Raw genomic sequence first — 57,671 nt, forward strand, 5'->3', positions numbered from 1 at the left:
GGGAGCGGGGCGGGGCGATGGTCGAGATTCGCAACAACGCCGAGGACTGCCTGATGACCTTTGTCCGCGAGACCGGCGGCAACCGGGTCGTGGCGGTGATGAACCTCTCGCCCTACGCCATCCATGCCGACTACTATACGGGCATCTACGCCGGGATGTACACCGATGCCATGACGGGCGAACCTTTCGAACTCCGGGGCCGCGTCGAGGAGGATATGGCGCCGTGGAGCTACCGGATACTGACACGCTGAATGAAATAACAAACCGATCGAACTATGCGAAAAACGTTTTGTCTGCTGGCGGCCCTGCTGCTGGCGGCGGGGCCTGCGGGAGCCTCGGGCGACGGAGCCGGAAAGAACCGGGAGTGCGCCGCCGGAATGAACCTCATGCGGAATCAATGGTCCGGCAAGCGGGTCGCCTTTCTCGGCGATTCGATCACGGACGAACGCCATGTCGGCACGACGAAAAACTACTGGCAGTATCTGTCCGAGATGCTGGGCATCGTGCCTTTCGTCTACGGAATCAACGGACACCAGTGGTCCGATGTGCTGGGGCAGGCCCGGAAGCTGTATGCCGAGCGGGGCGACGCCGTGGATGCCGTCGTCGTCTTTGCCGGGACCAACGATTTCAATGCCGGCGTGCCGCTGGGCGAGTGGTACGAGGTCCGGGAGGCGGAGTGCCCGATGCCGGGTCCCTCCGTGGGGACGCGGATGCGCCGCACGCCTTCGGCGGACACCGGGACCCTCTGCGGACGGATCAACGCCGTGCTGGCCTTTCTCAAAGAGCACTATCCGACCAAGCAGGTCATCCTGCTCACGCCGCTTCACCGCGGTTATGCGCGTTTCAGCGACCGGAACGTCCAGCCCGACGAATCATACCCCAACCGGCTGGGGCTCTATGCCGACGCCTATGTCGCCAAAATCCGCGAGGCCGGGAGCGTCTGGGCGGTTCCGGTGATCGACCTCAACAGCATCAGCGGTCTTTATCCCGTCGCCGATTCGCATGTCCGTTATTTCAGCGACGGGCAGACCGACCGTCTGCATCCCAACGCCGCGGGTCACGAGCGTATGGCCAAAGCCCTGGCGTATCAGTTGCTGGCGTTCCCGGCCTGTTTCGACTGACGACGCCGGAATTCGGCCTTTATCCGGCAGCGGACCCTGACGAACGGAACGGGTTCGGTGCCGTAACGGCACTTTTAGGATGTCGGGACCTTTTGCCAGGCCGTCTGCGATTCGGGTTTGGAACCGTCCGTTCCTTTTCCAGCGCAGAGTCTTCGATACTTTCGCTCGGAAAAAATGCAAGTGAACTTGCTTTTTTCTCTCGGCTTATTCGTATCTTTGCAGGGACCGAAACAGTGCCTATGTTGTACGTCGCAAAATATTCTCAGGATCAGGACCGTCGGACGGCCCGGGACTTGTTGCGCCGTAATTCCCCCCCCCGAATCTAATTGACACCCATCGTGCCGGCCCTGCCGCCGGCGTTCCGCGGATGATTCGTTTCATCCGTGCGTTTCCGCGTGCCTTCTGTTCATCCATTTTTTCTATAATCTTAAAAACGTTATGCAAATGAAGAAACTCTTTTTTTGTACGCTGGCCTTGTGCGCCGTGTCTTATGGAACCTATGCGCAGGAATCGGCCCGTACCGACGGGGATTCCCGCCGGCTGGACTCCTTGCAACGGGCCGTTGAGGCGCTCTCCTCGCGTGTGGAGGATACGGAGAGGACCGAACTGAACCGTGCCGTCTGGAAGGACCGTGCCAAGTATTTCAACCTGGGATATGTCCGGCAGAAGCTCGCGGACAAGACCTACGGCGGGGAGCTCGAAAGCGATTTCGGAGCCTCGCTGAGCTGGGGCAAAACCTACTACCTGCATCGCAAGCCGCTGTTCGGGATGCTGAAATTCGGCCTCGACTGGTCGTGGATGGACATCAACTACGCCAAGTCCGCGATAGAGATGTTCGACGAATCCTCGTCCGAGGATTTCTCGTCCGACGTGCACCAGGCCGAAATCGGCATGCAGTTCGGACCTTCGGTGACGGTCAACCCCGTGCATCATCTGAAAATCGGAGGCTATTTCCGCGTCATGCCGTCCTACTCGCTCCTCTATATGGACGAGACCGTGCATCATCATTACGTGACCTTCTGCAATGCCGGCTGCACTCTCGCCTGGAAGGTCGTTTCGCTGGGCGTCGAGTGGCGCTGGGGCACGGCCAAATACGACGGGCTGAAATTCGACGAGTCGGCCTTCGACGAAGACGACCTGACGGACGGCGACTCCCCCTCGATGGGTGACGTGATGGACCAGATGAAGGTTCCCGACCGCAAGTTCAGGACCAGTTCCGTCCGGTTTTATTTCGGTTTCCGGTTTTAGACCCTGAATCCGGAAACATACAGGCGCGGCGGCATACCTGCGGGGTGTGCCGCTGTTTTTTCGGCTGCTGCGGAAAAGTTTTTGCAGGTGCATTGAATCTCGCTTTTTTACGTATCTTTGTTCCCGAGGTTATGAGAAAGATTGCGATCCTTTGTCTGCTGCTCGTCGGCGCGCTGCCCGCCCTTGCGGGAAGCTACCGCCCGGACGAGATTCCCAATGTCCAGCGCATGGACCGGCGACGCTATGTCTCGAATCCCGACGGCATTCTCTCCGCGGGAGCCGTGGCGCGCATCGACTCCCTCTGTGCGTCGCTGCGCGAACGGGGGCTTGCGCAGGTGGCGGTCGTCGCTGTCGATGACATTGAGGGCGGCGACGCTTTTTCGTTCGCCGTCGAACTGTTCCGCAGCTGGGGCGTGGGCTCGGCCGAGAGCGACAACGGACTGGGCATCCTGCTGGTGAAGGAACTGCGCGAAATACGCTTCGTCACGGGCGGCGGATTGGAGGGAATCCTTCCCGATGCGCTCTGCAAACGCATACAACTCAATTATATGCTTCCTGCCTTCCGCGAGGGGGATTACAGCGCGGGCATGGTCGCGGGCGTCGAGGCTGCGGCCGCGGTGCTCGAAGGGGGCGAGGCGGACCTCAGCGGCGACGGCGGCGAACTTCCGGCGTGGATGATCTTCGTGATCGTCGTCGGATTCATCGTGGGGCCGCTGGGACTGGTGCTGGCGGTCTATTACGCCCGGCGCCGCTGCCCGAAGTGCCATAAATTCACCTTGCGGCAGGATTCCCAGCGGGTGCTGAGCGTCACGCACAACTACCGGCTGGTGGAGTATACCTATGTATGTCCGAATTGCGGCGCCGTGGTGAAACGGCAGGCCCGAAACCTCCGCGACGACAACTTCGGCGGGGGAGCGGGCGGCGGCACGATCATCGGCGGCGGCTTCGGACGCGGTTCGGGCGGAGGTTTCGGCGGCGGCTTCGGGGGTGGTTCCTTCGGTGGCGGCGGCGCCGGTTCGAGATGGTAACGATTAAAAAACGGATAAGTATGAAAAAATGGATTTGGATCGGCGCAGTCGCCGTGGTGGTGATCTTCTTTTATGCGACCTACAATGGCTTCGTGAACAAGGAGGAGGGGCTCAAAGGCGCCTGGGCCGATGTCGAGACGCAGTACCAGCGCCGTGCCGACCTGATTCCCAATCTGGTCAGCACCGTGAAGGGCTATGCGGCCCACGAGACGCAGACGCTGAACGACGTGACCGAAGCGCGCGCCCGGGCTACGTCGATCAACCTTTCGGCCGACGACCTGACGCCCGAGAAACTCGCGCAGTTCCAGCAAGCGCAGGCGCAGGTGCGCTCGGCGCTGGGGCGTCTGATCGCCGTGTCGGAGAGCTATCCCGACCTGAAGGCCAATCAGAATTTCCTCGAATTGCAGGCCCAGCTCGAAGGCACCGAGAACCGGATCGCCGTCGCCCGCAAGGATTTCAACGAAAAGGCGCGGGCCTATAACGTCGCCGTGCGCCGTTTTCCGGCGAATCTGGTGGCCGGGATGTTCGGCTTCGAACAGAAGCCCTATTTCGAGTCTTCCGAAGGCTCGGAAGCCGCTCCGCAGGTGACTTTCTAAATGATCTCCGAACGTTCGCGCGGCTATGTGCTGGGGGCCGTGGCCGCGGCCAGTTACGGGCTCAATCCGCTCTTCGCGCTGCCCCTCTACGAGGCGGGCATGGAGCCGGATTCGGTCCTTTTCTACCGTTATGTGCTGGCTGTGGTGATGCTGGGGGCGCTGATGCTCTTCCGGCGGCAGTCGTTCGCCCTCGCGCGGCGCGACATTCTGCCGCTGGCGGCGATGGGACTGTTGTTTTCGGTGTCGTCGCTGCTGCTTTTCCAGAGCTACAACCTCATGGACGCGGGCATCGCCTCGACCATTCTGTTCGTCTATCCGGTGATGGTCGCCGTCATCATGGCCGTCGGCTTCCACGAGCGGATCACGGCCGCCACGGTTTTCTCGATCGTCCTGGCCTGCACGGGCATCGCCCTGCTTTACAAAGGGGGCGACGGCGCGACGCTCAGCCTCGCGGGCGTGCTGCTGGTCTTCCTCTCGGCGCTCGCCTATGCGATCTACATCGTCGGCGTCAACCGTTCGTCGCTCAAAAACCTTCCGACCGAGAAACTCACCTTTTACAGCCTCCTGTTCGGGTCGCTGGTCTATGTCGTGCGGCTGCAGGGCGGCGCTGATTTGCAGGCCGTTCCTTCGCCTCTGATGTGGATCAACGCCGTTTCGCTGGCGCTGTTCCCGACGATCGTCTCGCTGGTGACGATGGCCGGGGCCATCCGCCGCATCGGCTCCACGCCCACGGCGATCCTCGGGGCGCTGGAACCCGTCACGGCGTTGTTCTTCGGCGTCATGGTCTTCGGCGAGCGTTTCACGCTGCGTATCGGTGTCGGCGTGGCGCTGATCCTCGTCGCCGTGACGCTCATCATCGCGGGCCGGTCGATCCGCATCCCCACCTCTGTCACCCACCTGGCCCGCTGGATAGCCCGCCCGCGGCTGCCGCGCTGGGCCGTGCGCTGGGCGCACCGTCTACCGCTGCCGCGCATCCGCCGCCGCGGCTGATCCTTCCGCCGAAACGAACGGCGCGAGCGAATCGCCTCCGGTGCCGTCCGCTCCTCTCCGGGCCGTTACAGACGGCTCTTTTCGTCGGCCGAACCCGCCTCGACGGCCTTGCGCTTGAAGGCTTTGCCCGATTTGAAGTTCCACGTCACCCCGATGCGATACGTACGGTTGCTCCACGTCTGCCGGGCGTCCACCGTGCGGACGAACCCATCGCCGCGGGCTCCGATCACCTGCCCCTGGTCCAGCAGATTCTGCACCGAGAACGAGGCGGTGAAACGGTCGCCGAAGCGTTTCTTGACGCCGGCTTGCAGCCGGTGGTCGGGATTCACCCAGCAGTTGCCCAGATCCACCCGGCTCTGGTAGCGGTAGGAGAGGTCGATGTAGAATTTCGCCGGGAGGGTGAGGGTCGTCGAGAGGTTGACGAATCCCCAGTCGAAGAACTCCTCGGCGCCGTGCTGTTCGACGCGCTGTCCGCGGCGCATGTAGGTGATGTCGGCGTTCAGCTGCCACCACTTCGCGGGCTGGAACGGGAGGTTGACCGAGAGGTAATAGCCTTTCGTGGCGTCGTAGTTGACCCAGGCCACTTGCAGCAGGTCGGGGTTTTCGGAGTCGGCCTTCATCGTCTGCTGGATTTCGTCGTTCACGATCTGCACGCCCGCCGTGAGGGTGTATTTGTGGGCGGCCACCAGCGTCAGGCTCACGTCGTGCTTGAACGACGGGTCGAGCGACGGATTTCCGGTCTGGTAGGTGTAGTCCGAGAGCTGCATCCGCTGGGGACTGAGGCTCCAGAACCGCGGACGCTCGATGGCCCGGGCGTACTGGGCGATCAGCGACCAGCCTTTCTGCTCCGAGACGCTCCAGGAGAGGCTGGCGTTGGGGAAGAGTGAGAAATAGTCCTGCCCGACGCCTTTTCCCGTCGTGTGGGTGTACTCGCCGCGCACTCCCGCCACGAAGCTCACGGCGCCGAGTTTCGCCGAGGCGATGGCGTAGGCCGCCGCGATGTTTTCCGTGTAGTTGATCGTGAAGCTCTGCCGCTCGTTGCGCAGCCATGCGTCGCCCCTGCGGTATTCGTAGAGCGCGTCGTTGCGCATGTCGTTGCGGGTGTATTTGGCGCCGGCTTTCAGCGACCAGCGGGGCGAAAAGTGCTTTTCGAGGGCCAGCGTCGCCGCGGCGATGTCGTAGAGGCTCGTGGCGTTGTCGCGGTAGACCGAGTCGAGGACGCTTCCGGGGGCCGTGATGCGGCTCTCGTTGTCGTTCCGGGTGTCGGTTTCGCGGCGCGTGTAGTCGGCCAGCAGCTTGAGCGTCGAGCCCAGCGTGTCGATCTTCCAGATGTAGTTGAACGTCGCCGAATAGTTGTCCCGGTGGTTGCGGTTGTCGAACCGGCTCTCCGTGCGGACCGTCTCGTCCGCCGTCCGGAAATCGGTGTAGGTGTCGTTGGGCTCTCCGTCGCGGTTGCGCCAGTATTCGAATTCTGCGCCGATGCTGTGCCGCGGGGCGATCTCGACGACCGTCCCGGCGCTGGCCCCGAAGCTGCGGGTGCGGCCCTTCATTTCCGAATGGGCGCTGAGCGACTTGTCCGCCGCATTGTAGAGCGTTTGCTCGTCGGTGATCGTTCTGTCGCTCCCGAAAGATCCCCACGCCGAGGCGTAGAGGTCCGCGCGGCCCGAGTGGACGTTGATGTTGGCCGAGGGATTGTGGCGGTCGGTGATGCCCGACTGCGTCGTGTTGTACGCTACCGAGCCGTCGATGCCGTTCTCGCGGCGCTTTTTGAGCGTGATGCGGATCACGCCGCCCGCCGAGTCGGCGTCGTAGTCGGCGCCCGTCACGGGCACGACCTCGATTTTCCGAATCTCCTCGGCCCGGAGCGACCGCAGGTAGGTCAGCAGCTGTTCGGGCTCCATGCGCAGCTCCCGGTCGTTGACGTAGATTTTCGAGCCGCTTTTGCCGTTGATCGAGATCTTTTCGCCGTCGATCCAGACGCCGGGCGCCCGTTCGAGCAGTTCGATGCCGTCCTTGCCGATGGCCGCCGGGGCGTTGGCCACATCGACCACGAAGCGGTCCGCCTCGCGCCGCACCAGCTGAGCCTTCACCACCACGCTCTCGATGCCGGTGGCCGAGGCCCGCATCACGAATACGCCCAGATCGTTGTCCGCCTCCACGCGCACCGCTTTCGTCACGGGGTCGAACCCGAGGAACTGAATTTGCAGCGTGTAGTCGCCCGGTGCGGCCTTCAGTTCGAACCGTCCCCGGGCGTCGGTCGTCCGGCCCGCCACCTGCTCTGCGCCTTTCAGCAGCACGACCGTCGCATATTCGACGGCGTTGCCCTGTTCATCCACCACGCGCCCCGTCGAAGGGCAAAGACGGGCCGCGGAGAGTCGGCTTGCGACCGAAGCCAGAATGACGATGAGGAGGATTGCTCTTTTCATAATATTCTGTTTTGCATTTTATTTGTTTGCGCAAAGATATATAATAATATTTATACTATGCAAAACATAGTACTGAAATTTTCAGAATTTTTTTCGACGCAGAGGTTCTGCCCGCGTCAGAGCCGGATTTCCGGGCTTCCGCCGTGCGGCGGGTCCGTCCCTATAAAATAGGTATAGTCGAAAATTTGTTGAAAAGCCTCCGGCGGCGGGGTAGGAATCCCGGGAAATATTTTCTAAATTTGCAGATTGAATTAATATGGCTAATTGTCCCCGGACACTATGTTGAGTGCCTTATACTACCTTTTTCTGGTGCTTTTGTGCACCTTTTTCATGATTTTGTCGGCCCTTGCGCTGGTCCTCTGCTATCCGTTCGACAAGGGCCGCCGCGTGGTGCACGAACTGTCGCGCATACTGGTGCGGATTTTTTTCTTCATTCCGCCCTTCTGGCGGCAGAAGGTCATCGGCCGGGAGCTGATCGACCGGAAGAAACGCTATGTCATCGTCATCAACCACAACACGGTGATCGACATCCCGGCGCTCTACTACATTCCGCTGAATTTCCGCTGGGTGTCGAAGCGCGAGGTCTTCAAGACGCTCTTCTTCGGGCAGTACCTCGTGTTGCACGGCGACATCTGCATCGACCGCGGCCGCGCCGCCGAGGCGTTGGAACAGATGGTCCGCGACGGGCGGATGTGGATTTCGCGCGGGGCTTCGGTGGCCGTCTTTCCCGAGGGCACGCGCTCGAAGAACGGCGAGATCGGGCGCTTCAAGGCCGGGGCCTTCACCCTGGCCAAAGAGGCCGGCGTGGATATTCTCCCGGTGGTGATGGACGGCACCAAGACGCTGATCCGCAAGAACCTGGCTTTCAACTGGGGCAACCGGATCACGCTCCGCGTGCTGCCTCCCGTTCCGGCCTCGGAGGTCGCCGCGACGGAGACCCACGAGTTGATGCAGACGGTCCGCGAGCGGATGTGCGAGGCTTTGGCCGAGATAAGAACTGAAAGCGCAATGCAAAATTCATAATTCATAATTCATAATTATTCAAGTGGCCGATGGCAAAGGGAATCTGTGAGGATGATTCCTGGCGTATGTTCGGAATGACACTTTTAATTTTGAATTCTGAATTCTGAATTGTGAATTCAAAAATATGGCAGATTTACTCAATACCAACGCAGACAACTACGGCGACGACGCCATTGTGACCCTCTCTCCGCGGGAGCATATCCGGTTGCGCCCGGGCATGTATGTCGGCACAGTGGGCGACGGTTCGCAGCCCGACGAGGCGCTCTACGTGCTTATCAAGGAGGTCGTTGACAACTCGATCGACGAGTTCATCATGGGCGCGGGCAAGCAGATCGACATCACGATCGCCGACAAGGTGGTCACGGTGCGCGACTACGGCCGCGGCATCCCCCTCAAATCGCTCTCGGTGGCCGTCGGGCAGATGAACACGGGCGGCAAGTACGGAAGCGACGCCTTCAAAAAGACGGTCGGCATGAACGGCGTGGGCGTCAAGGCCGTGAACATGCTTTCGAGCGAATTCACGGCCCGTTCGGTGCGCGACGGCGAAGCCCGCACGGTGACCTTCTCCAAAGGGCTGGAGGTCAGCGACAAGTGGGAGAGCGGCGTTCACGAAAAGAACGGCACGTTCATTTCGTACCGCGTCGATGAGGAGATTTTCGGCGAATACGCCTACAACCTCGAATACGTCGAGCAGAAGATCCGCAATTACAGCTACCTGAACCTGGGGCTTACGCTCAACTTCAACGGCAAGAGCTACGTGTCGAGGAACGGCCTGCTGGACCTGGTGAACGACAACCTGACCGAGGAGCCGCTCTATCCCCCGATCCACCTCACGGGCGACGACATCGAGGTGGTCATCACCCACGGCACGGGCTACGGCGAGAGCTACGACTCGTTCGTCAACGGACAGCACACCATTCACGGAGGTACGCACCAGGTGGCGCTGCGCGCGGCGGTCGCCAAGACCGTCAAGGAGTTCTACCACAAGGACTACGACCCGTCGGACATCCGTACGTCGATCATGGCGGCCATCTCGGTCAAGGTTTCCAATCCGGTGTTCGAGAACCAGCAGAAGACCAAGTTCGGATCGCGCGAGATCGAGCCGGGGGTGTCGGTCAATGCGTTCGTGGGCGACTTTCTGGCGAAGCACCTCGACGACTACTTGCACAAGCACCCCGAGACGGCGCAGATTCTCCAGAAGAAGATCGTCGAGAACGAGAAGGAGCGCAAGGCGATTTCGGGCATCCAGAAGAAGGCCCGCGAGACGGCCAAGAAGGTGAGCCTGAACAACAAGAAACTGCGCGACTGCAAGATACACCGCACGGACAAGAACGAGTTGGCCGAGCAGTCGATGATCTTCATCACGGAGGGTAACTCCGCGTCGGGTTCGATCACCAAGAGCCGCGACGTGCGCACGCAGGCGGTCTTTTCGCTGCGCGGCAAGCCGCTGAACTGCTACGGGCTTACGAAGAAGGTGGTCTACGAGAACGAGGAGTTCAACCTGTTGCAGGCGGCGCTGAACATCGAGGAGGACATGGACAACCTGCGTTACAACAAGGTCGTGATCGCCACCGATGCCGATGTCGATGGCATGCACATCCGCCTGCTGATGATGACTTTCTTCTTGCAGTTCTTCCCCGAGGTGATCCGCCAGGGGCATCTGTTCGTGCTTCAGACGCCGCTGTTCCGCGTGCGCAACAAGAAGGAGACGATCTACTGCTACTCCGAGGAGGAGCGGTTGAAGGCCGTGGGGAGATGCGGCGCCAACGCCGAGATCACGCGTTTCAAAGGTCTGGGCGAAATATCTCCCGACGAGTTCCGGGAGTTCATCGGCGAGAACATGCGTCTGGACAAGGTGCGCATCACCAAGGACGATCCGATCCACGACCTGCTGGAGTTTTACATGGGTAAGAATACGTATGAGCGTCAGGGCTTCATTATCGACAACCTGCGCATTGAGGAGGACCTTATCGAACAGGACCTTGCGATTAATTGAAAATTAAGAATTAAAAATTAAAAATTCCGATTTCATGGCGGAAGAAAACGATAAGACGGGGCGCGACGAAGCGCTCAACGAGGATACCTCGACGCCCGAAACCGCAGTCGATGCGGCGGAAGAGACGCCTGTCGCCGAAGCTCCGGCCAAGGCGGGCAAGTTCGACCGCCTGACGCAGGAGGAGGTGGGCGTGCGCAAGCTGACGGGCATGTATAAGAACTGGTTCCTGGACTACGCTTCGTACGTGATCCTCGAACGCGCCGTGCCGCACGTCGAAGACGGTCTGAAACCCGTACAGCGGCGTATCCTCCACGCGATGAAGGTCGTGGACGACGGCCGTTACAACAAGGTCGCCAACCTCGTGGGGCAGACCATGCAGTACCACCCGCACGGCGATGCGTCGATCAAGGATGCGTTGGTGCAGCTGGGGCAGAAAGACCTGCTGATCGACTGTCAGGGCAACTGGGGCAATATCCTCACGGGCGACGAGGCCGCCGCGGCCCGATATATCGAGGCGCGGCTGTCGAAATTCGCCCTCGACGTGGTTTTCAACAAGAAGACGACGGAGTGGATGCTCTCGTACGACGGCCGCAAGGAGGAGCCCGTGACGCTGCCGATCAAATTCCCGCTGCTGCTGGCGCAGGGTTCGGACGGTATCGCCGTGGGGCTGGCGTCGAAAATCCTGCCCCACAACTTCGTGGAGCTGATCAACGCCTGCATCGCCCACCTCGAAGGGCGCGAGTTCCAGCTCTATCCCGACTTCCCGACGGGCGGCATGGCCGACGTGAGCCGTTACAACGACGGACTGCGGGGCGGCGCCGTGAAGGTCCGGGCGAAGATCTCGAAGATCGACAAACGCACGCTGGCCATCACCGAGATTCCCTATACCACGACCACCGAGTCGATCAAGGATTCGATCATCAAGGCCAACGACAAGGGCAAGATCAAGATCCGCAAGGTCGATGACAATACGGCCGACAAGGTCGAGATCGTCATTCAGGTCGCCCCCGACGAATCGTCGGACAAGACCATCGACGCCCTGTATGCTTTCACCGACTGCGAGGTGTCGATCTCCCCGAACTCGTGCGTGATCTGGGACGAGAAGCCGCATTTCCTGGGCGTCTCGGAGATTCTGCGCCGTTCGGCCGAGCACACCAAGTCGCTGTTGGGGCTCGAATTGAAGATCAAGCTCGGGGAGTTGAACGAGGCGTGGCACGCCGCGTCGTTGGAACGCATCTTCATCGAGAACAAGCTCTACCAGCTGATCGAGGGTTGCAAGAGCCGCGAGGAGGCATATACTGCTGTCGATAAGGGCTTGGAACCCTTTAAGAAACAGCTGCGACGTGAAGTGACGCTTGAGGACGTGCAGCGCCTTACGGAGTTGAAGTTTATCCGCATCTCGCGTTACGATTCGGACAAGGCCGACAACGAGATCAAACAGATCGAGGAGGACATCAAGGCCACGCAGTACGATCTGGACCACCTGACCGAATACGCCGTCGCCTACTACGAGCGCATCCGCGACAAGTACGGCAAGGGCCGGGAGCGCCGCACGGAGCTGCGCGAGTTCGATTCGATCGAGGCCACGAAGGTCGCTGTGACCAACGCCAAACTCTACGTCGATCGCGCCGAGGGTTTCTTCGGCATCGGCAAGTCGATGAAGGACGCCGAGCTGGTCTGCGACTGCTCGGACATCGACGACGTGATCGTCTTCACGAAGGACGGGCGTTACGTCATCACGAAGGTTTCGGACAAGGCTTTCTTCGACAAGAACATCTACTATATCGGGGTTTTCAAACGCAACGACGACCGCACGATTTACAACGTCCTCTACCGCGACGGCAAGAACGGCGCGATTATGATGAAGCGCTGCGCCATCAAGGGCATCACGCGCGACAAGGAGTACGACATCACCAAGGGAACACCCAAGAGCGAGATTCTGTATATGTCTGTGAATCCGAACGGTGAGGCTGAGGTGCTGAAGGTTTACTTCAAGCCCCGTCCGCGCCTGAAAAAGGTGATCGTGGACCTCGATTTCTCGACCCTCGCCATCAAGGGACGCCAGAGCCAAGGCAACCTTTTCTCGCGCTACGGTATCCACAAGATCGTGTTGAAGGAGCGCGGCACCTCGACGCTCGGCGGGCAGAACATCTGGTTCGACGAGGATGTCCGCCGTCTGAACGCCGACGGCCGCGGAAAGCTGCTGGGCGAATTCAAGGGCGACGACAAGCTGATCGTGTGGACCTCCAAGAACCAGTACTACATCACGGGTTACGACCTTATGCAGCACTTCCCCGACGACACCGTGCGCGTGGCGCGTTACGAATCCGACCGGGTTTACAGTCTGTGCTATTACGACCGCGACCAGCAGTACTACTACATGAAGCGCTTCACGGCCGAAATGTCGGACAAGACGCAGGATTTCCTGGATGCCGACGCCGATTTCATCTGCGTGACGGACCGTGCCGGCGCTCAGCTGGAGATCACCTATAAGGGGGCGCACGCTTCGCGGCCCGCAGACCTCATCGACGTTGACGAATTCGTGGGCGTCAAGAGCCACCGCGCCAAGGGCAAGCGCCTGACGACTTACGATGTCGCCGCATTGCGGATGATCGAACCCGAGCTTCCTCCCGAGCCGGAACCGGCTGACGAAGAGGGTGTTGATGGCGATCAGCTGACGGATGCTTCCGGTGATGCGTCGCAAGATTCTGTCGCCGAGGCAAAAACGGTTGAATCCGCCGCTCCGAAAGCGAATCCGGCGGCGAAACCCGCTTCGGAAAAAGCCTCGGCGGACCACTCCCCGGCCGGAACGATCGTCGGGGACGTGGAGTTCGAGATCGAGCGGGCCAAAGGCGATGCCGACGAGGTGATCGACCCCGAGCAACTGAATCTTTTCTAAACGCATGGCGACGATGAAACCCCTCTTTCTGGTTGGTTACATGGGGTGCGGCAAGAGCACCCTCGGACGCAAGCTGGCGCGGCGTCTCGGCATTCCGTATGCCGACACCGACGCGTTGGTCGAGGAGCGCGAGGGGGCGTCGGTCTCCGACGTTTTCCGCTACGAGGGCGAGCAGCGGTTCCGGGAGGTCGAGCGCGAGGTGCTGGACCGCGTGATCGGCGAGGGCGCCGTTCCGGTGGTCTCCACGGGCGGGGGACTGCCCACGTGGAGCGACAACATGGCCCGGATGAATGCCGCGGGCTGCACGGTCTACCTGCGCCGTTCGGCGGAGCAGATCGCCCGCCGCCTGAGCCCCTACGGACGCCGCAAGCGGCCTCGCCTGCAAGGGCTGAACGACGAGGAGCTGGTGGCCTTCATGGAGCGCGATATGGCTGCCCGGGAGCCTTTCTATGCGCAGGCGTCGCTGATCGTCGATTGCGACCTGCTTTCCGACGAGGAGGTGGTGGAGTGTATTTTGGCCCGGCTGAAAGACGGGCTTTGAAAGTAGAAAGACCGTGACTGCGAACTCAAATGACGCGCCGATCGGCGTTTACGATTCGGGGCTGGGCGGGCTGACCGTCTGGCGCGAGATCCGGCGCATGCTGCCCGGCGAATCGCTCGTCTACCTGGGCGACGGCGCCAACTGTCCCTACGGCTCCCGGCCCCGGGAGGAGGTGCGGGCGCTGGCCGATGCCGCCGTCTCGCGGCTGGTCGGGATGGGGTGCAAGATGGTCGTCGTGGCCTGCAACACCGCCACGGCCGCGGCCATCGACTTTCTGCGCGAAAAATACGCTGACCTGCCGATCGTGGGCATGGAGCCCGCCGTGAAACCCGCCTGTCTGGCCACCCGCAGCGGGGTGGTGGGGGTGCTGGCCACCGAGCGGAGCCTCGACGGCGAGCTGTTCCGCCGCACCGCCGCCCGGTACGGCAGCGGGATCGAGGTCCTGACCGTCCCGGGCACGGGGTTCGTGGAGCTGGTCGAAGGGGACCGGGAGGATACGCCCGAGGCCGAAGCCACGGTGCGCGCCGCCGTGGAACCGATGCTGGCCCGGGGCGCCGACCAGATCGTGCTGGGGTGCACGCACTATCCTTTCCTGACGCCCGTGCTCGAGCGCGTCGTCGCCGGGCGCGGCGTTGCGATCGTCGATCCGTCGCCTGCCGTCGCCCGCCGGGTGGCGCAGCTGCTCGACGACTGCGGCCTGCGCGCTCCGGCGGATCACGAACCCCGCTTCACGTTCCGCACTTTCGCCGGCGAGGAGTACTGCGAACGACTGAAAGCGAAGGCTTTCAGCCAATTAAGAATTAAAAATTAAGAATTAAGAATTGCAGATCGTTTCCTGGGGGCTGCTTTGTGTGATTCCCTGCTTGATATAATGCGTGCAATTTGCTGTGCTGCGTGCTTTTGTGTGCGTGTCGGTTTTTAATTTTTAATTTTTAATTCTTAATTCCCGGAATTTTCGCCGAAAATTTCGGGATTTTCCGTACCTTCGCTTGATAAATCAAGCGTAACAAAAATGGCATCCAAAAATACGACATCCCCCAACGGACGACAGAACGTGCAGCGTTCCAACCGCGACAGCGCGCGCTGGATCGCGGGTCTGCTGCTGCTGTTCGTGGGTGTGTTCACCGCCGCCGCGGTATTCTTTTCGTTTTTCAGCTGGGCTCCCGACCAGAGCGTGTTGCAAAAGTCGGTCGAGGACCGCGAACTGATCGGCGCCGAGGTCGAGAACCTTTGCGGCGTCGCCGGGGCGCGGCTGGGAATGATGCTGGTCGATCGTTCGTTCGGACTGTTCGGCATCCTGATTCCCGTGATGTTGGTGCTGATCGGGGTGAGGATCATCCGCCAGCGGCCGCTGCTGGTGAACCATTCGATCCTCTCGCTCTTCTTCATCATGATCCTCGGGTCGCTGACTCTGGGCTTCGCTTTCGCCGACCGTTGGAGCCTCTGTTGCTCGACGGGATGGGGCGGGGCGTTCGGCATTGAGGTCTCGGGGCTGCTGCGCACGCATATCGGCGCCGTCGGAACGCTTATCCTGCTGTTGGGCGGGTGGATTCTGACGGGCGTATTCATCAACCGCAACTTCATCAACAAGGTCAACGAGGTCGGCAACGTCGTGGCCGGCAAGAGTGAAAAGATCGTCGAGATCGTCAGACACAAGGTGGTCGCGCCCCTCGGCCGTGTTCCCGGGGACGACGGGGCGATCACGGAGGAGGCTCCCGAGCCGGCCCCGAAGCCGGAGGTTCCGAAGGCCGCCGAGCCCGCCGCTCCCGTCCGGAAAGTCGCCGAAACGCCGGAGCCTCCGGTGCGGAAGGCCGCGCCGATGCACGTCGAGCGTCCTGCGGAGGTCGCTCCGGTCGTGAAATCTGCGGCCGGAGACGAGGACGACGATCCTTTCGTGGAACTAACGTCCGACGGGAAGCCTGTCGGCGAGGCCGCTCCGGAGGAGATGCCGCAGGAACCCGCCGGGGACGAGGAGTTCACCGAGGTCGATCTCTCGCACCCCGGAGGGCGCGTGGTGATGGGCCGCGGGGGGCTGATCGAGCTGGAACGCCCGGTGTTCCGTCCTGCTGCGCCGGCGGCTCCCGCATCCGACGGACCCTTCACCGAGATCATCGTCGGCGACGAGCCCGGCGGGCCTGTCGAATCCGCAGAACCGGAGGAGACGCCCGCAGAGGTGTTTGCGGAGGTGTCTGCCGAAGCGCTTCCGGCTCCCGAGCCCCGGGGTGAAGGCATCGTGGTGACGGTGGAGTCCAACGAAGCGAAACTGGTTGACGAAAAGTCGATCCCGACGGAGAGCTACGATCCGCTGAAAGACCTCGTGAACTACCACAAGCCGCCCGTGACGCTGCTGGAGGACTATGTTTCCGATTCGGAGGTGTCGGACGAGGAGATTTTCGAGAACAAGACCAAGATCGAGGAGACGCTCAAATATTTCGGCATTCCGATCCAGCGCATCAAGGCCACCGTGGGCCCCACGGTCACGCTCTATGAGATCGTGCAGGCGCAGGGGGTCAAGATCGCCAAGATACAGGGGCTTCAGAACGATATCGCCCAGAGCCTCAAGGCCGAATCGGGCATCCGCATCATCGCCCCGATTCCGGGCAAGGGGACCATCGGCATCGAGGTCCCGAACCGCAACAAGCAGATCGTTTCGATGTACTCGGCGGTGCGGTCGCTGCGTTTCCAGGAGTCGAAGGCCGAGCTGCCGGTGGTGATCGGCCGCACGATCCAGAACGAGAATTTCGTCTTCGATCTGGCCAAGATGCCTCACCTGCTGGTGGCCGGCGCCACGGGACAGGGCAAGTCCGTCGGACTGAACGCCATCATCACCTCGCTGCTCTACCGCAAGCACCCTGCGCAGCTGAAATTCGTGATGATCGACCCCAAGATGGTCGAGTTCTCGCTCTACGCCAAGATCGAACGTCATTTTCTGGCCAAGATGGAGTCGGAGGACGAAGCCATCGTCACCGATCCCCGCAAGGCGGTCTATACGCTCAATTCGCTCTGCACGGAGATGGACAACCGGCTGGAGCTCTGCAAGAAGGCCGGAGCCCGGAACATCTCCGAGTACAACGAGAAATTCACCTCCCGGCGGCTGAACCCGCTGAACGGCCACCGCTTCATGCCCTATATCGTCGTGGTGATCGACGAGTTCGCCGACCTCATCATGACGGCCAAGGAGGTCGAAACCCCCGTGACGCGCCTGGCCCAGAAGGCCCGCGCCATCGGCATCCACCTCATCATCGCCACGCAGCGTCCGTCGGTCGATGTCATCACGGGCAAGATCAAGGCCAACTTCCCGGCCCGCGTCGCTTTTCGCGTGATGCAGATGATCGACTCGCGGACGATTCTCGACCGTCCGGGCGCCGACCAGCTGATCGGCCGCGGCGACATGCTCATTTCGAAGGACGGCGAGCTGACGCGCATCCAGTGTGCGCTGGTCGAGACCAAGGAGGTCGAACGCATCGTCGATTACATCTCCAAACAGCAGGGTTACACGGCGGCCTATGCGCTGCCCGACTATACGCCCGACAGCGGCGACGGATCGCAGATGGGCAGCGAAGAGACCTCTTCGGCGCCTCTGAAATACGATTCGCTCTTCGCCGAGATCGCCCGCAGCGCCGTGCAGGACGGGTCGATCTCGACTTCGATGATCCAGCGCAACTACGAGGTGGGATTCAACCGCGCCGGGCGCATCATGATGCAGCTCGAACGGGCCGGCATCGTCGGCCGTCAGCAGGGTGCCAAGCCGCGCGACATCCTCTACCACGACCTGCCCTCGCTGGAGGCCAAATTGCAGGAACTGGGGGTATTTTAAGCCGTCGGCTAATTGGAAATTGAGAATTAAGAATTAAAAATTGGCTGCGCGGCAGTTGGGGGACGATATGAAGAAAAACGCATCTTTCATTTTTCATTTTTCACTTTTCATGGTGGTGCTGTGCTGCGGAATGCCGCAGAGCAGGGCAGCCGGGCGCGCCACGGAGATACTCGAAAAACTCGCCGCGGGGTTCCGCGCGATGCCCGGTTACAGCGTGGATTTCGAAGTCTCGGCGGGCGATTACAAAAGCCGCGGCAGCTATGTCGTCGAGGGACGGTGCTACTACCTCGCGCTGGCCGACGCCGAGGTTTTCGCCGACAGCGTGGTCCGCTACGAAATCGACAACCGCCGCCGCGAGGTGACCGTGACGGAGGTGGACGCCGCGAGCCGCAATATCCTGAACAATCCCGTCCGGGCTTTCGATTTCCTCGGCAGCGAGTATATCCCGGCGTTGGTCTCCGAAGCCGGGGGGCGCGCCGTCGTGCGGCTGACGCCCGCCGCCGGGAACGATTCTCCGGCGGGCAGCGTCACCGTGACGGTCGATACCGCCGCGATGCGTCCTCTGTCGCTCTCCTACGATTACGACGGCGAGCAGGTGCAGGTCGGCATCCTTGGCATCGCGCCGCTCGCGGGGCATGTCCGGCTCTTCGACCGGAAGAACTATGCGGATTACGAATTCATTGATTTTCGCTGAGTGCGATGGGAATCTTTTCTTTGATTTGGAACTGGTTTGTCCTGGCGCTGATCGTGGCAGCGGCGGTGTTTTTCGCCGTCGATCTGTGGAGGCTGCGCTCTCTGCCCGCCGAAGATGCTGACGGAAAGGCGCTCCGCCGGTTGCGTATTGAGAACCGGACGCTGTGGCTTTTCATCGCCCTGCTGTTGCTCGTGTCGCGCGTCGAACGCATCTGCGGGCTTTGACTTTGAAGAGAATCATCGGGGCTGTTTCCTTTTCGGAACCGGGGCTCCGCAGGCCCTTTTCTCCCGGCACTCTGCCGGGAGATTTTTTTCGGGCCGTCAGATCGCCGGAAAAGGGCCAAAAACGGCATGCTCCCCGAAAAATATCGCGCGCGCGAAGAGATTTTTCCCCGCAAAGTTGCTCAGATCGGAAATAAATCCTATTTTTGTATGTTAAACAAGTGGTAATTTTTCGATGACACCGGCCCGGCGAATGCGCGGTGTCGGTGCAAAAAGATCTAAACACTGAATAATGCTAACGGAAGAAGAAAAGAATGCCGGTTTGGTGGGGCGTATCATCCCCATCAATATCGAAGAGCAGATGAAGTCGGCGTACATCGACTACTCGATGTCGGTCATCGTGTCGCGTGCGCTGCCCGATGTCAGGGACGGTATGAAGCCCGTACACCGGCGCATCCTCTACGATATGAGCGCGGAGCTCAACCTCTACTCCGACAAACCCACCCGTAAGTCGGCCCGTATCGTCGGCGACGTGCTCGGTAAGTTCCACCCCCACGGCGACTCGTCGGTCTACGACGCGATGGTCCGCCTGGCCCAGGACTGGTCGATGCGCTACCCGCTGGTCGATGGACAGGGCAACTTCGGTTCGATGGACGGCGACTCGCCGGCCGCCATGCGTTACACCGAGGCGCGAATGAAGAAGATCACCGACGAGGTGATGGCCGACATAGACAAGGAGACCGTCGATTGGACGCTGAACTTCGACGACACGATTCCCGAGCCTACGGTCCTTCCCACGAAAATTCCGCTGCTGATCGTCAACGGCGCCAGCGGTATCGCCGTCGGTATGGCCACGAACATGGCTCCGCACAACCTCTCGGAGGTGGTGGACGCCTGCTGCGCCTATATCGACAACCCCGAAATCACGGGCGAGGAGCTTTTGCAGTACGTCAAGGGCCCCGACTTCCCCACGGGCGGTATCATCTACGGCTACGAGGGCGTGAAGGAGGCGATGCTGACGGGCCGCGGACGTGTGATGATGCGCGCCAAGACCGAGATCGAGCATACGCCGAGCGGCCGCGAGTGCATCGTCATCACGGAGATCCCCTATATGATCAACAAGGCCGAGATGATCAAGAAGATCGCCGACATGATCAACGACAAGAAGATCGAAGGCATCTCCTACATCAACGACGAATCGGACCGCAACGGCCTGCGGATCATCATCATTCTGAAACAGGACGCCGTGGCGAGCGTGGTGCTGAACACGCTGTTCAAGAACACCCCGTTGCAGACCTCGTTCGCCGTGAACAACATCGCGCTGGTGAACGGCCGTCCCGAGCTGCTGTCGATGCGCGATCTGATCCGGCATTTCATCGACCACCGTCACGACGTGGTGGTCCGCCGCACGCGCTACGACAAGCGCAAGGCCGAGGAGCGTTTGCACATCGTGCTGGGTCTCCTGATCGCACAGGACAACATCGACGAGATCGTTCACATCATCCGCGCTTCGCAGACGCCCGACGCCGCGAAACAGACCCTGATCGAGCGTTTCGAGCTGAGCGACATTCAGGCTTCGGCCATCATCGAGATGCGTTTGCGCGCGCTGACCGGCCTGGAGCGCGGCAAGCTGATCGCCGAGCGCGACGAGCTGATGAAGCTGATCGAGCATCTGACCGAGATTCTCGAAAATGTTTCGCTGCAAATGCAGGTCATCAAGGACGAGTTGCTGGAGATCAAGGAGAAATACGGCGACGAGCGCCGTTCGGAGATCGTCTACGCTTCCGAGGAGTTCAACCCCGAGGATTTCTATGCCGACGACGACATGGTCATCACCATCTCGCACATGGGCTATATCAAGCGCACGCCGCTGGCCGAGTACCGCACGCAGAACCGCGGCGGCGTAGGGGCCAAGGGCAGCGCCACGCGCGACGAGGACTTCATCGAGCATATCTACGTGGCTTCGATGCACAATACGATGCTGTTCTTCACGGAGAAGGGCCGCTGCTTCTGGCTCAAGGTCTACGAGATTCCCGAGGGCGCGCGTTCGTCGAAGGGCCGCGCCATCCAGAATGTCATCCAGATCGAGCCGGACGACAAGGTCCGCGCCTATATCAACGTCAAGAGCCTGGCCGATGCGGAGTATGTGAACAGCAACTTCATCATCATGTGCACGAAGGACGGCACGATCAAGAAGACCCGTCTCGAAGCCTATTCGCGTCCGCGTCAGAACGGCGTCAACGCCATCGTCATCCGCGAGGGCGACCAGCTGATCGAGGCCAAGCTCACCAGCGGCAACGCCGAGGTGATGATCGCGGCCCGGGAGGGCAAGGCCATCCGTTTCAACGAATCGACGGTGCGTCCGATCGGGCGCGTCGGCGCCGGCGTGCGCGGCATCTCGATCGAGGAGAACGACGAAGTGGTCGGCATGATCTGTGTAGAACCCGATTCGAAGCAGGATGTGCTGGTGCTGAGCGAGAACGGTTACGGAAAGCGCACCGATCTGGACGAGTACCGCATCACCAACCGCGGCGGAAAGGGCGTGAAGACCATCAACATTACGGAAAAGACAGGCAAACTGATTTCGATACAGGCCGTTACCGACGAGAACGACCTGATGATCATCAACCGTTCGGGACTCACCATACGCACCGCCGTCGAGCAGATCCGCCTTGCGGGCCGCGCTACGCAGGGTGTGCGTATCATCAACCTCCGCGAAGGCGATGCCATTGCTTCGGTGATGGCCGTGCCGGCAGCCGGGGATGAGGAGGAAGTGCAGACCGCGGAAGGCGCTGAGAACGGGGCCGAAACGCCCGCGACCGACGCTCCCTCGGCGGAAGAATAATTGAAAAACATCAAAAAACCTAAAATTTCAGTTTACTATGAAGAAAACGATTTGGACGGTTCTCGCGGCGCTGCTCGTGGCAGTTCCCGCCGTGCAGGCCCAGAAAGTGAACAAGGAAGCGCTTCTCGCCAAGATCGAAAAGAGCGATGCCGACATCGCCAACGAGAAGAAGGCTACCAAGGCCGCAACGTGGATCAACCGCGGCAAGGCTTTCTACGAAGTGGCTATCGAACCTACGAAGAGCCTCTTCGTCAACATGGACGCCGCGATGCTGAAACTGGCTGTCGGCGAGCCCAAGTCAACCGCTAAGGAGACGCTTAACGGCGCGGAGTTCGACGCATGGGTCTATCCCTATTTCACGGCCTATGTCAAGGACAATAAGGTCGCTACGTGGAAGCAGACGAAGTGGGTGATGAAGGACGCTCCCGCGAAGGCCATCGAGGCTTACAACAAGGCTTACGAGCTGGACCCCAAGACGGCCGACAAGGTCAAGGAGGGGTTGAAGCAGGTCAGCGATTTCTGCTCGCAGGCAGGCAACACCGGCATTGATTCGGGCAACTACGCCGAGGCTGCCAAGGCTTACGTGACGGCTTACAAGGCCCAGTCGAGCCCGGCTTACGGCGAGGCCGATCCCGCGCTGCTCTACTATGCGGGCTACCTGCTGACGGTCGATGGCGCCAACAACCCCAAGTCGTTCGTCAAGGGTGCCGAGTACCTGACCAAAGCCATCGACCTGGGCTATGTCGATACCAATGCCGAGGGCGTGCCCGAGGGCAACATCTACTATTACCTCTTCCACTGCCTCTACGGTCAGAAGGATATCGACAGGGCCAATGTGATGAAGGCTAAGGACGTTCTGCTGACGGGCATCGAGAAGTGCCCGAAGAACGAGCGTATTCTCGACGGCCTGATGCAGCTCTACACCTCGGAGGAGGGCGTGGGCAATCCCGCCGACCTCGTGGCGCTGATCGACAAGGCCATTGAGGACAATCCCGGGAACGTGGACATGTGGTTCGGCCGCGGACGTATTTTCTATGCGCTGAAAGACTACGATCAGAGCATCGACTCGTTCAAGAAGGTCGTGGAGCTGAAGCCCGACATGTTCGAAGGCAACTATTATCTGGGTGTGTTCTACACGATCAAGGGCGACGCGCTCAACAAGGAGATGAACGAGAAGCAGTACAGCAGCCAGGCTGCCTACGATGCCGACCTGAAGGGTGTCAACGACGTTTATATGGCCGCCGTACCCTGGTTTGAGAAGGCTCACCAGATCAAGCCCGACGACATCGACACGCTGGAGTTCCTCAAGTCGCTGTGTTTCCGTCTGCGCGACGAACCGGGCATCATGGAGAAGTACAACACCTACAACGACCTCTACAAAAAGGCCAAAGGCGAATAGCCGGCCTGAGAGGCCGGCTTTAGGGGGCAACGGCAAGGTATGGAGCTTTCGGCCCATGCTGCGCTCCGCCCGGTTAAAACAGAAAAGCCCGACTTTTATAAGTCGGGCTTTTTCGTGTAAATTTCCGTGCTTGCGGGGCGCAGGTTGGGTTGTCAGCGTACGAACGATCCGTCGCCCTCTAAAACCCGCCTCTTAAGCGGGCGGGGGCTATCTGGCTATACGGCCCGAAACGGAGCCGCGGGCCAGTTGGGCGACCTCTTCGGCCGTGAATTGATTGTAGTCGCCCGGCACGGTGTTTTTCAGCGCGCAGGCCGCCGTGCCGAAATCGAGGGCGAATTGCATGTCTCCGGCGTGTTCGGCCATTCCGTAGATCAGCCCGCCCACGAAAGCGTCGCCCACGCCCACGCAGTCCACCACATTGTCGATGTCGTAAACCCGCGTGGAGAGCAGCCGTCCCCCGGTGTAGAGCGTTCCGGAGATCAGGTGGTGGTTGGCGCTCAGGACGCTGCGGAGCCCGAAGACGATGCCCCGGCAGCGGGGGAACCGTGCCGCCACCTCGGCCGAGGCGCGCTCGTAGCCGGCCGTGTCGGGACGGTAGGAGGCGTCGCGGGCCTCGAATTTCGGCAGGCGCATGCCGAGTATCTTTTCGTATTCGTCGTCCGTGCCGAAGAATATGTCGCATTGCTCCATCAGCGGAGGCAGTACCTCCTGCGGTTCCTTGCCGTATTTCCAGAGGTTCTTGCGGTAGTTGATGTCGCACGAGACGGTCAGGCCCATTTCCCGGGCGACGGCGATCGCTTCAGCGCATACGGCGGCCGTGTCGGCGCTCACCGCGGCCGAGATGCCCGACCAGTGGAACCACGTAGCACCGTCGAAGAGGCTGCGCCAGTCTATCATCCCCGGGCTGAGGGTGTCGAAGGCCGAGTCGGCACGGTCGTAGACGACGTGGGAGGTGCGCATGGATGCGGCCTCCTCCATATAATAAAGTCCCAGCCGCTTGCCGCCGCGGAGGATGCCGTCGGTTCCGACGCCGTAGCGGCGCAGGTCGTCGAGGCAGGCATCGGCCACGCGGTTCTCGGGCAGGCGGGTGATGAATTCGCTGCGGAGCCCGAAATTGGCCAGCGAGACGGCCACGTTGGCTTCGCTGCCGCCGTAGCTGGCGCGAAACAGGTCGGTTTGGTTGAAACGCAGATAGTCGGGCGGCGTGAGCCGCAGCATGATCTCTCCGAAAGTGACGATTTTTTGGTTGTTCATGGTTTTTCGAGGTGACGCGTTGATTTCTTACAAAGGTACAAAAAAGTCGGATAGGTTCAACCCCGAATCGTGCGTGTGCTTCGGTAAAACTTTTCGGCTTATAAAAGTACCGTTACGGCACTGAAAAAGTCCGGTCTGATGACCGGACTTTTCATGATAATTTTCAACTTATTTGCGGACGGTCGCCCGGAGCGGATTCACGGCGGCGGCCTGCGCCATGCCGATCTCCTCGACCCATTCGCCCATATCCTCCACGCCGCCCTGGCTCCATCCCGAACCGGCATAGTAGGTCAGCGTCTGGCCCGGCTTCACGCTCTTCACGGCCACGGCGTGACCCAGCGTGTCGGCCAGCATCTCGGCGCCGGGCAGGATCACACCCAGGAAGATGTCGCCGTCGCGTGCGGGGTTCTTCGAGTCCGAGGCGGCTTCGACCATGCCCATCCAGTCGTCGCCCGTCATCAGGCGTTTCACGTCGTGGCGCACGAAGCCCGCGGCGATCGGCATCTCGGCGAAATCTCCCTCGTAGACGTTGTCCATGCGGTTGAAGCGCTGGTTGGCGTCGAGCGAGATGGTCTTGGTGAGCGACACGGGAGTGCCATCGACGTTGAACGGCGCGTAGGTCAGCTCCACGGTGGTGCGGATCGGACCGTTGTCCAGCGTCCGGGCCGTGGCGTAGTTGTGGTCCATCATCCAGAACTTACCGTCCACGAACGGCAGCGAAGCCCCCGAGCCGAGCGTCACGCCCACCTTGTAGCAGTCCATGCCGTCGCCGAAATTGTGGTGGTATTTGCCGCGGGCGTACCACTCGTCGATCACCAGCTTGTCGGTGCACTTCACCCACACGTCGATACCCGGGGTGATGAGTTTTTCGGGCGAGGTCTCCAGCGCCGGGCCGTAAAGACGGTAGGCCACCTTGTTGTTCTCCCACGCATAGTCGTCGTAGCGTTCGGGAACCGTGCGGCCGTACGCTTCGGCAGGGTAGTTTTCGCGCACGCCCGTGACGATCTTGAAACGCTTGGTCTCCATCGGGTCGGCGTCGGTCTGGAAGATCAGCGCCTGGGGTTCCGCCGTGCCGCGGAAGAGCACCTGCGAGGGGATCTGTTCGCCGTCGTCGTTCAGGACGACGACGTTTTCCGGAGTTACGCCTTCGAGCGCCGCCACTTCGGACCAGGCGATTTCGACCGTCTCGTCGTCGCGTTCGAGCTGGGTCGTGTTGGCTACATCTACCTTCAGGGCGGGGGTGCAGGAGGCCATCAGCACGGCTGCAAACCCAAGAATCGTGTTTTTCATCATACTATGTTAAAAGATTTTTTGTTGGATTTTAGGCAAATTTACGATTTTTCCGTACATTGGTCAACCAAATTGGCAAATAATCTACTTTATTTGGCAATTTTTCGTATCGGGAGTGACGTAAAGTTCGTAATTTTACGTTGTGAAAAGGGGCGTTTTGCGGCGCTCCGACCGGAGCGAACGACTATAAAAACAGATAGATTGAACATGAAACAGTTTAACGACGACGACTTCCTGTTGCAGACCGAGACTGCGCAGCGTCTTTACCACGACCATGCGGCCAAGATGCCGATCATCGACTACCATTGCCACCTGATTCCCGCGTATGTCGCCGAGGATCACCGCTTCGACAACCTGTCGAAGATCTGGCTCGAAGGCGACCATTACAAATGGCGCGCGATGCGTACCAACGGCGTCGATGAGAAGTATTGCACGGGCAAAGATACCAGCGACTGGGAGAAGTTCGAGAAGTGGGCCGAGACGGTGCCCTATACGATGCGCAACCCGCTCTACCACTGGACGCACCTCGAACTGAAGACCGCCTTCGAGGTGACGAAGCTGCTGAACCCCTCGACGGCCCGCGAGATCTACGACCATTGTACGGCGCTGTTGCAGAAGCCCGAGTTCCACGCCCGCGGTCTGATGCGCCACTACAACGTCGAGGCCGTGTGCACGACGGACGATCCCGTGGATTCGCTCGAACACCACATCAAGGTCCGCGAGGACGGTTTTGCGACCAGGATGCTCCCCACGTGGCGTCCCGACAAGGCGATGGCCGTGGAGTCTCCGGCCGAGTTCCGCGCCTATATGGAGCGGCTTTCGGAGGTTTCGGGCGTCACGATTTCGAAATTCGACGACGTGATCGAGGCGCTGCGCGTGCGTCACAAGTTCTTCGAGTCGGTGGGCTGCCGCCTCTCGGACCACGGCATCGAGGAGTTCTACGCCGAGGATTACACCCGGTCGGAGATCGGCGCTATTTTTAATAAGGTATACGGCGGGCAGACGCTGACGCCCGAGGAGATCCGCAAGTACAAGACGGCCATGCTGGTCGAGTTCGCCGTCATGGACTGGGAGACGGGCTGGACGCAGCAGTTCCACTACGGCGCCATCCGCAACAACAACAGCCGCATGTTCAGCCAGCTGGGCCCCGATACGGGTTTCGACTCGATCGGCGACTTCACGGTGGGCAAGCAGATGTCGAAATTCTTCGACATGCTCGACCGGGAGGACAAACTCACCAAGACCATCATCTATAATCTCAATCCCCGCGACAACGAGCTGGTGGCCACGATGCTCGGCAACTTTCAGGACGGTCGTTACGGCGCCGGGAAGATCCAGTTCGGATCGGGATGGTGGTTCCTCGACCAGAAGGACGGCATGGAGAAGCAGATGAACGCCCTCTCGACGCTGGGTCTGCTGAGCCGCTTCGTCGGCATGCTGACCGACTCGCGGTCGTTCCTCTCGTACCCGCGCCACGAGTATTTCCGCCGCACGCTGTGCAACCTCGTGGGCAACGACATCGAAAACGGCCTGCTGCCCGCTTCGGAGATCGACTTCATCGGGCGGGAGATCATCGAGGGCATCTGCTACCGGAACGCTAAGAATTACTTCAAATTTTAACACGCAATAAAACCATGAAAATCGTAACATTAGGAGAGATCATGCTGCGTCTTTCGACGCCCGGCAATACCCGTTTCGTCCAGTCCGATTCGTTCGATGTCGTCTACGGCGGTGGCGAGGCCAACGTGGCTGTTTCGTGCGCCAACTACGGTCACGAGGCTTATTTCGTCTCGAAGCTCCCGAAGCACGAGATCGGCCAGTCGGCGGTGAACGCGCTGCGCAAATACGGCGTCCGGACCGATTTCATAGCCCGCGGCGGCGACCGCGTGGGCATCTATTACCTCGAAACGGGCGCTTCGATGCGTCCCTCGAAGGTGATCTACGACCGTGCGCACTCGTCGATCGCCGAGGCCGATCCGCAGGATTTCGACTTCGACGCCATCATGGAGGGCGCCCGGTGGTTCCACTGGTCGGGCATCACGCCCGCGATCTCGGACAAGGCCGCCGAGCTGACCCGTCTGGCCTGCGAGGCCGCCAAGCGTCACGGCGTGACGGTGTCGGTGGACCTGAACTTCCGCAAGAAGCTCTGGACCAAGGAGAAAGCGCAGTCGATCATGAAGCCTCTGATGCAATACGTCGATGTCTGCATCGGCAACGAGGAGGACGCCGAGCTGTGCCTCGGGTTCAAGCCCGACGCCGATGTCGAGGGCGGCGAGACCAATGCCGAAGGCTACAAGGGCATCTTCCGCCAGATGGCCGAGACGTTCGGGTTCAAATACGTGATCTCGACGCTGCGCGAGTCGTTCTCGGCGACGCACAACGGCTGGAAAGCCATGATCTACGACGGCAAGGAGTTCTACGAGTCGAAGCGTTACGACATCGACCCGATCATCGACCGTGTGGGCGGCGGCGACTCGTTCTCGGGCGGCGTGATCCACGGCCTGCTGACCAAGCCTACGCAGGGCGAGGCGCTGGAGTTCGCCGTGGCGGCATCGGCCCTGAAACACACGATCAACGGCGACTTCAACCTCGTATCGGCCGAGGAGGTCGAGAGTCTGGCTGGCGGCAATGCCAGCGGCCGGGTACAGCGCTGATTTTGCCGTGAGGGCGGACGCCTTTCGGCCTTCCCTTGCAGACCCCGAATGGGAAATAGGCGACTGTATCCCATCCGTGTCCCGCGGCGCGAAAACCGGAATCCGCCTCGCCCTGACGACAAAACGGATTTGATTGGTAATTAAAATACAATAAGATAATGGCACGTTTTTCAAAAATGCAAGTCATGGAAGCCATTGCCAAGACCGGCATGGTTCCCGTATTCTATCACGCTGACGCCGAGATCGCCAAGCAGGTCGTGAAGGCCTGCTACGAAGGCGGCGTGCGCGCTTTCGAGTTCACCAACCGCGGCGATTTCGCTTCGGAGGTATTCATCGAGGTCATCAAGTTCGCCGCCAGGGAGTGCCCCGAAATGGTGCTGGGCGTGGGTACGATCGTCGATGCCCCGACCGCGGCCCTGTACATCCAGTACGGCGCCAACTTCGTCGTGGGTCCCTACCTGAACGCCGAGGTCGCCAAGGTCTGCAACCGCCACCTGGTGCCCTACACCCCGGGCTGCGGATCGGTCACCGAGATCGGTCTGGCTCAGGAGCTGGGCTGCGACCTGACGAAGGTCTTCCCCGCGGGCAACGTGGGCGGTCCGTCGTTCGTCAAGAATGTCAAGGCCCCGCTGCCGTGGTCGAACATCATGGCCACCGGCGCCGTGGAGCCCACCGAGGAGAACCTCACGGCGTGGTTCAAGGCCGGCGTTTTCTGCGTGGGCATGGGCTCGCAGCTCTTCCCCAAGGAGGTGATAGCCGCGAAAGACTGGAAGGCCGTCTCCGAAAAATGCCGTTTCGCACTGGACGTGATCGCCAAGGTGCGTTAAAAACCGATTCCGTAAGTTCGGTCGTCCGGCGGCGGCCCCGATTCGCTGCCGGACGCCGTTCATGCGGCTCACCAATTCCTGAACACTACTTAATTAAACCCCATAATGACAAACAACAAATCGACTCTCGCTGGGAAGATGACGCAGTACCGCTGGGTCATCTGTGCGATGCTCTTCTTCGCAACGACCGTTAATTACCTCGACCGTCAGGTGCTTTCGCTGACGTGGGACGAATTCATCAAACCCGAATTCCACTGGAACGAGTACCATTACGGACTCATCACTTCGATCTTCTCGATCGTCTATGCCGTCTGCATGCTCTTCGCCGGGCGTTTCATCGACTGGATGGGCACCAAGAAAGGTTATCTGTGGGCCATCGGCGTCTGGTCGCTGGGCGCCTGTCTGCACGCTCTTTGCGGCGTGGCCACCGAGGCGTGGGTAGGGCTTCCCAATGCCGCCGCGCTGCGCGCCGTCGAGGCCGGCTCGGCCGTGGCCGCGACCATCGCTATGGTCAGCATGTATTTCTTCATCGCCGCACGCTGCATCCTCGCTCTGGGTGAGGCGGGCAACTTCCCCGCAGCCATCAAGGTGACCGCCGAGTACTTCCCCAAGAAGGACCGCGCCTATGCCACCTCGATCTTCAACGCCGGAGCTTCGATCGGCGCGCTGTTCGCTCCGCTGACCATTCCGCTGCTGGCCAAGGCTTGGGGCTGGGAGATGGCTTTCATCGTGATCGGCGCCCTGGGCTTCGTCTGGATGGGTTTCTGGGTCTTCATGTACAAGAAGCCGTCGGAGCACCCGAGGGTGAACGCCGCCGAGCTGGAGTATATCGAGCAGGACAAACACGAGGTCATCGACGGCGCCGTCGCCAAGGAGGAGACGGAGGACGAGTGCCCGAAGATGTCGTTCTGGAAAACCCTTTCGTTCAAGCAGACCTGGGCTTTCGCCTTCGGTAAGTTCATGACCGACGGCGTGTGGTGGTTCTTCCTCTTCTGGACCCCCTCGTATCTCAATTCGCAGTTCGGGATCAAGATGTCCGAGGGGCTGGGCGTGGCGCTGATCTTCACGCTCTATGCGATCACGATGCTTTCGATCTACGGCGGCAAGCTCCCGACGATCATCATCAACAAGACGGGTCTGAACCCCTATGCGGCCCGCATGCGCGCCATGCTGATCTTCGCGTTCTTCCCGCTGCTGGTGCTGCTGGCTCAGCCTCTGGGCACCATTTCGCCGTGGTTCCCGATCATCCTGATCGGTATCGGCGGCGCGGCGCACCAGTCGTGGTCGGCCAACATCTTCTCCACGGTGGGCGACATGTTCCCCAAGTCGGCGATCGCCACCGTGACGGGCATCGGCGGCATGGCCGGAGGTGTCGGCTCGATGATCCTGCAATGGTTCGCCGGATGGCTGTTCGTGCATGCCGAGGAGACCAATATGACCTACATGGGCTTCGAGGGAAAACCCGCCGGATATTTCGTCGTCTTCTGCATCTGCGCCGTGGCTTACCTCGTCGGCTGGATCGTGATGAAGACGCTGGTTCCGAAATACAAGCCTATCGTATTGGAGTAATATAAAAAACTGACATACAATGATTAAGCAACTGAACAAGTCGGCCGTGGAAAAGGCCGTCCGTCCCGTCCGCATCCTGCAATTCGGCGAAGGGAACTTTCTGAGGGCCTTCGTGGACTGGCAGATCGACATCGCCAACGAGAAGGGCGTCATGGATGCCGGAGTGGCTGTATGCCAGCCGATTATCGACCCCGAGCACAAGGTGCTGGGGATGATCGACCTGATGCACAGGCAGGACAACATGTACCACGTCTATCTGGAGGGCATCGAGAACAAGCAGCCCAAAAAGGACGTGCGGCTGGTGAAGAGCGTCATGGACTCGTTCAATCCCTATGTGGACTATGCGACCTACGAGCGTTATTTCCTCTCCCCGGAGCTGAAGATCACCATTTCGAACACCACCGAGGCGGGCATCCGCTACGAGGAGGGCGACGACCTGACGGCCGAGCCTCCGAAGTCGTACCCCGCGAAAATGACGGCGCTGCTGTACAAACGTTTCAAGCATTTCAACGGCGATCCGACCAAAGGTCTGTGCATCATCTGCTGCGAGCTGATCGAGAACAACGGTTCGACGCTCTACGAATACGTCATCCGGCACGCCGAGTATAACAAGCTAGGCTCCGATTTCATCGACTGGGTCGAAAAGAACTGCCACTTCTGCGACACGCTCGTGGACCGCATCGTGCCGGGATTTCCGCGCGAGCAGATCGACGAGATCAAGGAGGAGATCGGCTACGACGACAACCTCGTGGTGAAGGCCGAGTTGTACCACCTGTGGGCCATCGGCGGCCCGGGCTACAAGGAGGTGATGAAGGAGCTGCCGTTGGACAAGGCGGGTCTGCATGTGATCTTCATGCCTTCGATCAAACAGTTCCGCGACAAGAAGGTCCGCATTCTGAACGGTTCGCACACGGGCATGGTGTCCATCGCCCTGCAAATGGGCTGTGAGACGGTCATGGACGCTTTCAACACCCCTGCGATCGAGCGGTTCATCAACGACATGGTCGCCGAGGAGGTGATTCCGATGATCGAGGAGGACCAGGACGAGTTGAAGCGCTTCGCCGCCGGGATTCTGGAGCGTTTCTACAACCCCTTTATCAAGCACATGCTCCGTTCCATCTCGCTCAATTCGCTGTCGAAGTGGGAGGCGCGCAACTATCCGACCGTCCGGGACAACTGGTTCAAGGCGCAGCGCATCGCCGCGCGCGAGTGCTTCACCTTCGCGGCGCTGATGACCCTTTACAGTCCCAAGAGCGGTTTCGAGCCCGACGATACGAAAGAGTTCGTGGAGTACATCCGTGCCAACTGGGATTCGGCCGATGTCGAGGCCACGATCTCGAAGATCGTAAAGGAGAGCGGCATCTTCACCGTCGATTTCTCGGAGGTTCCGGGATTCGTCCCGACCGTTGCGGGTTATGTCCGCGACATCGAGGCGTTGGGCATGAAGGATGCTTTGAAGAAGTTTTTAGGAGAGTAACCAGTCAGCTGCTCCGGTGTGGCGTTTCGGACGCTTCATGTCACGGCCTCCGGCCGTGTTTGCAAGTCTGACCCACCCCCAAACCCCCGCCTCGGCGGGGGCTTTATGGGAGCCGGACGTGCGGGATCATTTTATCGATATGAAACGATTTCTGAAAATCAATGCCGCGGACAATGTCGCCGTCGCGCTGGCCGACGACCTGCACAAGGGCGAGACGGTCGAGGTAGACGGCGTCGGCGTGACGCTTCGGGACGACATCGCCCGGGGGCACAAGTTCGCCCTGCGCGACATCGCCGCGGGCGAGAACGTCGTGAAATACGGCTATCCGATCGGCCACGCCACGGAGGATATTCCGCAGGGCGGGTGGATTCACTCCCACAACCTGAAAACCAACCTCCGCGACGACCTCGAATACACCTATGCCCCGAAGGTCTACGATGTGGCGTATCCCCGGCGCGACGCGAAGGTGATGGGCTACCTGCGCAAGAACGGTGCGATGGGCATCCGCAACGAGCTGTGGATCGTGCCTTCGGTGGGGTGCGTCAACGGACAGGCGCAGGCCATCGCGGAGCGCGTGAAGCGCGAGTGCGACTGCTCGCACCTCGACGACGTGCGGGTCTACACCCATAATTACGGCTGTTCGCAGCTGGGCGACGACCATGCCAACACGCAGAAGGCGCTGGCGGCTTTGGTGAAGCACCCCAATGCGGGCGCCGTGCTGGTGCTGGGCCTCGGGTGCGAGAACAACCAGGTGTCGGCCCTGAAGGAGGTGATCGGCGAGTGGGACGACGAGCGGGTGAAATTCCTGATCGCCCAGGAGGTCGAGGACGAAATCGAGGCCGGATTCGAAATCTGCCGCGGGCTGGTCGAAAAGACGAAAAGCGATAAACGCCAGCCGCTTCCGCTCTCCTACCTCAAAGTGGGGTTGAAGTGCGGCGGTTCGGATGGTTTTTCGGGCATCACGGCCAATCCGCTGGTGGGGTTGTTCTCCGACTGGCTGATCGCGCAGGGCGGGACCACGGTGCTGACGGAGGTTCCCGAGATGTTCGGCGCCGAAACGATCCTGATGGACCGCGCCGCGGACCGCACGGTCTTCGACGAAACGGTCTGCCTGATCAACGATTTCAAGCACTATTTCCGCAAGTTCGACCAGCCGATCTACGAGAACCCCTCGCCGGGCAACAAGAAGGGCGGCATCACGACGCTCGAAGAGAAGTCGTTGGGATGCGTGCAGAAGGGCGGGGCGCAGCCCGTCGTCGATGTGCTGAACTACGCCCGGCCGGTCACGAAACCGGGGCTGAACCTCTTGCAGGCTCCGGGCAACGACTTGGTGGCCGCTTCGGCGCTGGCCCTGTCGGGCTGCCAGCTGGTGCTCTTCACCACGGGGCGCGGCACGCCGTTCGGGGCTTTCGTGCCGACGATGAAGATTTCGACCAACACCCGGCTTTCGGAGTTCAAGGCCAACTGGATCGACTTCAACGCCGGAACGCTGGTCGAGGACGAGGAGCCGCAGGCCGTGCTGGAACGCTTCATCGACAAGGTGCTGGCGACGGCCGACGGCGAGCACCTGAAGCACGAAAAGACGGGTTTCAAGGAGATCGCCATCTTCAAGACGGGCGTAACGCTCTGACGGCGCCATGCTGCGTTCGGCGATACTGATGATTCTGCTCTGCCGGGGCCTTTGGGCCTCGGCAGAGACGGTTTATACCGTCGATTGCAACGGCGGCGGGGATTTCCGGACCATTCAGGCGTGCTTCGACGCCCTGCCGTCGAAACCCGCGGAGTGGCGCACGGTGCGGATCATGCCCGGCACTTACCGCGAGAAAGTGACGCTCGACGTTTACAAGGACAAGGTCGTCGTGGTCGGGTGCGGGAAATATCCCGACGACGTGCGGCTGGTCTGGGACGACCATTCCGGCAAGGTCGTCGATAGCCGGGAGCTGACCACCTACGACAGCTATACCTTTTCGGTGCAGGCCGACGACGTGCTGCTGCACAACCTCGAAGTCTGCAACGACGCCGGGAGGGTGGGGCAGGCCGTGGCGCTCGAAACGCGCGGCGACCGCATCTGGATCGACGGCTGCCGCTTGATCGGCAATCAGGACACCTTCTTCACGAAAGGATATGTCTCGCGCGTGTTTGTCACGGACTCCTACATCGAGGGTACGACGGATTTCATCTTCGGGCCCTCCATCGTCGAGTTCGTGCATTGCACCATCCATTGCAAGGCCGACAGCTTCATCACGGCGGCTTCGACCACCGAGCGCAACAAATACGGATATGTCTTTACCCATTGTCTCGTGACGGCCGCCGAAGGGGTGACGCGGGTTTACCTCGGGCGTCCGTGGAAATCCACGGCCCGGACGGTGTGGCTGATGTGCGAACTGCCCGGGGCGATTTGCCCCGAAGGGTGGCGCGACTGGCACGACGCGGCCCGTAAGGGCGACGTGTTTTACGCCGAATTCGGCTGTTACGGTCCGGGCGCCGACCGTTCGGGACGTGTGGCCTGGTCGCGGGAGCTTACCGTCGGGGAGGCCGTCGATGATTATTGGTTTCCGCGGCCCGGGCAGGGCATTTTTTCGAAAAAGACCGGTTCGGAGGCATTCCGGGCCGATTGGTGCCCCGGGAGCGATACCCCTACGGACGTTCTTCCGTTTATCGAGTATCGGATGGACCGCCGGATGGAAGCGACGTTTGGCAAGATGAAAGAGTATCTCGACAAACGGCGTGCGGCTGAAAGAGCGTCTGCGGGCGAATAGTTGCCCGCAGACATTCATTTCTCGCGCACGGGGCGCACGGGCAATGCTCCGGAAAGGTCGGTGGTCTGCATTTCGGCCCTGTCCGTCAGATGGAATACCTGCGCGCGCGTTCCGGTTGCCGGAACCGCCGTCCAGTAACGGGTCTCCTGACCCATTCCCTCTCCCCGTCCGCTTCCGGACCGCTGTCCTACCGCCCGGAAAAGGATCGTCCGGTCATCGTCGTGCTGCACGGCCGAGCAATAGAACCGGAAATTCCGGAATCCGGAGGTTTCCGACGGTCCCTTTGCCGTGTTCGCGGCATCGAACGACGCGAAGGCTCCCGAGGCGGGCACCGTGTATCCGACGGGCGAGGGATCGTAAATCGTCTTCACGACTTCGTAATCGCGCACCGACGTTTCGAACCCGTTGGCTGCGGCGTTCCACAAATGCCAGTAAGAGGCGCCGCCGAACCAGCCGTACGAATCGCTGTAAAACACATACGGAGTTTGTATCGCCTCTGAGAGCTTGGTGCTTCCGTTCACGATCTCGTATCTGTCCGGATAGGTCGTCTTGTCGCTGTTGTCCGTATTCAGGGCCGGCATCGGGTCCTTGCGCCCGAACTGGAAATAGGGCTGGCTGCCGGGGGAGGCGGTTTCGTATGCCTGCTGGCGAATCGTGAATGTCTTGCCGTCCGTCTGCGGCTCGTGCCCCGTCTGGGTGATGCGCACCTGCACGTCGCGCGGTCGATAAATGTCGATCAGATCGTTGCTGTACCACCCGATGTTGACGGGCAGAAAGTCGTAATGGGTTCCATTGGCCGTTTCTACCGGGACATAATCGTCGAGCCGCTGCCCGGTCACCCAGATATGCCAGCTCCATACAAGGGTGCTGTTTGCGTTGTCTTCGGCATACAGGGCGATCACGCAGTTGCCCTGGCGGATCGTTCCGGCCTCCACCTCGAAAGCGATGTACTGTACGTTTTTTCCGAGCATGTTTCCCTGCGCGGGGGATACTCCGACGTTCTTCACGAGATTGTTCTCGTCCTGCCACAGAATCGCGGCCCTGAATGTACGGTCGGACGTGATGAACGGAGATTGGATGTCTCTCGAAACGCAGTCCCAGAATGGAAGATCCATACCCCATTCTCCGGCTTTCTTTGCGTAGGCTTCCTGATTGTCTGCGCCGTTGCGTATCGCATTGCCGTAGATCAGCGGGAAGCGGTACGTGCCCGGCGCATTGACCACATAGCAGTTGGCCGTGTTGACAGGCGTCGTGCCGCCTGCCGTGGAGAGGTCGTAGTCCGTCACGGCCTCCGCCGTCCGCAGCGACGTGTTCGGGTCTATCGTTTCGTCGATCGGCTTGGAGCCGACCGCAGCTTCGTATTTCACCTCCTCCACGCTGCCTTCGGCCTGATCCGTGAATCCGGTCACCCATTCGGGACACCGGGAGGTCCAGGTCTTTCCGCCGTCGGTCGAGAATTCGGCGGACCATGCCAGCGGCGTCGGGGGAAGCTCTTCGGTCTGCCCGGCCTTGACGCGCTCCGCTTTGCGGTAACTCCGGACGGCATAGGCCGCCGTTCCGCCCCGGTGAGTCAGCACGATGTCGTCGGTCGGCACCTCCAGAATATCCTCCGTCGTGATTTTCGACGACGAAAGGTTGTAGACGACCGTTTTGCCTATGGGCCATTCGGTGCCTCCGATGTCGGCCGTCATCGTTTGCAGCTCCTCTTCGCCGGGAAGCGTGTATTCGATCACGATCTGCGCATCGGCGGGCAGCGTCTGCGGCGGCAGCATGAATACGCCGTCGGCATCGGTGAGTTCGTGGCCCGGTTCGGCGTATCCCGGATTCTCCTTGTCTTCGGGGAGGTCTCCGGTCTCGGGCGCGAGCGCATCGGTGTAGGAACGGACCGCGGGGTCGAGCGTCCATGCGACCGCCGGAGTCCCGGACCCGGCGCCTGCCGCATTCACCCGGAAGGAGCCTTTGTAACGGACGTTCCTGAGCGAGATCGACCGGATATTGCGCAGCTCCATGCCCGTGGCCGTCGTGCTGACGCGGAATCGGATCGCCGTGAGCACGTGTTTGAAGACGAGCGGAACTCCCGTCTTTTCGTAGTCCGCGCCGGTGACTCCCGCAATCGAGGCGATCAGCAGGTCCTGCTGCTTTTGCAGGTCGGGGTCGGTTTCGTAAACGAACGATCCGGCGGGGTCCGACGGTGGGGTGAGGTTGTCGGCCGGATCGGGAACGCAGGCGATGAATCCGAGTTTCTGCCCCGCATACCAGCGCCAGTAATACCGTTCCGAAGGCTCCCAGCGGCCGTTTTCCCGAAGGGCGATCTCTTCGCCGGACATCACGTCGAACGATGCGGCGTCCGTGTCCGTATAACTGTAAGCCCACATCCGGAACGACGCGGGGAAGTCGTCGGTTTCGGTTTGCGTGCCGCGGGTCGCGGCATGCGGTGCTGCGCCGAATCCGTCGGTCGTCGATACGTCGAGATGGAACGGCCGGTCGCCGCCCAGCAGTTCCGCCGTGAAGCCGCGGTCTTCCTGCGCGAGGACGCCGCCCGTGCGCGTGGAGGCTCCCTGCACCGGGCCGAGGCCGTCCCAGCCGTTGCGGACCGTCACCGCGAAGCCGATCGAGCCGTCGCCCGGCGCAGAGGCGGATTCCGGCGCGTCTTTCGTACAGGACCCGGCGAAGGCTCCCGCCGCAAACAGTACGGCGATGCTGAGTCCTGTTCGTGTCATACTTTTCATATCGTTCGTTTTCAACAGTCGTTTTTGCCGGTCGGGACATGCCCGGGTCCGGCGGCGGTGTCAGACGGCGGCTTTTGCGAGGATGCTCTTCAGACGGCGGGTCATGAAGTACTGGATCACGCCGCGCAGGAACATGTAGAGCGTGAAGGCCAGCCAGAGGGCGTTGTTGCCGATCAGCGGGTGGCAGGCGTAGTAGATGGCGAAGTAGGCCGCCGTGGACCAGAACATCGAGTCGCGCATGACGCGCGTTTCGGTGGCTCCGACCATGATGCCGTCCATGATGAAGGGCATGGCCGAGGCGACGGGGATCAGGATGATCCAGACGATGTAGCGTCCCGCCAGCTCCTCGATCACCGCGGCGTTGGGCGCCGAGGAGTCCACGAACACGCCCACCAGGTCGCGCCACCAGACGAGGTAGATGCCCACGAAAACCACCGACACGAGCGTTCCCCAGAAGATGCACTTCCGCAGGCAGTCGCGCAGCGACACGCTGTCGCGGGCGCCGATGAACCGGCCCGTGAGCGCCTCCGCGGCGTAGGCGAAGCCGTCGTTCATGTAGGAGAAGAGCGTGAACAGCTGCAACAGCAGGGTGTTCACGGCCAGCAGCGCGGGATCGCCCATGCGGGCCGACGCCCCGGTGAAGAAGGTGTAGACGGCCACGATGCAGAACGTGCGGAGGATGATGTCGCGGTTGATGATGAAAAAGGTTTTCAGGGGTTTGAAGTCCAGCACCTCGGACCAGTTGACCGAGGTGAGCAGCTGCCGGTATTTGAGCGTGAGCAGCAGCGACGAGAGCCCCACGCCCGTCCATTGGGCGATGACCGAGGCGTAGGCGATGCCCACGATGCCCATGTCCATTCCGAATGCGAACCACAGGCTGCAAAGGATGTGCACGACGTTGACCGTGATGGCCGTCAGCATCGGGAAGACGGCGTTCTGCATCCCCGTGAACCAGCCGTTGAAGCCGAAGAGGATGATGCCCGCCGGTACGGCCCAGATGCGGGCGTAGAAATAGTCGCGGGTCATCTGGCTGCCGTTCATGGCCCACAGCGCCAGTTCGCCCAGCGGGTATTGCAGCAGGACCATCAGCGCGCCCATCACGGCCGCCACCGACAGCGCCCGGACCAGCATGTTGGTGCATTCGCGGAAGTTGCCGGCTCCGAACGCCTGGGCCGTGAGGCCGCTGGTGCCCATGCGGACGAACGAACAGTTCCAGTAGATGAAGTTGAAGATCGACACGCCGATGGCCAGCGCGCCGATCGTGGCGGCGGAATCGGCGCCCCAGTGCCCTGCGATGGCTGTCGAGACGATGCCCATGAGGGGTACGGTGATGTTCGAGACGATATTGGGGAGCGCGATGCGCAGTATTTCGCGGTTCATGGTCATAACGGGTGCAAAGATAAGGCAAAAGCGGCAAATTTGCGGTCCGGTTCCGCTTTTATCTTCAATTCGGGCACGCAATGTGTTGTTATCCCCGAAACTTGCACTATCTTTGCCCCGACACTTTGATATTAGTAGAACAGAAACGATGAAAGATCCCAAAAACGACTCGACCCCGGTGCTCGAGCGCTTCGGACGCGACAAGCGCAAGCGCACCGTAATTGCTACGGCGGAGCGTGTCGAGCGTCGCCCGCGTTTGCAGCGAGATGCTGCCGATTCGGAGCAGCCGTCCCGTGACCGTCAGCCCGAACGCCGGGCTTCGTACAACCCGCATTTCACGGCCGACAACCGCCCGCTTTTCGAACGTCCGCACCGCGAGGAGGGCGACCGTCCCCGCCGCAATTTCGATGACAGCGACCGTCCGCGCCACGCCTTCGACGGCGACAAGCCCCACCGTACGTTCGGGGACAAACCCCGCACGTTCGGCGATAAGCCCCGTTACGACACCGACCGCCCCCGCCGTGAGGAGGGGGAGCGTCCCCGCCGGACATTCGGCGAAAAACCCGCTTTCGGGGAGAAGAAATCCGGCCCCAAGAAGTTCGGGGATAAGAAATTCGGCGACAAGAAATTCGCCGGCCGCAAATTCAGCGACAAACCCTATAAGCCCGGCGGATTCCGCAAGCAGGACGACAAGCCGGCTTCGTATCCGAAATACGATCCGGTGAAGCAGACGGGCGAAATGCGCCTGAACCGTTTCCTCGCCCAGTCGGGCATCTGCTCGCGCCGCGAGGCCGACGACTTCATCACGGCGGGCCTCGTGTCGGTCAACGGACAGGTCGTCACCGTGCTGGGCACCAAGGTGCTGCCCACCGACGAGGTGAAGTTCAACGACAGCCGCGTGCAGGGCGAGAAGAAAGTCTACCTGGTGCTGAACAAGCCCAAGGGCTATGTCACCTCGCTCGACGATCCCCATGCCGGAAAGACGGTGATGGAGTTGGTGAAGGGCGCCTGCACGGAGCGCATCTATCCCGTGGGGCGTCTGGACAAAAACAGCCTCGGATTGCTGCTGTTCACCAACGACGGCGACCTCACGAAGCAGCTCACGCACCCCTCGTACCGGAAGAAGAAGATCTATCAGGTGACGCTCGACAAGCCGCTGACGCGCGCCGACATGGACCGTATCGCCGAGGGCGTCACGCTCGAAGACGGCGAGATTTTCGCCGACGAGATCTCCTATGTCAAGGAGAACAAGCAGGAGATAGGCATCGAGATCCACTCGGGCCGCAACCGCATCGTGCGCCGCATCTTCGAGTTCCTGGGTTACACGGTCACGAAACTCGACCGTGTCTACTACGCGGGTCTGACGAAGAAGAACCTCAAACGCGGAGCCTGGCGGTTCCTGACGCGCGAGGAGGTCGAGCGGCTGAAATCCGGCCAATACGAATAGAGGAAAAGGCGGTTCCGGCCGGACCGCCTTTGAAAACGAAGTTCGGAAATAGCTGCGTGACGATTCGGTGACGCAGCTATTTTCTGTTGTTCGGGCCGGACGGCATGAAGCCGGATTTCGCCGCCGGTAGCGGCATAGCTCCTTTCCGCCGTTACCAGACGTTCGTGTGTATTCTATCCCCGATGTCGATTTCCTTCTGCTTGGGCCGGAATGCGTCGGCGGCGGGATAGCCCATTGTCAGCAGGCAGATGAACTCGTAGTCTTCGGGAGCGCCTACGATCTCCTTGATTTTTTCCGCTTCGTCGCCCACGGGAATGTGGAACACGGTTCCCAACCCCTCGGCGGTGGCGGCCAGCAGCATGTTTTCCAAGGCGCACCATGCGGATGCGAAGTAGTTGAGCGAACTTTGCTCGACGGGTTTCAGCAGCGGGCTTTGTTTCTGGCGGAAGAAGGGCAGAATGAGCAGCCCGCTCTGCATCAGCATACGCTGTTGTTTGGGCAGGGCGTCGGCGAACATCGCCATTTTGTCCTTGTCGCCCGATTCATCCGCTTCATGCACCAGCTTCTTGAACGCAGCCATGTTCTTGGCGAGCGGGTCGATTATTGGGGCGATGTTTTCGCGTCCGCGCACCACGACGAATTCAAGCTGGCGCAGATGGTCGTTGGTCGGGGCTTTGAATGCCGCGCCGATCACTCTTTTCAGAATTTCATCGCTCACCTCGCGGTCGGAGTAGTCGCGGCAGGTGCGGCGTTTCTCCAGTGCTTCGTACAGTTCCATAACGTCGGGATTTAAGTCTTGTTTTTTGTTTCCGGTTGCAAAGTTACGCCGCTTTGTTGTCTTGTGTTTGTTTTATTGTTTCATATATTTGTCGTATATTTGTGCTTTCTCGGATTTTATGGAAGATACCGCCGTACCGTACGAACTGCCCGAAGCGGAGAATCATTCGTTTTTCTTCATCGACCAGCGGGTGGAACCGAGCCTCGAAGCCAAGCTGCACCGCCACGATGCGTGGGAGTTGTATTACGTCGTTCACGGACGGGGCCGCCGAATGGCAGGCGATACGTTGCAGTCCTTTGCGGCGGGCGACGTGGCGTTGATCCCGCCGTCGATGCTCCATCGCTGGGAGTATGCGCCCGGCAGCGCGGACAAGGACGGATGCGTGCGTTATCTGATGGTGGCTTTCAGCCATTCGCTGATAGAGCGGTGCGTGGAGGCGTTCCCCGAATTGAGGAACCGGCTGGCGGGTGTTACTTTTCCGACCGATGCCCTGAGATTCGGGCCGGAAAGTTCGCGGGCGATCCGTAAGGCATTGTCCGAAATGAACGGATCGGACGAACTGGGGCGTCTGAGCGCAATGCTCCGCCTGCTGCCCGTCATCTTTACCTCCTCCGACCGTGCGTTCGCCGGAAAGCCGATGCGCATCGAGCGGGACGTGCGGCGGATGCAGCAGATCTGCGCATACGTGATGAAGCACTACGTTCATCCCATTGCTTTGGACGACATCGCGGCGGAGGTGGGGATGAACCGTTCGGCGTTCTGCTCCTGCTTCAAGCGGTGCAAGGGGATGACCTTTTCGCAGTTCGTTACGCAATATCGGCTGAATACGGCTTGCGAGTTGCTGAAGCACTCGCAGAAAAACGTGTCGGAAATCTGCTGCATGGTCGGGTTCAGCGACCTGCCGCATTTCGTGAGGGTGTTTACCCGCACGATGGGCGTGTCGCCCTCCAGATACAGGAAGCGATTCCGGGCCGCAGCGAGTGTTTACAGATAATCTTCCCGTTGCGGCGTGAAAACATCTATCACCTCGCCGCCTTCCATGACCTCGAACGAATGCGGCGTGCCGCCCGGTATGGCATAGCTGTCGCCCGCATGGAGCAGCACGTCGATCTGCTTGTCCGGAAGCTCCGCTTTCAAGCGGTATTCGCCCGATATGACATAGCCGCACTGTTCGTGCGGATGCTGGTGCGTCGTGGCGAAATTGCCTTTCACATAATTCATCTTGGCGACCATCGACCTTTCGCCCACGGCGAGCGAATCCAGCGAAACTCCCTTGAATTCGCGTTTCAGCGCCTCTTCTTTTCTGACTACGATTTTCTGCATGTTGATATTATTTTATGATGATTAGTATTGTTCCGATATATTGGGAAAGTCTCTATTTTTGACATCCGCGATATATCGGCCGACGGCCTCCGCCATATCACGGTGAAGATCGGCATAGGTACGCAGGAATTTGGGATGGAATCCGTTGTTTTTACCTAACATATCATCAACTACGAGCACCTGCCCGTCGCACATGCCGCCACCGATGCCGATGGTCGGGATGGAAAGCTGCGCCGATACCTTTTCCGACAAGGAAGCCGGGATTTTTTCGAGCACGATGCCGAAACATCCGGTTTCTTCCAGCAATTTGGCGTCCGACATCAACTTCTCGGCTTCCTGTTCGTTGTTGGCACGCAGTCCGTAACCGCCGAACTTATGGATGGACTGTGGAGTCAGGCCGAGGTGTCCCATGACGGGGATGCCCATTTCGACGATTTTCCGCACGGTGTCGGCTATTTCTGCGCCACCTTCGAGCTTCAGGGCGTCGCATCCCGTTTTCTGCATGATTCTTACGGCGTTGTCTATTCCTTGCGTCGGATTGGTATAGGAGCCGAACGGCATGTCGCAGATAACGAGCGCATGTTCCGTTCCGCGCACGACCGAGGCGGCATAGACGATCATTTCATCGACTGTCATCGGGACGGTCGTTTCGTAACCAGCCATGACATTGGCTGCGGAATCGCCGACGAGAATTGAGTCGATGCCCGCTTCGTCGAGTATGCGTGCTGTGGTGAAATCGTATGCGGTAAGCATGGATATTTTCTCTCCGCGCCGCTTCATGTCGATAAGCGTCTGCACGGTAATCTTTTTCTTTGCAGGTGTATGTACTGACATAATGATTTATTATTTGAGTGTCAATTCCATCTGAATGTCTCCCCGTGCATAGGCGGGATGATATTCGGCGAGTTCACGGAATCCCAGTTTTTTATAGGTATGGATGGCGGGTTTGAGCAGCGTGTTGCTTTCCAGAAAGAGACTCTTCGCGCCGAGCGAACGGGCCTTGTCCACCGCCGCCCTGCAAAGCTGATAACCGATGCCCTTGCCGCGTACACCGGGGCTGACGGCGAGTTTCGCCAGCTCGTAATCGTATCGCGGGTCGTCCATTTTGCAGAGGGCACAGACGCCGACCGGCTCGCCGCGGTAGAGGGCCACGAAAATATGGCCTCCCCGGTCGATGATGCTCTCCTGCGGGTGGTCGATACATTCGATGTCGTGCTCCTCCAACTGCCAGTGCTGCGTGATCCATTGTTCGTTCAGCGAACGGAACACCGGCTGGTGGCACGGTTCGTAGGGGATGATTCGCACCTCCCGGCTTTCGCGTGCCCTGCGAACCGCTTTCACCCGTTCCAGGAGGCTTTTTTGCGCGAGCTGCTCCTCCCATTCTCCGATGGCGCGCCACAGGTCGTGGCGGGTTGCGTCCGACACTTCCCCGACGGCGGTAGCCACGTCCTCGCAAACCTCCGTCAGCATGCCGCACACTTTGCGGCCTTGCGGCGAAAGCGCGATGGTCGTCCGTCGCTTGTCCGTCTTGTCCGCCACCTCCCGGATAAGTTTTCCTGCCGCCATCTCCTTCACGATGTTGCTCACGGACGGATGCGTCTGTCCGATCTCCCGGGCGATTCCCGTAATGGTCTTCGCCCCGCCCTCCGAGAGGGCATAGAGCACGGGAAACCATTTCGGCCTGATGTCCACTCCATACAGCCGGTAAATCTCCGCCGCATCGTTCGTAATGCGGTCGGTCAGCATTCGCAAACGGCTTCCGATCGCCATTTTTCCTGTTCTGTCGAAAAAGTCCATATCCTACGGTCTGTTTATCGTTATTGAAAACGTAATTGATTACGCAAATATATGTTTTTTCTTTCATGCGACAAAACAATCAATGAAAAATAAAAGATTCAGTTCGGTTCAATGGTCATTGAACCGAACTGGATATGACCGATGAACCGCGGTCGGGGTTATGTATGATGCGGTGCAGTCTCTTTCCGACAGGAGCAGGCGAAAAAGAGCGCACCGACCGGCGCGCTCCTTGCCATTGCACATGACGAAATCCCGTCGGCTTACTGGTGGAATATCTTCGCTACGATCGTCCACCTGCCGTCGATCTTCACCAGCGAATGAAAATCGGTGAACGACAGCCCGTGCCAGTTCTCCAGCACGACACGCACCGTCGCAGCCGTGCCGACCGCTTCCAGGATGTCCACTTCGGCTTTCGTCCCGGCATCGGCTCCGAGCTGTCCGATGGCGGCATAGAGATTTTCGATGCTTCCGGCCGACAGCTCGCCGTTCAGATAGCCGTACATGACGGCGTCCTTGTGAAATGCCTTTTTGGCGAGTTCCACGTCGCCCGCAGCGCAGCCGTTCACATACTGCATGACGACCTCTCTGATTTCCCGATAATCCTTGATCATCTTTTTGTCCTCCTGACTTTAGTCGAGCCGTTATTTTTGAATCGTATTCGAATTCTGGTTGTAGGCTTTGGCCACGCAGCGCCATTCGCCGTCTATTTTCAGTAGCAATAAGTAATCCGTGAAGTCGATGCGGCCGCCCCAGCTCTCTTCCAGCACACGGACGACGGCCAGCGTCTCTTCGACCGCCGCCACGTCGATACGCGCTTTGAACTTATCGCCTGCGGCGACCGAATCGACATTGCGGTAGAACTGGTCGATGGAGCCGCGCTCCAACGCACCGTCGAGAAATCCGAACAATACGGCATCCTCGGTGAACAACTCTTTCGCGTAACGGCTGTCGCCCTCGGCGACGCTTTTTACGAATTTCATGGCGGCAGCTTCCACCGCCTTGTACTCTTCGATACTTGCTCTCATAACTTTCGGTTTTCAATTCTTTTGCAAAGTTAGAGGGGAGTATCCGACTGCGCAAGTACCGAAAAATTATTCATATACCGAAAATTTATTCGGTGTACCGTTCGTGCGGAATGTTATCCGTATCTTTGCAGCCGTAGAAAGAAAACCGTTATGTACGAAAGGAAGATACCTGTCGATTTGAGCTGCCCTTTGCGGCTGACAATGAGTTTAATCGACTCTAAATGGAAATCCTGCATTTTGGACGAACTGCGCGATGCGGCCATGCGGCCGAGCGAACTGCACAAAGCATTGCCCGAGGCTACGCCGCGCGTGCTCGATCTGCAACTGAAAGAGTTGGCGGACGACGGGCTGGTCGCAAAAACCATCTATCCCGAACTGCCGCCCCGCTCGGAATACGCCATCACGGAACTGGGACGGTCGTTGCTGCCCATCCTCGACGCCATGATTGCGTGGGGAGAGGCCAACAAGGCGTTGTTCGAGAAGAAATACGGGTCCTGAATATTGCTTGTCCATGTCCGGACGGTGGCGGCATTCACGCACCGGCCGTCCCGGCATCCGGGCGCGCGGAGGGTGTCTTTTATGCAACTCCTGGAAAGCGGGTCACTTCCGGTAATCCGTTGGATTGAGCCCCAAATTCTGCTGCACGTAGCGGCTGAAATAGGCCGGAGACGAGAAGCCGAACATGTCGGAAATCTGCACGAATGTCAGCGATTTGTCGCGGAGCAGGCGCGTGATGTCGAGGATCGTATAGCGGTTGATCCAGTAGTTGGCGGCGTATCCGCTGACCTTTTTGGAGACCTCCGAGAGGTATTTCGGCGAGGCGCACAGACAGTCGGCGTAATAGGACACCTCCCGATGTTCGCGGTAGGTGCCCGCTTCCAGCATCTTCAGAAAACGGTTCATGATGGAGGCGTTCTGCGTGGAGATGTCGCTCTCGCCGTAAATGCGGGCGTGGAAATCGAAAAAATCGAGAATGGCCGCCTGCATGGCGTTGACGAGCGTCTCGCGGTAAAAGCGGTGTTCCGTATCGGCGATGCGTTGTTCGAGCAGGTCGAAATCGCGGCGGCAGACGATTTGCTGCTCGGGCGTGAGGTGCATCACGGGGTTGAGAAACAGCGCCAGCGAGCCTTTCATGCCGTAGTTGCTTTGCGGCGTGCACAAATCTATGAAACCGGGTTTCGCATAGATGATCTTGCACCGGAAATCGTCCGACGGTTCTGTTTTCTCGATCAGTTTCCGCTTGCGGATGATCGACAGATCTCCGGCGTGCAGCTCGAAATCCCGTTCGTTGAAGCGGTAGCGGCACGTGCCGCCCAGGCAGAGCAGATGGGCCAGGTATTCCACCTCGGAATCCGTCGGCACGACGCCCAATTTGTCGATAACGATTATATCTTTCTGATAATCCATCTTGTCCGTTCGGTCTCTCGCAGGCAAAAATAGCAATAAATACGCAATAAACCCGCAGCCGTCGCCGATACGACTGCGAGTTTTTGCCGTTTTTCAACGGAATTTCAACGGCTTGCCGTCTCGGACCGGAACGCCGCCGGGTTTCCGTTCCGAAACGGAGTGCGGTTCATCCCTTTACGGGCGATCCTCCGAACACTTCGCTCATCGGCATCGCCGCGAGGGCATCGTCTACGGCCTGCACCTGTCCGGCGGTCAGACGGATGTCGGCAGCCCCGATATTCTCCTTGAGGCGGCACAGATGGCGCGTTCCGGGAATCGGCACGATCCACGGACGTTTGTTCATCATCCACGCCAGCGCGATCTGCGACGGTGTGGCGCGGTGCTCCTCCGCCAGTCCTTCGACGAGTTCGAACAGCGTGCGGTTCCGCTCGAAACTCTCCCGGCGGAACTGGGGCATCGAGGCACGGTAGTCGGTCGCCGGATCGAACGTCGAGTCGGCCGTATAGCAGTCGGTCAGCAGCCCGTTCGCCAGCGGCGAAAAAGCCACGAAGCCCACGCCCAGCTCTTCGAGCACGGGAAACAGCGCCTCGTGCCACCGGGCCATCATCGAGTAGCGGTTCTGCACGGCCGTGACCGGACATACCGCATGGGCGCGGCGCAGATACTCCTCCGTGGCCTCCGAAATGCCCCAGTGCAGGATTTTCCCCTCGCGGATCAGGTCGGCCATTACGCCGGCCACCTCTTCGGGTGCGACCTTCGGGTCGATGCGGTGCTGGTAGTAGAGGTCTATGCGGTCTGTGCGCAGACGGCGGAGCGACCCCTCGACCGCGCGGCGGATGGTCGCCGGACGCGAATCGGGAATCACGGCATGCGTGCCGCCCGCTTCGGGACACTCGAACGATATGCCGAATTTGGTGGCGATGACGATCCGGTCCCGAAACCGCCGCAGGGCCTCGCCCAGCAGTTCTTCGTTGTCGTGCGGCCGGTCCGGCGTGCCGTACATCTCGGCCGTGTCGAAAAAGGTATAGCCCATCTCCACGGCGTCGGCGAGCAGTTCCGTCATTTCGCCCTTGTCGGCCGGAGCGCCGTAGGCGTGGCTCATGCCCATGCAGTCCAGTCCCACGGCCGACACTCTCAATCCGCTGAGCCCCAATGTTCTGTAATACATCTTTGTTTCTCTCCGTTTTTCGCCGTTACCGTATCAGCGAGTTCATCAATTCGAAAACCTCGTTCGGGGTCAGCTCCGTCCGGCACGGGATGCTATCGACCTGTTCGCGGGTGATCTTGCCGTCGAAGTACATTTCCGCTCCGAATCCGGAAAACAGTTCGATCAGTTTTCGGGACGACTCCTCGATGGACGACCCGAACCCGAACGCATCCCGACAGTATTTTTCGACCTCTGCGGCATGATGCCTTCCCATCGCGGCGAGAAACCTCGGAAAAATGGAGGTCAGGCTTCTGCGATACGTGCTGCCGAAGAGTTTCTCGGGCAGAAATTCCAGTTCGTAGATGTCGTAAGCGAAAGGCTCCTCTTTCCCGATGCCTATCCGTGACGATGTGGAGAGCGAGGCTCCCAGCATGATAATGCCCCTCGCATCGAGGTCGTCCGGATTTTTCTGCAAGGTCCGCGTCGCTTCGAGGACGTTGCGGATGTAGGAGATTCCCGCGTCGTAGGACATTTTGTTCTTGTCGCCGAGGACACAGGCCGACAGCTGAACCAGCGTTACCAGTCCGGTGTAGGCGGTCATCTCCCGATCCAGGGTCAGCGAATATCGGGGACAGAGAATCGCATAGTCGGCGGCGATGCCGTAGGCCGTCCCGAAATCTCCGGTTCTCGAATCGACGGCCACCGCACCCAGCCCGTTTTCGGAGCCGCTGGACGGATAAGTGGGAATCAGCGCCAGCGGAAGGTGTTCCAGCCCGTACGGATTTCTCCCTTTCACGTATTCCCAGAGGTTCGATTCGTGGTAGAAGCCCAAAGCCATCAGTTTGGCGCAGTCCATTACGCTGGCCCCTCCGACGCCGATGATCATTGTCACGCCATTGGCCCTGGCCAGCCGGATTCCCTCTTCTGTTTTTTGAAACTCCCTCGAAGCGCCTCCGTATTCCACGAAGGGGATGTTGTTTTCGGTCAGGGTCCGGACGACATCGTCGCGGCAGCCGTTGCGTTCGGCGGAGCCGCCGCCGTGGACGAACATTATTTTATGGCCTTCGGCTATTTCGAGAATGGTCTCCCGGATGTCGTTGCGGAAGAGAAGTTTCGTGTCGTTTCTGAAAATGAAGTCTTTCATCTGTCGGTCGTTTTTTCAAGTTCATATTCCCTGTTTCAGGCGTTCCGCGTATGCGTCGATCCGGTGCAGTTCCTTCGGGATGTCGATCCGCTGCGGACAATGGACGCTGCACTGGTTGCAGCCGATGCACCGGTTCGCCTGCCGCAGTTTCGGCACGCTGCGGTCGTATCCCACCAGAAAGGCTTGCCGGGCTTTCCGGAAGTTCGCATCCTGCGAACTCTCCGGGACGTTGCCTTCGTTCAGGCACTTGTTGTAATGGAGCAGAATGGCGGGTATGTCGAGGCCGTACGGACAGGGCATGCAGTACTTGCAGTCGTTGCAGGGGATGGTGTCGAACCGCATCATCTGCGCGGCCGTCTCTTGCAGGAACCGGAAATCGTCTTCCGTCAGCGGCTTCAGCGGAGCGTAGGTGCGCAGGTTGTCCTGCAAGTGTTCCATGCGGGTCATGCCGCTCAGCACGGTCTGCACGCCCGGCAGGCTGCCGGCGAAACGGAACGCCCACGAGGCCACGCTCATCTCCGGCTCGCGCTGCTTGAGACGGGCGACGATGGTGCCCGGCACGTTGGAGAGCCGGCCGCCCAGCAGCGGTTCCATGATGACGGCGGGAATGTTCCGTTTGCGCAGTTCGCCGTAAAGATATTCGGCGTCGGTATTCCTCGGATTGATCCGCTTGGCGTATTTCCAGTCCAGATAGTTCAGCTGGATCTGCACGAAATCCCACTTGTATTCGTCGTGCCGCGCGAGCAGATGGTCGAACACCCGGACATCGCCGTGATACGAAAATCCGAGGTTGCGGATGCGCCCCGCCCTGCGTTCCTCCAGCAGGAAATCGAGGATGCCGTTCTTCACATAGCGGCTCTCGAACTCCTCCATGCCGCCGCCCATGCCCACGCCGTGCAGCAGCAAATAGTCTATGTAATCCACCTGCAACTCTTTCAGCGAATTGCGGTACATGGCGACGGAGGCTTCGCGGCTCCACGTGGCCGGGGCGAAGTTGGAGAGTTTGGTGGCGATGAAGTACTTGTCGCGCGGGTGACGGCTCAGGGCGATGCCGGTGGCGCGTTCCGACTTGCCCCGGCAATAGGCGGGCGACGTGTCGAAATAGTTCACTCCGTGGGCTATGGCATAGTCCACCAGTTCGTTCACCATCTCCTGATCTATCTCCTCGTTCCCTTCACGGGCGCTGCGGCCGCCGACGGAAGGCAGACGCATCATGCCGAATCCCAGCAGCGACACTTTGTCGCCCGACGTCGGGTTGGTCCGGTATGTCATCCGGTCCGCAGGGATCTCCGCGGCGGATGCCGCCGATGCCCCGTCGTTCTCGCCTCCCGTGCAGGCTGTCAGTCCGGTCGCGGCCATGCCGGCGGCTCCTATCGTTTTCAGAAACTCCCGGCGGGACAGCACGTTCCTGTTTTTATTCTGGTCGTTCATCTCCTTGTTGCTTGAAAGTTTCTACATCACGCTGTGCATCGTGTGTCCCTCCACGTAGATGGCGCTGAACGGACGCGCCGGACACAGGTTCTCGCATGCGCCGCACCCGATGCACCGCTCGGCATTGATGGCCGGAATCCGGACGGAGCTCATGTCGCCGCCGTCGGAGGGCACCATCAGGATAGCCCCCGAGGGACAATGGCGGGCGCAGTTGCCGCACTCCACACCGTCGGTCAGCGGAATGCAGTTCTTCCTGATCCATACGGCATGACCGATGCGGGTGGAGGATTTCTCCTCGACGGTGATCGGCCGGATGGCTCCCGCAGGGCAGACCTCCGAACACCTCGTGCACTCCGGACGGCAGTAGCCTCGTTCGTAGGACATTTCGGGCTGCATCAGCTTCTGCAAATCGGTCGAAGGGCGCAGCACGCCGTTGGGACAGGCCGACACGCAAAGCTGACAGGCGGTGCAATGCTGCGCGAAACTGCGTGCGCTCCACGCTCCCGGCGGTACGATCGGCGTGGCACGCACCGGAATCTTCTTGTCCTCGATGACGGCCAGTCCGCCGTCCACCTTCTTCTCCTGCGCCTTTACCGCCGATGCGACGGCGAGCACGGCCGTCGTCGAGAGGAAGCGGCGGCGGGAGGTGTCGATCCGTTCTGCCTGCTCGGGTTTCTCCGCTGCCGGTCCGGTCGTTTTTTTCCGGCGGTATTGCAGATGCAGGGCGTCGTGTTTGCAGGCGTCCAGGCAGTCCATGCACGCCACGCAGCGGCCGTAGTCGATGCGATGGTTCTTGTAGTCGATGCAGGCGGCCTTGCAGCGGCGCGAACAGAGGCTGCAATTCCTGCACTTCTCCGCGTCGAGCACCGGACGGAACAGCGAGAAACGGGAGAAGAATCCCAGGATCGTTCCCACGGGACAGATCGTATTGCAATAGGTGCGTCCGTTCCGCCATGCCAGCACGGCCAGCACGACCAATGTCAGCGCGGCGATAACGAACGTCGGCAGGCTCTTCATCCACACCTCCGTTTCATAAAAGGCGTAGCTGTCCGCCCGCTCGGCGAAATAGGCCAGCAGATTGTTGCCCCAGCGGTACAGCGGGGCGAAAAGGTTGGAGGCGATGCGCCCGTAGGAGCTGTACGGCGCCAGCAAGGCCACGAACGAGCCGATGCCGGCGATCAAGGCGATGACGAACAGTCCCAGCACTCCGTAGCGCAGCCACTTTATTTCGGGCGAGTAGGAGAAGCGATACCGTTTTGTTTTCCGCCGCCCGCTTATCCACGACACGATGTCCTGCATCACGCCCAGCGGGCAGATGACCGAGCAGTAGACCCTGCCCAGCAGCAGCGTCAGCAGAACCAGCGCGACGATCACGCCGACATTCAGGGCGAGCAGCGCGGGCAGGAACTGGATCTTCGCCGTCCAACCCAGCCACGCATGAACCGTCCCCGTGAAGTCGAGGAACAGGGCCGTGACCGCAACGAAAAACAATACGGCAAGTGTCAGTCTTAATTTTCTCAGCATAGCGTCTTCGGGTCGTTATGGTTTCTGATTGTTCGCCAGTTTGAGATCCATCAGCGAAATATGTTCGTTGCGGTATCTGGCATTGGGGTTCTTTTCCGTCCCGTCCGGGAAGGAGCCGTCTTCCGACTTGCGGAACTGAATGGCCCGCTGCGGACAGTTCTGGATGCAGGCGAAGCAGAATTCGCAGTCGCCGGAGATCCCGACGCCTTTCGATGTCAGTTCATAGTTGCCGCGCGGACACACGTACGTACAGATTCCGCAGTCGATGCAGGCGTCGGTCACGGTGAAGCATTTTTCGCTTTTCATCAGGAAGCCCACTTCGGGATCGAGGCCGCTCCGCTGCATGAAACCCTGATGTTGCTGCCGTTCCTCCTCCGTCACGGGTTCGTGCCAATGCCGCCGGCCGCCGATGTCCGCCGTTATCTTCTGCAAATTCTCGGGAATGTGCTTGTCTATCTTGATCTGCTCGTTCATGTCGAAGTTGGGCAGCCAGTTGTCCACCATGACGATGGTGCCGATATAGTCGAACGCATTGCCGGCCTTTCGGGATATGCGGTCCCAGATCTCCACGGCGTCGCATTTCCGTGCGCCGTAGGTCAGCACGGCGAATCTGTATCCGGCTTTCAGCCTGGCTTTCTGGATGAACTGCCGGACCATATAGGGCGGCATGTGCCCGTAGATGGGGTAGACGATGCCGATTTCGTCCGCTTCGAATTCATACTTTCCCCGTTTCACCATCTGCGGAATGCTGAGCAGTTCCGTATTCGCTCCGGCCAGCTGGCGGGCGATGTACAGGCAGTTGCCGGTTCCGGTGAAATAGAAAATGATGCGTTTGTTCCTTCTCCCCTCGCACGATGTCAGCGAGAGCAGCCCCGAGGATGCGACCGCACCGCCGAGCACGGCGGCTCCCATGCGCTTCAAAGCATCCCGGCGGCTGATTTTATTGTCCGTACTCATATTGAATGTCTTAATATGTTGTCTTTTGCAAAGATAGAGGATGCCTCCGAGAGCGTCCTTACAGAAATTACGGGATATGATGCGATTTTTTCGGTAGATGTCGCATATACGTTAATCCCGCATGGGCATTTTCCCCATCTGTTCCACCTGCTCGTAGGTGGCGTTGAAGAAACGTTTTTCTTTATTCAATCCACGCATCAGCTCCATCTCCCCGTCGGTCAGCTCGAAATCGAAAATTGCGATATTCTCTTCGATGTAATCGGGATTCGAGGCTCCGGGTATGGCCGAGAACCCCTCCTGCATGTGCCAGCGCAGAATCACCTGCGCCGGGGTCTTGCCGTGCGCTTCAGCTATTTGCATGATCGTCGGGTCTTTCAGCAGCGCACCGTTCGACATCGCACCGCCCAGCGGGAACCAGCAGGTGATGTGGATGCCGTAGGGCTTCACCTTCTCGCGCATGGCCAGCCGCTGCGCATAGGGGTGACACTCGATCTGAAGGACGGCAGGCTTTACGCGCGATTCCGCCATGATCTTTTCGAACACCTCGTCGTTGGCGTCGAAGTTGCTGATGCCCAACGCACGCACCTTGCCCATAGCCACGGCTTTCTCCATATCGCGCCATGCACCCACGAAATCGCCCACGGGCTGGTGTACGTACAGCAGGTCGATATAATCGGTTTGCAGGCGTGCCAGCATCTTGTCGATGGCTTCCATCGTCGTGCCTTCGCCATATTCCGTCGGCCACAGCTTGCTCGTTATCCATATTTCGTTGCGCGGGATGCCGCTCTCTTTCACGGCCTCTCCGACGCCGCGTTCGTCGTTGTAGGCGTGGGCGGTGTCGATGTGCCGGTAGCCGGCCTTCAATGCCGTGAGGCACGACTGTTTGCACACCTTGTCGGAGGGTTGGAGGAACGTCCCCAGCCCGAATTGCGGCATCAGAATGCCGTTGTTGAGCTGTACCATCGGCACGCCGGCGGCAGTATGGTAAATATCCTGTGCTGAGACGGAGACGCAGGCCATCGAGGCTGCGCAGATGAACATTGCAATAACCTTTTTCATATCTCTCGATCCGTTTTAATGGTTTCTCGGCACAAAATTAGCGGGTCTCCTCCACAACGGACTTACAAGAAATGCGGCTTGAATTGCAATTATTCCGGTTTTTGGTACACGGGGTTGCCTCTAACCGCAAAAACAGCAATATGAACCGAAATTTGTATAACAACGCCCGGAAAGAAAGAGCGTAATTTTGCTGCCGGGAATAATCGATCATAATAGTGAGAATATGAAAACGATCAAATTGAACAACGGCGTCGAGATGCCCCAGATGGGTTACGGCGTCTACCAGGTTTCGCCCGCCGAGTGCGAGCGCTGCGTTGCGGATGCCCTGAGCGTCGGCTACCGCATGATCGACACGGCACAGGCTTACCATAACGAAGAGGGCGTGGGCAACGCCGTGCGCCGCAGCGGCATCGACCGCGGAGAGATTTTCCTCGTGTCGAAAGTGTGGATCTCCAACTATGGGTACGAAAAGGCCAAAGCCTCCATCGACGAGAGCCTGCGCAAGTTGCAGACCGACTACATCGACCTGATGCTGCTGCACCAGCCCTTCTGCGACCGCTACGGTGCATACCGCGCATTGGAGGAGGCGTACAAGGAGGGAAAATTGCGGGCTATCGGCGTTTCGAACTTCTACCCCGACCACTTCATCGACCTGGCCAGCAATATGGAGATCGTCCCGGCGGTCAATCAGGTCGAAACGCACGTCTTCGACCAGCAGCGGGAGCCGCAGCGCATCATGGAGGAGTTCGGCACGCGCATCATGTCGTGGGGCCCGCTGGCCGAGGGCCGCAACGGCTTCTTCACGAACCCGGTTCTTGCCGAAATCGGCAGTAAATACGGCAAGTCGGTGGCGCAGGTGGCCCTGCGCTGGCTGATTCAGCGCGGTGTCATCATCATCCCCAAATCGACCCACATCGAGCGGATGCGGCAGAACCTCGACATCTTCGACTTCGCGCTCTCCGACGAAGACATGGCTGCCATCGCCGCACTCGACACGGGCAAGAGCCTGTTCTTCGACCACCACGACGCCGAAACGGCCCGTATGTTCATGGGATGGAGGTAATGCGACGAACGAGAATCCGGGAGATGTCCCGTAGTCGTTCCGCTTGCCGTTGAATATCGCCGTGCCGATGCGCTGAATCCGCGCATCCGTGACGGCCGGCTCCTTCGGCCCGCCCGCTGTCGGACGGGCCGTCGTTCATTCGTTTCAGTGCGTATCCCGATACCAGTTCGTCTGCCGGTTTTCGGCGGCGTACACCGTCGAAGGTTCGCTGACCGAGACGCCCGAATAGTAGTTTACGGGGTGTTTTATGGCGTCGTAGGCCGAATAAAAGTATTTCGTGTGGTGCCGGCAGGATACCGGAAACGCCAGTTCCATCTGCGCCTTGAAGCTGTCTATTGCACCCTGATCGTTGCAGCACAGCGTAACGTAGTGCTCCAGGTCGTAGAACAGCTTCGTGGCGTTCCCCTTGTAGTATTGAAGCGCGTCGATGTCGAACGGCTGTTTCTTATCTTTGATCTGGCGCATCTCCATCATCAGCGCATCCAGTTGCGCCGTGACGGCCAGCGAGATGCACCCCGACTGTTCGTTTCTCTGGACGGTGTCCCAGTCGTTCTCGTAGAAGTTCCAGAACTCCCAGCAGGCTTTTTCGAGACCGTCGAACACGCCGTTTCCTTCGAACAGGTGGGGGACGATCCGGTCGTAGGGGAAACCTGCGGCCATGATCTCGCAGGGAGAGGCCACGATATAATCCACCGCACGGCGCAGGTCGTACAACGTTTCGATATTGGCCATGAAACAGTCGTCGAAGATCAGGTAGTCGAAGCGGAACCGCTGGGCTTCGAGCGCCGCGGCCAGCTCCGTAATATCCAGTTCGTAACCCGTGTCGCCGAACGAGCGGGTCTGCTTGGCTCCGGGCGCCGTCGTCCATATGTCGTCGGCCGGGAGCATCGAGCGGGGCAGCACGCCGCCGCTCGCGGGAATCCACGCCTTGCCGTGACAGCCGATGATCAATCCGTAATTTCGGGCCGGAGCCAGTTCCGCGGCATCGGCGAACAGCTGCTGCACCGCTGCGGGGTCTCCGGCGTCGAAATCGTCGTAGGTTTTGAGCGTCTTGGCCTCGCTGCACCGTTTGTTTCGGTCGTAATAGATCTCCTGCATCACGGCCGATGTCTGGTCGTCGGGCTGCCAGCATACCAGCATCCGCCCTTTGCCCAGCGCCCGGCCCGTCACGGCCGTGCGGATGCCTTGGATGTTGTTTTCGTAGTAGGTGATCAGACTCTGCCCCGGCATGTAGAGCAGGACGGTGCGGTCGGCCAGGGCGGGCGGATCGTATCCCGGAACCTCCTTGGAGCAGGCCGCGAGCGTCGCCGCCGCGAGCAGCCAGAGCGTATGTCGGAGGATGCGGATCATTTGTAGGTGCGGGGTTTGAGGTTGTTGAACTGCCACGTGCGGTCGCGTTTGTAGGTGTAGCCCTCGGGCTTGTTCCAGTAGACGCGGCCGAAGTCGAAATAGAATCCCTTGCGTTTCTTACCCTCGACGACATAGGGACCCGTCAGCGGCACGAACTCCACCGTGCGGCTGACGATGCGGGCCTTGCCGTAGGAGAGCCCCTCGGCGGCCAGCACGTCGAGCGCATGGTCGAACATCAGCACGTGGCGCGGGGTTTTCTGCGTGAATCCGTCGCCCGAGGCGAGGATCGTGCGGATCACGCCGTTCATGCGGTTCGAATAGGCTTTCTCGCGCACCTCGTCGCCCAGCCCTCCGTAGGCGAACGACATCAGGTTGAGGATCTTGGGGCTGAACGGATCGCGCTTCAGGGCGTCGGTGCCCATCGAGATCATCGACTCCAGCGTCGCCACGTCGGGTTTCTCGGGATCGAGGCCCGAGACCAGCATCAGCATCTTGTCCAGATCGGGATTCGTGGCCAGCGGCTTGTAGTCGTCCTGATAGGCGTATCCGTAATAAAGATAGTGGTAATCCTCGTCGGTCAGCGTCGCGTCGCCCGCGTTGTAGCGCAGCATCAGCGCCGGATAGTAGTAGGGCGATTCCGAATCCATCGTCCGGTCGATGATGTTGTCCTCGTCGGGGACTTTGGCGGCGGCCAGCGCCGGAATCAGGAGCAGCAGAAGCAGCAGTTGTTTCATATAGGTCGTTTCTGATACGAACGCGGATTCAGCGCAAATCGTATTCGGCGATGAGCCTTTTGAATTTCGCGCGGAGTTTTTCCGATCCGGCCACGAGCGGCAGGCGCATCGTGTCGCCGATGCGTCCCATCACCGAAAGGGCGCATTTCACGCCTACGGGGTTGCCCTCCTCGAAGAGCGCCTTGACCGCTTCGTCCAGTTGCGCGTATTCGCGTTCGGCGGTGTCGAAATCTCCCGCCTTGGCGTGGTTCACGCAGCTCATGAAGCGTTCGGGGAAAACGTTGGCCACCACCGAGATCACCCCGTCGCCGCCGCGGCGCATCAGGGGAATGGTGATGCCGTCGTCGCCCGACAGCACGAGGAAGCCCTCGGGACGGTTGTCGAGGATGCGCTGCATCTGTTCGATGTCGCCCGAAGCCTCCTTGACGCCGATGACGTTCTCGAAGTCGCGGGCGATGCGCAGCGTGGTTTCGGAGGTCATGTTGACGCCCGTGCGCCCGGGGATGTTGTAGAGGATCACCGGCAGGGGCGAATGTTCCGATACGGTGCGGAAATGCTGGTACAGCCCCTCCTGCGACGGCTTGTTGTAATAGGGCGTCACGCTGAGTATGGCATCGGCGCCGCGCAGGTCGAATTCGCGCAGCTGGTCCAGCACCTCCGACGTGGAGTTGCCGCCGCAGCCCATCACCAGCGGCACGCGGC

Annotated in this window: 48 protein-coding genes (2 of these 48 running past the window's edge); 27 read left to right on the plus strand and 21 right to left on the minus strand. The window is 60.1% G+C overall.

Features of this window, described 5'->3' with window-relative positions:
• From NQ519_RS13350 to NQ519_RS13375, 6 genes are all read left to right on the plus strand, one after another.
• On the plus strand, positions 1–251 hold the end of the coding sequence (locus NQ519_RS13350) for an alpha-amylase family glycosyl hydrolase (RefSeq protein ID WP_019150659.1). The gene continues 1,021 nt to the left of window position 1, outside the view; the window shows 251 of its 1,272 coding nt (coding positions 1,022–1,272); its start codon lies beyond the left edge, outside the window; the stop codon is at positions 249–251.
• A gap of 24 nt (positions 252–275) precedes the next feature.
• Complete coding sequence (locus NQ519_RS13355) at positions 276–1,121, plus strand: SGNH/GDSL hydrolase family protein (protein ID WP_019150658.1); 846 nt, start codon at positions 276–278, stop codon at positions 1,119–1,121.
• A gap of 444 nt (positions 1,122–1,565) precedes the next feature.
• A complete protein-coding gene (locus NQ519_RS13360; RefSeq protein WP_019150657.1) occupies positions 1,566–2,369 on the plus strand; it encodes a hypothetical protein in 804 nt (267 codons plus the stop codon).
• Between the two features lie 131 nt (positions 2,370–2,500).
• Positions 2,501–3,397, plus strand: a complete 897-nt coding sequence (locus NQ519_RS13365; protein WP_019150656.1) for a TPM domain-containing protein — start codon at positions 2,501–2,503, stop codon at positions 3,395–3,397.
• A gap of 20 nt (positions 3,398–3,417) precedes the next feature.
• Positions 3,418–3,993 carry a LemA family protein gene (locus NQ519_RS13370; RefSeq protein WP_019150655.1) on the plus strand — a complete coding sequence of 192 codons (576 nt, stop codon included), beginning with the start codon at positions 3,418–3,420 and terminating at the stop codon, positions 3,991–3,993.
• On the plus strand, positions 3,994–4,983 hold the full coding sequence (locus NQ519_RS13375) for a DMT family transporter (protein WP_019150654.1): 990 nt from the start codon (positions 3,994–3,996) through the stop codon (positions 4,981–4,983).
• Between the two features lie 65 nt (positions 4,984–5,048).
• Here the strand turns inward: NQ519_RS13375 and NQ519_RS13380 are convergent, their stop codons facing one another.
• Complete coding sequence (locus NQ519_RS13380; protein WP_019150653.1) at positions 5,049–7,409, minus strand: outer membrane beta-barrel protein; 2,361 nt, start codon at positions 7,407–7,409, stop codon at positions 5,049–5,051.
• A gap of 279 nt (positions 7,410–7,688) precedes the next feature.
• Between NQ519_RS13380 and NQ519_RS13385 the strand changes: the two genes are divergently transcribed.
• The 10 genes from NQ519_RS13385 (at position 7,689) to NQ519_RS13430 (ending at position 22,844) form a co-directional block, all read left to right on the plus strand.
• Positions 7,689–8,432, plus strand: coding sequence for a lysophospholipid acyltransferase family protein (locus NQ519_RS13385; RefSeq protein WP_147513176.1), 744 nt, complete (start codon positions 7,689–7,691; stop codon positions 8,430–8,432).
• A gap of 124 nt (positions 8,433–8,556) precedes the next feature.
• Positions 8,557–10,428: a DNA topoisomerase IV subunit B gene (locus tag NQ519_RS13390; RefSeq protein ID WP_019150651.1), complete on the plus strand. Its 1,872-nt coding sequence runs from the start codon at positions 8,557–8,559 to the stop codon at positions 10,426–10,428.
• A gap of 34 nt (positions 10,429–10,462) precedes the next feature.
• The gene (locus NQ519_RS13395) at positions 10,463–13,327 is read left to right on the plus strand and encodes a DNA gyrase/topoisomerase IV subunit A (RefSeq protein WP_019150650.1); all 2,865 of its coding nucleotides are present in this window, start codon (positions 10,463–10,465) and stop codon (positions 13,325–13,327) included.
• Between the two features lie 13 nt (positions 13,328–13,340).
• Positions 13,341–13,868, plus strand: coding sequence for a shikimate kinase (locus NQ519_RS13400; protein ID WP_026076500.1), 528 nt, complete (start codon positions 13,341–13,343; stop codon positions 13,866–13,868).
• A gap of 13 nt (positions 13,869–13,881) precedes the next feature.
• Positions 13,882–14,679: a glutamate racemase gene (murI, locus tag NQ519_RS13405; protein ID WP_019150648.1), complete on the plus strand. Its 798-nt coding sequence runs from the start codon at positions 13,882–13,884 to the stop codon at positions 14,677–14,679.
• A 201-nt stretch (positions 14,680–14,880) separates the two neighbouring features.
• Positions 14,881–17,685: an FtsK/SpoIIIE family DNA translocase gene (locus NQ519_RS13410; RefSeq protein WP_019150647.1), complete on the plus strand. Its 2,805-nt coding sequence runs from the start codon at positions 14,881–14,883 to the stop codon at positions 17,683–17,685.
• 109 nt (positions 17,686–17,794) lie between these two features.
• Positions 17,795–18,379, plus strand: coding sequence for a LolA family protein (locus NQ519_RS13415; protein ID WP_019150646.1), 585 nt, complete (start codon positions 17,795–17,797; stop codon positions 18,377–18,379).
• Between the two features lie 5 nt (positions 18,380–18,384).
• Positions 18,385–18,603: a hypothetical protein gene (locus NQ519_RS13420; RefSeq protein ID WP_019150645.1), complete on the plus strand. Its 219-nt coding sequence runs from the start codon at positions 18,385–18,387 to the stop codon at positions 18,601–18,603.
• Positions 18,604–18,892: 289 nt separating this feature from the next.
• A complete protein-coding gene (gene gyrA / locus NQ519_RS13425) occupies positions 18,893–21,445 on the plus strand; it encodes a DNA gyrase subunit A (RefSeq protein ID WP_026076498.1) in 2,553 nt (850 codons plus the stop codon).
• A 37-nt stretch (positions 21,446–21,482) separates the two neighbouring features.
• Positions 21,483–22,844, plus strand: coding sequence for a tetratricopeptide repeat protein (locus NQ519_RS13430; protein ID WP_019150643.1), 1,362 nt, complete (start codon positions 21,483–21,485; stop codon positions 22,842–22,844).
• 207 nt (positions 22,845–23,051) lie between these two features.
• Here the strand turns inward: NQ519_RS13430 and NQ519_RS13435 are convergent, their stop codons facing one another.
• Positions 23,052–24,098, minus strand: coding sequence for a sugar kinase (locus NQ519_RS13435; protein ID WP_019150642.1), 1,047 nt, complete (start codon positions 24,096–24,098; stop codon positions 23,052–23,054).
• Positions 24,099–24,266: 168 nt separating this feature from the next.
• Positions 24,267–25,388: a DUF4861 family protein gene (locus NQ519_RS13440; protein WP_026076497.1), complete on the minus strand. Its 1,122-nt coding sequence runs from the start codon at positions 25,386–25,388 to the stop codon at positions 24,267–24,269.
• Between the two features lie 207 nt (positions 25,389–25,595).
• Between NQ519_RS13440 and uxaC the strand changes: the two genes are divergently transcribed.
• The 7 genes from uxaC to NQ519_RS13475 all read left to right on the plus strand — a co-directional run bounded on the left by uxaC (position 25,596) and on the right by NQ519_RS13475 (position 34,674).
• Positions 25,596–27,008, plus strand: coding sequence for a glucuronate isomerase (gene uxaC, locus NQ519_RS13445; RefSeq protein ID WP_019150640.1), 1,413 nt, complete (start codon positions 25,596–25,598; stop codon positions 27,006–27,008).
• A gap of 14 nt (positions 27,009–27,022) precedes the next feature.
• Entirely contained in the window at positions 27,023–28,042 is a 1,020-nt protein-coding gene (locus NQ519_RS13450; protein WP_019150639.1) for a sugar kinase, read from the plus strand.
• Positions 28,043–28,200: 158 nt separating this feature from the next.
• Complete coding sequence (locus tag NQ519_RS13455) at positions 28,201–28,869, plus strand: bifunctional 4-hydroxy-2-oxoglutarate aldolase/2-dehydro-3-deoxy-phosphogluconate aldolase (protein WP_026076495.1); 669 nt, start codon at positions 28,201–28,203, stop codon at positions 28,867–28,869.
• A 138-nt stretch (positions 28,870–29,007) separates the two neighbouring features.
• Entirely contained in the window at positions 29,008–30,438 is a 1,431-nt protein-coding gene (locus NQ519_RS13460; RefSeq protein WP_019150637.1) for an MFS transporter, read from the plus strand.
• A gap of 19 nt (positions 30,439–30,457) precedes the next feature.
• The gene (locus tag NQ519_RS13465; protein WP_019150636.1) at positions 30,458–31,915 is read left to right on the plus strand and encodes a tagaturonate reductase; all 1,458 of its coding nucleotides are present in this window, start codon (positions 30,458–30,460) and stop codon (positions 31,913–31,915) included.
• 139 nt (positions 31,916–32,054) lie between these two features.
• Positions 32,055–33,545, plus strand: coding sequence for a UxaA family hydrolase (locus NQ519_RS13470; RefSeq protein WP_019150635.1), 1,491 nt, complete (start codon positions 32,055–32,057; stop codon positions 33,543–33,545).
• Between the two features lie 7 nt (positions 33,546–33,552).
• Positions 33,553–34,674 carry a pectinesterase family protein gene (locus tag NQ519_RS13475; RefSeq protein WP_019150634.1) on the plus strand — a complete coding sequence of 374 codons (1,122 nt, stop codon included), beginning with the start codon at positions 33,553–33,555 and terminating at the stop codon, positions 34,672–34,674.
• 14 nt (positions 34,675–34,688) lie between these two features.
• Here NQ519_RS13475 and NQ519_RS13480 read toward each other — a convergent pair whose 3' ends face one another.
• Both NQ519_RS13480 and NQ519_RS13485 read right to left on the minus strand, forming a co-directional pair.
• A complete protein-coding gene (locus NQ519_RS13480) occupies positions 34,689–37,403 on the minus strand; it encodes a fimbrillin family protein (RefSeq protein ID WP_147513174.1) in 2,715 nt (904 codons plus the stop codon).
• 60 nt (positions 37,404–37,463) lie between these two features.
• On the minus strand, positions 37,464–38,789 hold the full coding sequence (locus tag NQ519_RS13485; RefSeq protein WP_019150632.1) for an MATE family efflux transporter: 1,326 nt from the start codon (positions 38,787–38,789) through the stop codon (positions 37,464–37,466).
• Positions 38,790–38,931: 142 nt separating this feature from the next.
• Here NQ519_RS13485 and NQ519_RS13490 point away from each other — a divergent pair, with 142 nt between their 5' ends.
• A complete protein-coding gene (locus NQ519_RS13490; protein WP_019150631.1) occupies positions 38,932–40,230 on the plus strand; it encodes a pseudouridine synthase in 1,299 nt (432 codons plus the stop codon).
• A 151-nt stretch (positions 40,231–40,381) separates the two neighbouring features.
• Here NQ519_RS13490 and NQ519_RS13495 read toward each other — a convergent pair whose 3' ends face one another.
• Positions 40,382–41,008: a nitroreductase family protein gene (locus tag NQ519_RS13495; protein ID WP_019150630.1), complete on the minus strand. Its 627-nt coding sequence runs from the start codon at positions 41,006–41,008 to the stop codon at positions 40,382–40,384.
• Between the two features lie 118 nt (positions 41,009–41,126).
• On the opposite strand from NQ519_RS13495, the gene NQ519_RS13500 reads away from it, so the two are divergent.
• Positions 41,127–42,002 carry an AraC family transcriptional regulator gene (locus NQ519_RS13500; RefSeq protein WP_019150629.1) on the plus strand — a complete coding sequence of 292 codons (876 nt, stop codon included), beginning with the start codon at positions 41,127–41,129 and terminating at the stop codon, positions 42,000–42,002.
• On the opposite strand, the gene NQ519_RS13505 is transcribed toward NQ519_RS13500, so the two are convergent.
• From NQ519_RS13505 to NQ519_RS13525, 5 genes are all read right to left on the minus strand, one after another.
• Positions 41,993–42,331 carry a cupin domain-containing protein gene (locus tag NQ519_RS13505; protein ID WP_019150628.1) on the minus strand — a complete coding sequence of 113 codons (339 nt, stop codon included), beginning with the start codon at positions 42,329–42,331 and terminating at the stop codon, positions 41,993–41,995. The genes NQ519_RS13500 and NQ519_RS13505 overlap by 10 nt on opposite strands.
• 21 nt (positions 42,332–42,352) lie before the next feature.
• Positions 42,353–43,165 carry a 3-methyl-2-oxobutanoate hydroxymethyltransferase gene (panB, locus tag NQ519_RS13510; RefSeq protein ID WP_026076493.1) on the minus strand — a complete coding sequence of 271 codons (813 nt, stop codon included), beginning with the start codon at positions 43,163–43,165 and terminating at the stop codon, positions 42,353–42,355.
• A 9-nt stretch (positions 43,166–43,174) separates the two neighbouring features.
• Positions 43,175–44,128 carry a bifunctional helix-turn-helix transcriptional regulator/GNAT family N-acetyltransferase gene (locus NQ519_RS13515; RefSeq protein ID WP_026076492.1) on the minus strand — a complete coding sequence of 318 codons (954 nt, stop codon included), beginning with the start codon at positions 44,126–44,128 and terminating at the stop codon, positions 43,175–43,177.
• A 260-nt stretch (positions 44,129–44,388) separates the two neighbouring features.
• The gene (locus NQ519_RS13520; RefSeq protein ID WP_019150625.1) at positions 44,389–44,739 is read right to left on the minus strand and encodes a nuclear transport factor 2 family protein; all 351 of its coding nucleotides are present in this window, start codon (positions 44,737–44,739) and stop codon (positions 44,389–44,391) included.
• 30 nt (positions 44,740–44,769) lie between these two features.
• Entirely contained in the window at positions 44,770–45,153 is a 384-nt protein-coding gene (locus NQ519_RS13525; protein WP_019150624.1) for a nuclear transport factor 2 family protein, read from the minus strand.
• 201 nt (positions 45,154–45,354) lie between these two features.
• Here NQ519_RS13525 and NQ519_RS13530 point away from each other — a divergent pair, with 201 nt between their 5' ends.
• A complete protein-coding gene (locus tag NQ519_RS13530; RefSeq protein ID WP_019150623.1) occupies positions 45,355–45,651 on the plus strand; it encodes a winged helix-turn-helix transcriptional regulator in 297 nt (98 codons plus the stop codon).
• 102 nt (positions 45,652–45,753) lie between these two features.
• Here NQ519_RS13530 and NQ519_RS13535 read toward each other — a convergent pair whose 3' ends face one another.
• From NQ519_RS13535 to NQ519_RS13565, 7 genes are all read right to left on the minus strand, one after another.
• Complete coding sequence (locus tag NQ519_RS13535) at positions 45,754–46,560, minus strand: helix-turn-helix domain-containing protein (protein WP_019150622.1); 807 nt, start codon at positions 46,558–46,560, stop codon at positions 45,754–45,756.
• A gap of 166 nt (positions 46,561–46,726) precedes the next feature.
• Entirely contained in the window at positions 46,727–47,728 is a 1,002-nt protein-coding gene (locus NQ519_RS13540) for an aldo/keto reductase (protein WP_026076490.1), read from the minus strand.
• Positions 47,729–47,753: 25 nt separating this feature from the next.
• Positions 47,754–48,851: an iron-containing alcohol dehydrogenase gene (locus tag NQ519_RS13545; protein WP_019150620.1), complete on the minus strand. Its 1,098-nt coding sequence runs from the start codon at positions 48,849–48,851 to the stop codon at positions 47,754–47,756.
• A gap of 21 nt (positions 48,852–48,872) precedes the next feature.
• Positions 48,873–50,282: an aldo/keto reductase gene (locus NQ519_RS13550; protein ID WP_019150619.1), complete on the minus strand. Its 1,410-nt coding sequence runs from the start codon at positions 50,280–50,282 to the stop codon at positions 48,873–48,875.
• A gap of 21 nt (positions 50,283–50,303) precedes the next feature.
• A complete protein-coding gene (locus tag NQ519_RS13555; protein WP_026076489.1) occupies positions 50,304–51,806 on the minus strand; it encodes a 4Fe-4S binding protein in 1,503 nt (500 codons plus the stop codon).
• Between the two features lie 15 nt (positions 51,807–51,821).
• Positions 51,822–52,763: an EFR1 family ferrodoxin gene (locus tag NQ519_RS13560; protein WP_019150617.1), complete on the minus strand. Its 942-nt coding sequence runs from the start codon at positions 52,761–52,763 to the stop codon at positions 51,822–51,824.
• Between the two features lie 111 nt (positions 52,764–52,874).
• On the minus strand, positions 52,875–53,822 hold the full coding sequence (locus NQ519_RS13565; RefSeq protein WP_019150616.1) for an aldo/keto reductase: 948 nt from the start codon (positions 53,820–53,822) through the stop codon (positions 52,875–52,877).
• A 223-nt stretch (positions 53,823–54,045) separates the two neighbouring features.
• On the opposite strand from NQ519_RS13565, the gene NQ519_RS13570 reads away from it, so the two are divergent.
• Complete coding sequence (locus NQ519_RS13570; protein ID WP_019150615.1) at positions 54,046–54,885, plus strand: aldo/keto reductase; 840 nt, start codon at positions 54,046–54,048, stop codon at positions 54,883–54,885.
• Between the two features lie 144 nt (positions 54,886–55,029).
• Here the strand turns inward: NQ519_RS13570 and NQ519_RS13575 are convergent, their stop codons facing one another.
• The 3 genes in view from NQ519_RS13575 to dapA are tightly spaced (at most 28 nt apart) and all read right to left on the minus strand, a layout consistent with a single transcriptional unit that may run on beyond the window.
• Positions 55,030–56,235, minus strand: a complete 1,206-nt coding sequence (locus NQ519_RS13575; RefSeq protein ID WP_019150614.1) for a clostripain-related cysteine peptidase — start codon at positions 56,233–56,235, stop codon at positions 55,030–55,032.
• The gene (locus NQ519_RS13580) at positions 56,232–56,969 is read right to left on the minus strand and encodes a DUF4919 domain-containing protein (protein ID WP_019150613.1); all 738 of its coding nucleotides are present in this window, start codon (positions 56,967–56,969) and stop codon (positions 56,232–56,234) included. The genes NQ519_RS13575 and NQ519_RS13580 overlap by 4 nt, the downstream gene beginning before the upstream one ends.
• A gap of 28 nt (positions 56,970–56,997) precedes the next feature.
• Positions 56,998–57,671: the 3' portion of a 4-hydroxy-tetrahydrodipicolinate synthase gene (gene dapA / locus NQ519_RS13585; protein ID WP_026076487.1), read on the minus strand. Its footprint extends 217 nt past the window's final position; 674 of the gene's 891 nt are visible here — the last part of the coding sequence; its start codon lies off the right edge, out of view — the gene reads right to left on this strand; the stop codon is at positions 56,998–57,000.

The sequence above is a fragment of the Alistipes senegalensis JC50 genome (assembly GCF_025145645.1).
Lineage (GTDB): Bacteria > Bacteroidota > Bacteroidia > Bacteroidales > Rikenellaceae > Alistipes > Alistipes senegalensis.

Coding starts and splice junctions, on each gene's coding strand:
- NQ519_RS13355 (WP_019150658.1), top strand. CDS start 276: ATGCGAAAAACGTTTTGTCTGCTGGCGGCCCTGCTGCTGGCGGCGGGG.
- NQ519_RS13360 (WP_019150657.1), top strand. CDS start 1,566: ATGAAGAAACTCTTTTTTTGTACGCTGGCCTTGTGCGCCGTGTCTTAT.
- NQ519_RS13365 (WP_019150656.1), top strand. CDS start 2,501: ATGAGAAAGATTGCGATCCTTTGTCTGCTGCTCGTCGGCGCGCTGCCC.
- NQ519_RS13370 (WP_019150655.1), top strand. CDS start 3,418: ATGAAAAAATGGATTTGGATCGGCGCAGTCGCCGTGGTGGTGATCTTC.
- NQ519_RS13375 (WP_019150654.1), top strand. CDS start 3,994: ATGATCTCCGAACGTTCGCGCGGCTATGTGCTGGGGGCCGTGGCCGCG.
- NQ519_RS13380 (WP_019150653.1), bottom strand. CDS start 7,409: ATGAAAAGAGCAATCCTCCTCATCGTCATTCTGGCTTCGGTCGCAAGC.
- NQ519_RS13385 (WP_147513176.1), top strand. CDS start 7,689: ATGTTGAGTGCCTTATACTACCTTTTTCTGGTGCTTTTGTGCACCTTT.
- NQ519_RS13390 (WP_019150651.1), top strand. CDS start 8,557: ATGGCAGATTTACTCAATACCAACGCAGACAACTACGGCGACGACGCC.
- NQ519_RS13395 (WP_019150650.1), top strand. CDS start 10,463: ATGGCGGAAGAAAACGATAAGACGGGGCGCGACGAAGCGCTCAACGAG.
- NQ519_RS13400 (WP_026076500.1), top strand. CDS start 13,341: ATGAAACCCCTCTTTCTGGTTGGTTACATGGGGTGCGGCAAGAGCACC.
- NQ519_RS13410 (WP_019150647.1), top strand. CDS start 14,881: ATGGCATCCAAAAATACGACATCCCCCAACGGACGACAGAACGTGCAG.
- NQ519_RS13415 (WP_019150646.1), top strand. CDS start 17,795: ATGGTGGTGCTGTGCTGCGGAATGCCGCAGAGCAGGGCAGCCGGGCGC.
- NQ519_RS13420 (WP_019150645.1), top strand. CDS start 18,385: ATGGGAATCTTTTCTTTGATTTGGAACTGGTTTGTCCTGGCGCTGATC.
- gyrA (WP_026076498.1), top strand. CDS start 18,893: ATGCTAACGGAAGAAGAAAAGAATGCCGGTTTGGTGGGGCGTATCATC.
- NQ519_RS13430 (WP_019150643.1), top strand. CDS start 21,483: ATGAAGAAAACGATTTGGACGGTTCTCGCGGCGCTGCTCGTGGCAGTT.
- NQ519_RS13435 (WP_019150642.1), bottom strand. CDS start 24,098: ATGAACAACCAAAAAATCGTCACTTTCGGAGAGATCATGCTGCGGCTC.
- NQ519_RS13440 (WP_026076497.1), bottom strand. CDS start 25,388: ATGAAAAACACGATTCTTGGGTTTGCAGCCGTGCTGATGGCCTCCTGC.
- uxaC (WP_019150640.1), top strand. CDS start 25,596: ATGAAACAGTTTAACGACGACGACTTCCTGTTGCAGACCGAGACTGCG.
- NQ519_RS13450 (WP_019150639.1), top strand. CDS start 27,023: ATGAAAATCGTAACATTAGGAGAGATCATGCTGCGTCTTTCGACGCCC.
- NQ519_RS13455 (WP_026076495.1), top strand. CDS start 28,201: ATGGCACGTTTTTCAAAAATGCAAGTCATGGAAGCCATTGCCAAGACC.
- NQ519_RS13460 (WP_019150637.1), top strand. CDS start 29,008: ATGACGCAGTACCGCTGGGTCATCTGTGCGATGCTCTTCTTCGCAACG.
- NQ519_RS13465 (WP_019150636.1), top strand. CDS start 30,458: ATGATTAAGCAACTGAACAAGTCGGCCGTGGAAAAGGCCGTCCGTCCC.
- NQ519_RS13470 (WP_019150635.1), top strand. CDS start 32,055: ATGAAACGATTTCTGAAAATCAATGCCGCGGACAATGTCGCCGTCGCG.
- NQ519_RS13475 (WP_019150634.1), top strand. CDS start 33,553: ATGCTGCGTTCGGCGATACTGATGATTCTGCTCTGCCGGGGCCTTTGG.
- NQ519_RS13480 (WP_147513174.1), bottom strand. CDS start 37,403: ATGAAAAGTATGACACGAACAGGACTCAGCATCGCCGTACTGTTTGCG.
- NQ519_RS13485 (WP_019150632.1), bottom strand. CDS start 38,789: ATGACCATGAACCGCGAAATACTGCGCATCGCGCTCCCCAATATCGTC.
- NQ519_RS13490 (WP_019150631.1), top strand. CDS start 38,932: ATGAAAGATCCCAAAAACGACTCGACCCCGGTGCTCGAGCGCTTCGGA.
- NQ519_RS13495 (WP_019150630.1), bottom strand. CDS start 41,008: ATGGAACTGTACGAAGCACTGGAGAAACGCCGCACCTGCCGCGACTAC.
- NQ519_RS13500 (WP_019150629.1), top strand. CDS start 41,127: ATGGAAGATACCGCCGTACCGTACGAACTGCCCGAAGCGGAGAATCAT.
- NQ519_RS13505 (WP_019150628.1), bottom strand. CDS start 42,331: ATGCAGAAAATCGTAGTCAGAAAAGAAGAGGCGCTGAAACGCGAATTC.
- panB (WP_026076493.1), bottom strand. CDS start 43,165: ATGTCAGTACATACACCTGCAAAGAAAAAGATTACCGTGCAGACGCTT.
- NQ519_RS13515 (WP_026076492.1), bottom strand. CDS start 44,128: ATGGACTTTTTCGACAGAACAGGAAAAATGGCGATCGGAAGCCGTTTG.
- NQ519_RS13520 (WP_019150625.1), bottom strand. CDS start 44,739: ATGATCAAGGATTATCGGGAAATCAGAGAGGTCGTCATGCAGTATGTG.
- NQ519_RS13525 (WP_019150624.1), bottom strand. CDS start 45,153: ATGAGAGCAAGTATCGAAGAGTACAAGGCGGTGGAAGCTGCCGCCATG.
- NQ519_RS13530 (WP_019150623.1), top strand. CDS start 45,355: ATGAGTTTAATCGACTCTAAATGGAAATCCTGCATTTTGGACGAACTG.
- NQ519_RS13535 (WP_019150622.1), bottom strand. CDS start 46,560: ATGGATTATCAGAAAGATATAATCGTTATCGACAAATTGGGCGTCGTG.
- NQ519_RS13540 (WP_026076490.1), bottom strand. CDS start 47,728: ATGTATTACAGAACATTGGGGCTCAGCGGATTGAGAGTGTCGGCCGTG.
- NQ519_RS13545 (WP_019150620.1), bottom strand. CDS start 48,851: ATGAAAGACTTCATTTTCAGAAACGACACGAAACTTCTCTTCCGCAAC.
- NQ519_RS13550 (WP_019150619.1), bottom strand. CDS start 50,282: ATGAACGACCAGAATAAAAACAGGAACGTGCTGTCCCGCCGGGAGTTT.
- NQ519_RS13555 (WP_026076489.1), bottom strand. CDS start 51,806: ATGCTGAGAAAATTAAGACTGACACTTGCCGTATTGTTTTTCGTTGCG.
- NQ519_RS13560 (WP_019150617.1), bottom strand. CDS start 52,763: ATGAGTACGGACAATAAAATCAGCCGCCGGGATGCTTTGAAGCGCATG.
- NQ519_RS13565 (WP_019150616.1), bottom strand. CDS start 53,822: ATGAAAAAGGTTATTGCAATGTTCATCTGCGCAGCCTCGATGGCCTGC.
- NQ519_RS13570 (WP_019150615.1), top strand. CDS start 54,046: ATGAAAACGATCAAATTGAACAACGGCGTCGAGATGCCCCAGATGGGT.
- NQ519_RS13575 (WP_019150614.1), bottom strand. CDS start 56,235: ATGATCCGCATCCTCCGACATACGCTCTGGCTGCTCGCGGCGGCGACG.
- NQ519_RS13580 (WP_019150613.1), bottom strand. CDS start 56,969: ATGAAACAACTGCTGCTTCTGCTGCTCCTGATTCCGGCGCTGGCCGCC.